Annotated in this window: 40 protein-coding genes and 2 pseudogenes (2 of these 42 cut by a window edge); 21 read left to right on the top strand and 21 right to left on the bottom strand. The window is 63.1% G+C overall.

Annotation, left to right across the window (positions count from 1 at the left end):
- The 3 genes from H1B27_RS12615 to H1B27_RS12605 form a co-directional block, all read left to right on the top strand.
- A protein-coding gene (locus tag H1B27_RS12615) for a caspase family protein (RefSeq protein ID WP_197966275.1) crosses the window boundary here: on the top strand, nt 1–213 show its final stretch. Its footprint begins 1,671 nt before the window's first position; the window shows 213 of its 1,884 coding nt (coding positions 1,672–1,884); its start codon lies beyond the left edge, outside the window; its stop codon occupies nt 211–213.
- Nucleotides 214–351: 138 nt separating this feature from the next.
- Nucleotides 352–1,362, top strand: coding sequence for a hypothetical protein (locus H1B27_RS12610; RefSeq protein ID WP_197966274.1), 1,011 nt, complete (start codon nt 352–354; stop codon nt 1,360–1,362).
- Between the two features lie 88 nt (nt 1,363–1,450).
- A complete protein-coding gene (locus H1B27_RS12605) occupies nt 1,451–2,629 on the top strand; it encodes a hypothetical protein (RefSeq protein ID WP_061881621.1) in 1,179 nt (392 codons plus the stop codon).
- Nucleotides 2,630–2,648: 19 nt separating this feature from the next.
- Here H1B27_RS12605 and H1B27_RS12600 read toward each other — a convergent pair whose 3' ends face one another.
- The 3 genes from H1B27_RS12600 to H1B27_RS12590 form a co-directional block, all read right to left on the bottom strand.
- Complete coding sequence (locus H1B27_RS12600) at nt 2,649–3,311, bottom strand: DUF4384 domain-containing protein (RefSeq protein WP_197966273.1); 663 nt, start codon at nt 3,309–3,311, stop codon at nt 2,649–2,651.
- Between the two features lie 18 nt (nt 3,312–3,329).
- Nucleotides 3,330–5,120 (bottom strand): caspase family protein, encoded by a 1,791-nt coding sequence (locus H1B27_RS12595; protein ID WP_061881619.1) that lies wholly within the window; start codon nt 5,118–5,120, stop codon nt 3,330–3,332.
- A 140-nt stretch (nt 5,121–5,260) separates the two neighbouring features.
- Nucleotides 5,261–6,994 carry an NHL repeat-containing protein gene (locus tag H1B27_RS12590; RefSeq protein ID WP_197966272.1) on the bottom strand — a complete coding sequence of 578 codons (1,734 nt, stop codon included), beginning with the start codon at nt 6,992–6,994 and terminating at the stop codon, nt 5,261–5,263.
- Between the two features lie 159 nt (nt 6,995–7,153).
- On the opposite strand from H1B27_RS12590, the gene H1B27_RS12585 reads away from it, so the two are divergent.
- On the top strand, nt 7,154–7,435 hold the full coding sequence (locus H1B27_RS12585) for a hypothetical protein (protein WP_197966271.1): 282 nt from the start codon (nt 7,154–7,156) through the stop codon (nt 7,433–7,435).
- 98 nt (nt 7,436–7,533) lie between these two features.
- Nucleotides 7,534–8,514 carry a DUF4424 domain-containing protein gene (locus tag H1B27_RS12580; protein WP_197966449.1) on the top strand — a complete coding sequence of 327 codons (981 nt, stop codon included), beginning with the start codon at nt 7,534–7,536 and terminating at the stop codon, nt 8,512–8,514.
- Nucleotides 8,515–8,521: 7 nt separating this feature from the next.
- Here H1B27_RS12580 and H1B27_RS12575 read toward each other — a convergent pair whose 3' ends face one another.
- From H1B27_RS12575 to H1B27_RS12535, 9 genes are read right to left on the bottom strand one after another with little or no spacing between them, the layout of a single operon-like run.
- Nucleotides 8,522–10,333 (bottom strand): serine/threonine-protein kinase, encoded by a 1,812-nt coding sequence (locus tag H1B27_RS12575; RefSeq protein WP_197966270.1) that lies wholly within the window; start codon nt 10,331–10,333, stop codon nt 8,522–8,524.
- Nucleotides 10,330–11,106, bottom strand: a complete 777-nt coding sequence (locus H1B27_RS12570) for a PP2C family protein-serine/threonine phosphatase (RefSeq protein ID WP_197966269.1) — start codon at nt 11,104–11,106, stop codon at nt 10,330–10,332. The genes H1B27_RS12575 and H1B27_RS12570 overlap by 4 nt, the downstream gene beginning before the upstream one ends.
- Before the next feature lie 6 nt (nt 11,107–11,112).
- Nucleotides 11,113–11,814, bottom strand: coding sequence for a type VI secretion system-associated protein TagF (gene tagF / locus H1B27_RS12565; protein WP_197966448.1), 702 nt, complete (start codon nt 11,812–11,814; stop codon nt 11,113–11,115).
- Nucleotides 11,811–15,362 (bottom strand): type VI secretion system membrane subunit TssM, encoded by a 3,552-nt coding sequence (tssM, locus tag H1B27_RS12560; protein ID WP_197966268.1) that lies wholly within the window; start codon nt 15,360–15,362, stop codon nt 11,811–11,813. Before tssM ends, tagF begins: the two co-directional genes overlap by 4 nt.
- 44 nt (nt 15,363–15,406) lie before the next feature.
- Nucleotides 15,407–16,939 carry a type VI secretion system protein TssL, long form gene (gene tssL, locus H1B27_RS12555; RefSeq protein WP_197966267.1) on the bottom strand — a complete coding sequence of 511 codons (1,533 nt, stop codon included), beginning with the start codon at nt 16,937–16,939 and terminating at the stop codon, nt 15,407–15,409.
- Nucleotides 16,936–18,273, bottom strand: a complete 1,338-nt coding sequence (gene tssK / locus H1B27_RS12550; RefSeq protein WP_026201979.1) for a type VI secretion system baseplate subunit TssK — start codon at nt 18,271–18,273, stop codon at nt 16,936–16,938. The genes tssL and tssK overlap by 4 nt, the downstream gene beginning before the upstream one ends.
- Nucleotides 18,274–18,320: 47 nt before the next feature.
- Nucleotides 18,321–19,697, bottom strand: coding sequence for a type VI secretion system-associated FHA domain protein TagH (gene tagH, locus H1B27_RS12545; protein ID WP_197966266.1), 1,377 nt, complete (start codon nt 19,695–19,697; stop codon nt 18,321–18,323).
- Between the two features lie 12 nt (nt 19,698–19,709).
- Nucleotides 19,710–20,273, bottom strand: coding sequence for a DUF6931 family protein (locus tag H1B27_RS12540; RefSeq protein WP_131868666.1), 564 nt, complete (start codon nt 20,271–20,273; stop codon nt 19,710–19,712).
- Nucleotides 20,274–20,278: 5 nt separating this feature from the next.
- Nucleotides 20,279–22,147: a type VI secretion system Vgr family protein gene (locus tag H1B27_RS12535; RefSeq protein WP_197966265.1), complete on the bottom strand. Its 1,869-nt coding sequence runs from the start codon at nt 22,145–22,147 to the stop codon at nt 20,279–20,281.
- 356 nt (nt 22,148–22,503) lie between these two features.
- Here H1B27_RS12535 and H1B27_RS12530 point away from each other — a divergent pair, with 356 nt between their 5' ends.
- The 9 genes from H1B27_RS12530 (at nt 22,504) to H1B27_RS12490 (ending at nt 34,582) form a co-directional block, all read left to right on the top strand.
- A complete protein-coding gene (locus H1B27_RS12530; protein WP_197966264.1) occupies nt 22,504–23,817 on the top strand; it encodes a type VI secretion system protein TssA in 1,314 nt (437 codons plus the stop codon).
- Nucleotides 23,818–23,940: 123 nt separating this feature from the next.
- Nucleotides 23,941–24,468 carry a type VI secretion system contractile sheath small subunit gene (gene tssB, locus H1B27_RS12525; RefSeq protein WP_028178526.1) on the top strand — a complete coding sequence of 176 codons (528 nt, stop codon included), beginning with the start codon at nt 23,941–23,943 and terminating at the stop codon, nt 24,466–24,468.
- Nucleotides 24,469–24,485: 17 nt separating this feature from the next.
- Nucleotides 24,486–25,988, top strand: a complete 1,503-nt coding sequence (gene tssC, locus H1B27_RS12520; RefSeq protein ID WP_028178525.1) for a type VI secretion system contractile sheath large subunit — start codon at nt 24,486–24,488, stop codon at nt 25,986–25,988.
- 50 nt (nt 25,989–26,038) lie between these two features.
- Nucleotides 26,039–26,524: an Hcp family type VI secretion system effector gene (locus tag H1B27_RS12515; protein WP_061881606.1), complete on the top strand. Its 486-nt coding sequence runs from the start codon at nt 26,039–26,041 to the stop codon at nt 26,522–26,524.
- Between the two features lie 183 nt (nt 26,525–26,707).
- Complete coding sequence (tssE, locus tag H1B27_RS12510) at nt 26,708–27,256, top strand: type VI secretion system baseplate subunit TssE (protein ID WP_156505323.1); 549 nt, start codon at nt 26,708–26,710, stop codon at nt 27,254–27,256.
- Nucleotide 27,257: 1 nt separating this feature from the next.
- Entirely contained in the window at nt 27,258–29,225 is a 1,968-nt protein-coding gene (gene tssF, locus H1B27_RS12505) for a type VI secretion system baseplate subunit TssF (protein ID WP_197966263.1), read from the top strand.
- Nucleotides 29,189–30,253: a type VI secretion system baseplate subunit TssG gene (gene tssG, locus H1B27_RS12500; protein ID WP_197966262.1), complete on the top strand. Its 1,065-nt coding sequence runs from the start codon at nt 29,189–29,191 to the stop codon at nt 30,251–30,253. Before tssF ends, tssG begins: the two co-directional genes overlap by 37 nt.
- Nucleotides 30,254–30,350: 97 nt before the next feature.
- Nucleotides 30,351–32,990 carry a type VI secretion system ATPase TssH gene (tssH, locus tag H1B27_RS12495; protein ID WP_197966261.1) on the top strand — a complete coding sequence of 880 codons (2,640 nt, stop codon included), beginning with the start codon at nt 30,351–30,353 and terminating at the stop codon, nt 32,988–32,990.
- 5 nt (nt 32,991–32,995) lie between these two features.
- Nucleotides 32,996–34,582 (top strand): class I SAM-dependent methyltransferase, encoded by a 1,587-nt coding sequence (locus H1B27_RS12490; RefSeq protein ID WP_197966260.1) that lies wholly within the window; start codon nt 32,996–32,998, stop codon nt 34,580–34,582.
- Nucleotides 34,583–34,813: 231 nt separating this feature from the next.
- Here H1B27_RS12490 and H1B27_RS12485 read toward each other — a convergent pair whose 3' ends face one another.
- From H1B27_RS12485 to H1B27_RS12470, 4 genes are all read right to left on the bottom strand, one after another.
- The gene (locus H1B27_RS12485; protein ID WP_197966259.1) at nt 34,814–36,043 is read right to left on the bottom strand and encodes a matrixin family metalloprotease; all 1,230 of its coding nucleotides are present in this window, start codon (nt 36,041–36,043) and stop codon (nt 34,814–34,816) included.
- Nucleotides 36,044–36,206: 163 nt separating this feature from the next.
- Nucleotides 36,207–37,229 carry an OmpA family protein gene (locus H1B27_RS12480; protein WP_246515382.1) on the bottom strand — a complete coding sequence of 341 codons (1,023 nt, stop codon included), beginning with the start codon at nt 37,227–37,229 and terminating at the stop codon, nt 36,207–36,209.
- Nucleotides 37,230–37,537: 308 nt separating this feature from the next.
- Complete coding sequence (locus H1B27_RS12475) at nt 37,538–38,566, bottom strand: hypothetical protein (RefSeq protein ID WP_197966258.1); 1,029 nt, start codon at nt 38,564–38,566, stop codon at nt 37,538–37,540.
- An 81-nt stretch (nt 38,567–38,647) separates the two neighbouring features.
- Complete coding sequence (locus H1B27_RS12470) at nt 38,648–39,211, bottom strand: OmpA family protein (protein ID WP_197966257.1); 564 nt, start codon at nt 39,209–39,211, stop codon at nt 38,648–38,650.
- A gap of 403 nt (nt 39,212–39,614) precedes the next feature.
- On the opposite strand from H1B27_RS12470, the gene H1B27_RS12465 reads away from it, so the two are divergent.
- Nucleotides 39,615–43,439, top strand: a complete 3,825-nt coding sequence (locus H1B27_RS12465) for a hypothetical protein (RefSeq protein ID WP_197966256.1) — start codon at nt 39,615–39,617, stop codon at nt 43,437–43,439.
- Between the two features lie 109 nt (nt 43,440–43,548).
- On the opposite strand, the gene H1B27_RS12460 is transcribed toward H1B27_RS12465, so the two are convergent.
- From H1B27_RS12460 to H1B27_RS12440, 5 genes and pseudogenes are all read right to left on the bottom strand, one after another.
- Nucleotides 43,549–46,662, bottom strand: a complete 3,114-nt coding sequence (locus tag H1B27_RS12460; RefSeq protein ID WP_197966255.1) for an ATP-binding protein — start codon at nt 46,660–46,662, stop codon at nt 43,549–43,551.
- Nucleotides 46,663–46,984: 322 nt separating this feature from the next.
- Nucleotides 46,985–47,518, bottom strand: a pseudogene (locus H1B27_RS12455) (hypothetical protein); the annotation flags it as partial.
- Between the two features lie 38 nt (nt 47,519–47,556).
- Nucleotides 47,557–48,849 carry a siderophore utilization protein FsrB gene (gene fsrB, locus H1B27_RS12450; protein ID WP_197966254.1) on the bottom strand — a complete coding sequence of 431 codons (1,293 nt, stop codon included), beginning with the start codon at nt 48,847–48,849 and terminating at the stop codon, nt 47,557–47,559.
- 59 nt (nt 48,850–48,908) lie between these two features.
- A complete protein-coding gene (locus H1B27_RS12445; protein WP_197966253.1) occupies nt 48,909–50,900 on the bottom strand; it encodes a TonB-dependent siderophore receptor in 1,992 nt (663 codons plus the stop codon).
- A 590-nt stretch (nt 50,901–51,490) separates the two neighbouring features.
- The gene (locus H1B27_RS12440; RefSeq protein WP_246515380.1) at nt 51,491–52,315 is read right to left on the bottom strand and encodes a helix-turn-helix domain-containing protein; all 825 of its coding nucleotides are present in this window, start codon (nt 52,313–52,315) and stop codon (nt 51,491–51,493) included.
- Between the two features lie 302 nt (nt 52,316–52,617).
- Here H1B27_RS12440 and H1B27_RS12435 point away from each other — a divergent pair, with 302 nt between their 5' ends.
- From H1B27_RS12435 to H1B27_RS12415, 6 genes and pseudogenes are all read left to right on the top strand, one after another.
- Nucleotides 52,618–53,838, top strand: coding sequence for an amino acid ABC transporter substrate-binding protein (locus H1B27_RS12435; RefSeq protein WP_197966251.1), 1,221 nt, complete (start codon nt 52,618–52,620; stop codon nt 53,836–53,838).
- A gap of 64 nt (nt 53,839–53,902) precedes the next feature.
- Nucleotides 53,903–54,778, top strand: a complete 876-nt coding sequence (locus H1B27_RS12430) for a branched-chain amino acid ABC transporter permease (protein WP_197966250.1) — start codon at nt 53,903–53,905, stop codon at nt 54,776–54,778.
- A pseudogene (locus tag H1B27_RS40075) lies at nt 54,775–55,623 on the top strand (branched-chain amino acid ABC transporter permease); the annotation flags it as partial. The gene H1B27_RS12430 and the pseudogene H1B27_RS40075, both read left to right, overlap by 4 nt.
- Nucleotides 55,624–55,725: 102 nt before the next feature.
- The gene (locus H1B27_RS40070; RefSeq protein WP_246515397.1) at nt 55,726–56,448 is read left to right on the top strand and encodes an ABC transporter ATP-binding protein; all 723 of its coding nucleotides are present in this window, start codon (nt 55,726–55,728) and stop codon (nt 56,446–56,448) included.
- Entirely contained in the window at nt 56,441–57,166 is a 726-nt protein-coding gene (locus H1B27_RS12420; protein ID WP_197966249.1) for an ABC transporter ATP-binding protein, read from the top strand. Before H1B27_RS40070 ends, H1B27_RS12420 begins: the two co-directional genes overlap by 8 nt.
- 43 nt (nt 57,167–57,209) lie before the next feature.
- Nucleotides 57,210–57,671 carry the 5' portion of an aldehyde dehydrogenase gene (locus tag H1B27_RS12415; protein ID WP_197966248.1) on the top strand. Its footprint extends 990 nt past the window's final position, so the window shows 462 of its 1,452 coding nt (coding positions 1–462); it begins with the start codon at nt 57,210–57,212; its stop codon lies beyond the right edge, outside the window.

Raw genomic sequence — 57,671 nt, 5'->3', positions numbered from 1 at the left:
CGCCCTGCCCGCGCGGATCGCCCGGCCCGCGAGAGGTTCGCGCCGGCTGCGGAGGCTCCCACACCACGGCGACAGGCGACTGCCAAGGGAAGCAGTGGCAGCATCTATTGTGACCAGCATATTTGCCGTCAGGTCAATCGTGGCTGCCGCCTCGAATACCGGGGCGGTGGAGGTCCCGGCGGCAACACTGGAAATGTCGAGGTCTGCAACTAGAGCCTTTTCCGTTCCGATGGAATCGGAACGGGGCTCTAGGCTCTTGTTTTGACGCGTTTTCTTGACGCGAACCGGTGTCCACTTCGCTCGAAAACGCTCTAGCGCCACGCAAAAGAGGTGTCCGAAGGAGTGATCTGAGTGACAACCTGCGAGCTGGAGCAGAAAGATGTCGGCAGCTTTCCGGGTGTGACGCTCTTCACGACCCGGCAGGCGCCCGGCATGAGGCCGACGGCGGTCTATCTGCCGCCGAAGCACGCAACGGCCGCCACCAAGTTCGATGTCGTAGTCTGGCTACACGGTTTCTATGTCAGGGATCATGAGTACCTGTTCCGGAACGATCCTGCGCGTCTGCGCGAACAAGTCCGGGATTCGGGGAAGGATGTCGTGCTTGTCGCGCCATTCCTGGGCTACGAATATGCCGTCGGTGACACCTTTGCCGGAAACTACAGCGTGAAGGATTTGGCTTCCGCCAAATGGGGCGAACGCTATCTGGACGAAATTCTCGGGGCTCTTGCCAAATTCGTGGCGCCTGTCGCCAGCACCGGCAACGGCACCCGGAGCATACCCCAGCTCCAGGTCGGCAAGCTCGTCATCGCCTGCCATTCCGGCGGCGGGAGCGGCATGCGCAACCTGGTCGGAAGCCTCGGAAAGTATCAGCCGAACCTGTCGGCCTGCTGGGGATTTGATTGCCTCTACGGCGCCAAAGCGCAACCGGACGACGCCACGTTCTGGTACCAATGGTTGTCGGGTCAGAGCACCTGCGCGCTCGAAATTGTCTATGGCCCGACCACCCTTTCGCAATCGGTGAAGCTGGATCTGGTCGGACGCGGACTCGCAACGCTTGACGGCAATCGCCCTCCGTCACAGCGCCCTGCTCTCAAAAACCTCACTGTGAGCGTGGGTCACTATGATGCATTTCCGGCCTTTGGGCAGATGGTCAGGGTCAATGATCTGGATCCGGCCTTCGTCGACCGCTTCATGATCCCGCAGGTCGCCGACAAACCTCCACTGGGCCACAAGCCGGCGTCGCGCAATGGAGAATTCCTCAAACAGGCGATTGCCAACGTTCGCGGCGCTTTCCCCTTTCCGAAGGACATTCACTACATGATTGCCCGTGGCGGTTTCTACAGCCGCCTGAGTAGGCTGTAGCGTCGAAGGCCCCTCCCCGACGGGCACGAATTCGCCTGTCACCGGCTCGCTGCTTAACCTTGGCTGTGATGATGCGAGGAGACACGACATGACGGAACCACCTTTCGATCCGAACACCGCGCCGAGAGCCGGCAACTCGGCTCAGGACCGCGCCGCGATGCGGGCGGACATGAACAAGGTCGCGCTGAAGCTGCGCGAAGCCGGCATTCAGCTTTACGGATTCTACAAGATCCACGACCTCGTGCCGTACTGGAATCCGCTTGGCTTCGATTTCATGTGCGACAACTGGCGGCAATTGCTCGACGCCGCCGGCAAGGCACCGCGGCTAGGCTCCGACCAGATCAACATGCCGGGCTACGATCCGTGGCTGCAGGCCGGCGTCAAGAGCGTCGGCTTCACGCAGACCGGTAAGGCTCCGCACGTGCATCTCGACATTGCGATCGATCGGCCCGGGCTCTGTCGGATTTACATCCTGGAGAAAGACGAGGAGCGACGTCTCGACGCCCTGCGACGGGCCCGGGTGGTCACCGCGAGAGATACCGACGTATTCAGGAAGATCCACCGGCGGGTGGAGGGTCTCGGCATCGATCTCGACGATCACATCGGCTCGCACCTGGAGGCTGGGCGGCTCGTGCTCGATGGCATCAATTTCGTCGCCAAGGATCACAAGCGTCTTCTCGATGTGCTGACGAACCTGAAATATCCCGCCGGCAACAATGTCTTTTTTCGCGGAGAGAGATCCGGCCGCGGTCATTTCTTCGGCATGGCCTCGTTCCTGGCCACCGACGGCATCGGCTTTCGGCAAATCTGGCAGACATTTCCGGAGGAAAGACCGATCGCAACACCAGATCCGCGTACCGGACCGGCGATGGATCCCAAGGCTTCCGGACGGTTTGGCGATTCACCGAACCTGCCGGATCTCACCTCGGTGCACTGTGCCGTGTCGAACCGGATCTGCAATGTCCATATCGACGAGATGGGCTTCGTGGTCACGGACAGCAAAGGCACCATCATCGTCGACCCTGACGCGCTGCGGCACATCTTCGTCGAATTGCTCTGGAAGACCAACCTGCAGGGCAAACTGCCCTTCTGGGCGCTCGACAACGTCAATTTCATCATCCCGAGCTCGCCAAACGACTTTTCCCGCGTTGGAGTCAGCGTCGACATCGCGAAGTTCGGGCGTGTCAAGATTGCGCTCAACGGGAGCTGCTCGGCCGACGGCAAGATGGAAGCAGCCGGCACGCTCACGCTCGGGTTCAAATTCTGAGACAGCCGACAGCCACGGCTCACTTGATGGAATAGGATTTGACGTCGAACGACCAATTGCTCGGCACCAGTTTTCCACTGCTGCCGTCCGGCACACGCAGCTCCCTGGTCCACGCCGACAGGTAGCTCAACGTATCGGCTTGATCCTGCAGTTTGCGCGGGAGATCCGGCAAATCGAGCAATTGCACGCGCCGTTCACTCAGGATCGCAACCATGACGGCCGAGCCGGTCGGCGGTGCGACGACATATTCAAAGCCACGTTGCCGCCCTGCCGGGGTCGGCACAACAAATTGCACGCCGGGCTTGACGAGATTGATGTCGCGGCCGTCCGACTGCTCCAACAATTCGGGAGTCGGAAAGATCTGGGACATCCGTCCGTCCGCATCGACATCCACCAGAATGAGATAGCCTGCCTTCTTCGCAGTCACGCCGAATGACACCTTGCCGCCAACGTCGACGGTCAGGCCGGGCAGGATCTCGAGGGACACACTTGCAGCATTGCTCTGTGCGGCGCCGGTCTGTCCGCGCGTCGCCTGGATGCGCCAGAACCATGGTGCGCTCGGCAGGCTCGCATGTAGAGATTCCGGCTGCAACGGCGCCGCGGGCGCGGCCCCGCTTCCCGCCAGCAGCAGGGCAAATGCGAAGCATAGTCGTTTACGGCGGATCAGCTCCGATCGCCACATGGCTCCCCCAAACAGATGTCAGGGAGCGCTGAAAAAGCCGATCGAGGCGATCCGCGCGTCCGCAGGCAGGTAGCGCTCGAGGTTCTTGATCAAGTGCCCTGAGGCGCGTCGCCGATTGAGCTGAATCAGGACGGTCTCGAGATCCACCATGCGCCGCTGCGAGGTTACAGCAACGATCTGCTCGGCACCGAACGGCTCACCCACCCGGAGTGGCAGCCGCAAGTTCGACGATTTGGCCACCGCCGCATCCGTACCGACCGGGTACAACATCTGGATGGTGCCGTCACCGGATACATTGAACAGCAGCAATGCCCTTGAAGCCACATCGGACAGTTCGACTTCGATGGTCTGACCAGCGCGCTGCTGTCGATCATCCGGCCAAATACGCATGATCTGCGGCGATCGGGTCGCCATTCGCTTGAGCTCGCGCATTGCTGCGGTGCGATCCACGACCGTCGGCAGATTGGCTAGGTCCATCCCATAGGCGACGACATCGCCCCAGGCGATCACGTCATGAGAGACCGGGTCCCAGATCAGGTCGGGATTGTCCGTCGGCTGAACGGTCTGCACGGTGGCGTCCTTCGGCGTCACGCCGGCGAAATAGCTCATCTTGCCGTCGAGCGCCGCCAGACGGATCGGTGCCGCGAGACGGAGGGGCGCCGGTGCAGCGACGGTCGGCGCTGCGCCAGTCGGAGCGGCGACGGGCGCAACCGTATTGGGTGCAGCGGCCAGCGTCGGCAGCGCCGGAGCCTTGGTCGTCGCCGCCGACGGGGCAGCCGCCTGTACATCAGCAGCCTGACTGGAGGCCGTCCTCGCGGCCGGGCCCTGAATCAGCACCACGCCGCGCGTCAGCTCGAAGGCGACGGCGGTCTCCGGCACCTGCGCCGGTGACGATATCGTCACGATGTTCTGGCGCTGGTCCGAGAGCTGATAGACCACCTGCCGGACATTGGCGAAGAGCTCCTTGAGCGTCACCTTGCCGTCGCGATTGATGTCCGCGCTGCCCTCCACTGCCCGCGCCACCGCGTAGCTGAGAGCCCCGCGCAGCCCATCGATCCCGGGAATCCGTACTTCGGGCGCCTTGGTGTAGCGATCAACAGCGGCGAGGAACGCCGTGTGGTCGAGATCGAGCTCGGACTTCGGACCGTTGCTGTCCGATACCGGTTTCAGTTCATCGACAAGCAACGTGTAGCGCGGCACCTGCCGGAAGCTCATCTCCGCAGCCCGCGGGTCGATATCGCGCACCATTCCGCCGCCATGGCAGGTATCCGCAACGAAGATCACCTTCGCGCCGCGCAGCTCGAGCTGCCGGATGAAATGATTGAACTCGCTCCCCAGAATGCGCTCGACGGACCCCTTCGACGTGGTTTCGAAGCCGGGCAGCAGGAACACGTTCTCCATCCCATCGGGCTCCGAGCCCTTGACGCGCTCAGGCTCCTGGGTGCCGTGGCCGGCGATCGACAGGAAGACGAGGTCGTTATTCCTTGTCCGCGTCACCAATGCACTGATTTCACGCAAGACGCTCGCCCTGTCCGCTTGGGCATTGGTCAACTCGACGACATCGCTAACCCCCATCGTCTTCAGGCTGGACACGAGATCTCCAGCGTCAGCGACTGCGCCCTTCAGTTTGCGGACGTGCTGGTAATCGTCGATTCCGATCACGAGCGCGCGCACGGCCGCCCCATCCGGATTGCTGATCGCCAGTGCTTCCGCTGCCTGGGCGCGCTGCAGCGGCAGACCGATCACCGCAGCAAGCGCGATGGCGGCAGCGCACCAGATCCCATACTTAAATCCTCTGGGCCTTCGCATCGTGATCCACCTCGATGTCATGCAGGCCGGTTCCCGAACCGCGCCGGTCGGACGTGGCGGCGACACCTCGTCCGAACGTCCCGGGTCCAGCGTGCGAACAGCATTCGCTATCCATCTGTAGCGCCAGTGACACACATGGTTCAGCGCCTCTTGGTCGCGGTTTTCGCAGCCGCCGATTTGCGGCCCGTCGGCGCATCGGCGTCCTGGTAGGCGTCAGCCGAAACGGTTGTCTGGTCGTCGGCGAAGGCACGGAAGCGAACCGGAGTGTAGCCACGCGCAAGCAGGCTCGCCAACGGATAGATGTTGCGGCAAACGCGTCCGTTGCAGCCGCCGGTCGAGGATTCCATCACCTCCGCCTTGCGATCCGGCGTGAACCGCAGGAACAACATCACATGGGAGCCGGGCTTGTTGAGTGCATCGCCGGGCTTCAACTCCCACGGGTTCGCCACGGGCGCGGCGATCGCGGGAATGGCGGCGGTCGTATAGTGGACGGAGAGTCCCCACGTGGCGCTGACGAACGCCGAGCAGTCGACGCCCGCCACATCCGGCCGCGGCGCGTTGCGGGTGCAGACATTCCCGGCCAACGTGCCGCTCTCGATGCGCTGCCGGAAGTTTGCGAGGGAGCCGTGACAGCCCCAGCAATAGGGTACGCCGCGCACCTCCTGGTTCACCTTGCCTTGAAGGTACCATGGGCGGCGAATGCGGTTGAATCCGCTGCACTGGCTGTCCGGATCGTTGCCATAGTTCGCCTGCGTCAGCTTCCACTGCACACCCTCGAACGCAAACGCGGTCTCGATCGCCTGCTGGCGATTTGACGGCCGCACCGCCGCTGTCGCATTGAACTTGCTATTGTTGGAAGGCTGCGCGGTTGCCGTCCGCGACGGCCGAGCGTCGATCACCGACGCGTTGCGCAGGGGGCGGAAGCCGACGCCAACCACATCGACACCGGTTGGCTTGGTTCGCAGGAAATAGACGTCGCCGTCACCCGAGATCGTGACGAACCGCCTCGTCAGCGGGGTGTTCTCGAGAGGCAACTCATAGATTCCCTCGATCCGGCCGTTGGCGGCATAGCGCACGACGAACGTGGATGCGTTCTTTCCCGATGGCGGAATGTCTTCGGCCAACACATAGAAGCGATCGCTATTGTCGATCTCGAGGAACTCGACCGTACCGAGCTGGTCACGCACGCGCAGGCCGAGCGCGCCAATGGTCTCATTGGTGACCATGGTCTGGATCTCGATGCGCACGCTGGAATTGCCCTTGTCCGGGATGATATCGGCGATGACCGAGCCCTTGCTGCGGGACGCGACGTACTGCCGGTCGGGCTGCCGGCCTGTTTTGACGACGGCCGCGCGGGTGTTCTGGTCGAGCAGCTCGGTCGCACTGCCGGGTGGCTGCGATCCCATCTGGGCGAAGGCGGAGATGGCGACCTGGTCGTCCGTGCCGCGACTCGAGACTTCCTCGAGTTGGATTTCGTCGCCACCGAGCCCGCGCGTGGACTGGTCTGGCGCCGCCTTCAACGTGCGAACGCCGCCGTCCCAAACCATGATGTCGCCGTTGTGAACGACGAGGTCGGTCGGCTGTACATCCCTCGGCATCTTGAGGACGTCAGGATCGGAGTTCGGTTGCTTGGGATCGAACTGGAGAATGCGTCCGTTGACCTGATCGAGCACGAAGAGGTTGCCCTGCCCGTCGGCACTGAGCGCCTGGGGGCCTGCCAGTTCCACGTCCTCGCCGGCCGGGACGATGCCGACCATGGAGGCAGCCGAGCCGCCCGAAAAGCTCCGCACCACGGTGTCCTCGGCGTGCGTCCCGGTGGCGAAAATGCTCGCACCGGCGATGAAGACCCAGATCCAACTCGTTGGACGAAACATGTTCGCCTCAATGTGCCCGAACCGATTGTCGCGCCAGATCGACTAATCCGAGATGCCGTTGATGCGGCGCGTCAATTAGTGGTGAGCAATCTCAATCGCGTTCAATTCTATCACCGGACGGTGATAGCCCGAATGTCTTCAGCTTGCGGTGCAAAAACCATGGCCAAGAATAGATTTGAGCAGGTCAACGAGATCCAGCCCGACGCCATTACGCTGGTCCTGAAACGCGACATTGACGGCGCCACCGGAGCGGTCGTGATGCCGGCTGCCAGCAGCGGCGGGCGGCTGTCCAATGACCAGGTCAGCGCCCCATTGCCGGCCCAGGACGCCTTTCGCGGCGCGATCCGGCTGGCCAATGACGTGAAGCTCGCGATCGTGGTGTGCGATCCGGACGGCGTCTGGAAGCCCGAATGGGGCGATCTTTACCAGGCCCTCGACTGATTCATTGCCGGGCGGACCGGCACATGTTGCGACGCCGTATGGAGACGAGCATGCTGAACGGACCGCTGCCCCGCGCGTCGTTGCGGGTCCGAGCCTTGATGGTCGCCCTGTTGGTTTCGACCAACTGGCCGGCATGGGCCAACGACTCGGCCGCCGAATTGTCGATCGGAGGGCTCCAGTTCGTTCGCACCCGCGATGTGGCCATGGAGAGCGAGGACCTGCGTATCGCACTCGACAGGATCATCGTTCGCTATCAGTTCGCCAACGTCACCAACAAGCCGGTGACGCTGACTGTGGCCTTTCCGCTGCCCGACATCGAACTGTCGGAGGCCGATAACATCGCGCTGCCGTCGAACGACCCGGTGAACTTCGTCGACTTCGAGACCAGGATCGACGGCAGCCCAGCGCCGCTGACGATTGATCAGCGCGCCATGATTGGCGACAAGGATGTCAGCGCACTGCTCCGCCAGTTCAAGCTGCCGCTGTTGCCCATCGGCAACCGCGAAATCCGCATGACCGACCTCCCGGCAGCAACCCGAACCCGACTTGTGGACGAGGGGTTATTGATGCCTGCCGGAATGAGCGACAACGGCCGTCAGCAATATGCTCCAGGCTGGGTCACCAGGACGTCTGCCGTGCGCCAGCAGGTGTTTCCGCCCTCGCGCACCGTTGTCGTCGAACACCAGTATCGGCCGAGCGTCGGCTCCAGCGCTGACACCATACTGCGCCCGGGCCTGCGCCGCAGCAACGCACTCGGCCCGGAAGTCGCGCGTTACCGGAAGGAGTATTGCGTCACGGACGGGTTCCTTGCCGAGCTCGACAAGCGCGCCGGCGACGGCACGGTCAACACCGCCAAGCTGCAGGAGCGGCGCATTTCATACGTGCTCAAGACCGGCGCGAATTGGGCCGGGCCGATCCGGGCGTTCAAGCTGACCATCGACCCCGGTGGCAGCGACCGCATGGTCAGCTTCTGCCAGGGCCGGCTCAAGGCCTCCCCGGCCGGAAACACGCTTGAATATACGGCAAGCGATTTCAAGCCGGATACCGACCTGAAGATCCTGGTGATCGGAAAATTCTGAGCGCCGATCAGTTCGTAAGCATCACGTATCGTGCGGCCGCGGTGATCGTCACGCGGTTGCGCTGGGCGTCACTCAGCGCCTGCAGGAAGAACGTGTCGGCAGCGGTCGGTCGCGGCTGGCGCAACGAGTCCAGAACCTGCGGAGTCGCTACGGCCAAGATCAGTTGCGGACCGCTCGCGCGCGGGACCGGGAGCGAAAACGACAGCGAGTCAATACCCGGCTTCAGGAGGTAAGACAGGCTCTGCACCTCACCGCGATCCGATACCATGAGCAATTCCACCACACGATTGGCGAAGTTCTCGATGGTGCCGTTGAGGGTTTCGCCGGCCTTCAGTTCCGTCGCTGACAGGGTGACGCGCGGCACTCGCATCTGGTCGCTTCCCACCTGGCTTAAGAACTTGACGGCCGGGCACTGGGCCTGGGTCACCTGCCTGACACCGACCGAAGCCTCAAATCCCTGGTCCCGCCGAAACGCCTTGTCGAACGTATCGAACGGGGCCGTCGAGGCGCCGTAGCCTTCGATCACGGCGGCGGTTTGACTGACCGCAACCGGCAAGATGAAGAAGCAATCGCCGCCGGAGTATTGAGCTACATATTTGCGGATGCGTTCGGCGCGTCCCTGCCCCTCGGCTGGCGGAGTAGGCGTTACCGCCGGCGGTGGTGACAGCTTCACCGGCTCCTGACGTCCGGGCTGTGGTGCGGAGGGCTCGACTTTCGGCGGCGACATTGTCCCCGCGAGTTTCGGAGGCGGCGGCAAGCCCGCCACGCCAGGCGCCGACCAGACCAGCTTGTAGAAGGCATATCCACCCCCGCCCAACATGAGCAGCACCGCGGCTGCGCTCGCATAGAGCCAGAGACTGCGCGGCCTCTTCTGCGCGGTTGAGGGCGCCCTATCCTGCCAGGCCGGCGCCGCGGTTTCCGGCCGCGCCAGCGGATCGAAGCCGGACAACGGCGCGGTGGATGTCTGGGGCGGACCTGTCGGCGTCCACTTGGCGACCTCCGCCATGGTCGCACGCAACGCCGGATCGGGCTGCAGCATCCGCTCCAGCAAAGGCCTGATGCGCATGTCTACCGCACCGAGATCGGGCACACGCCGGCGCTTCTCCACCAGTTGAAACTGGCTTCCGCCCATGTCGAGCTTCTGTCCGGTCAGCGCATGGAACAGCACGAGGCCGAAGCTGTAGACGTCGGACTTCGCCGTGATCTCGTTGCCGTACAGGCCGACCTGTTCCGGAGACGCGTAGTTGTCCTTGCCGGCGAAGCCCGAACCGATGATGGTCTTGTCACCCATCTGGGTCGATCGGGCGATGCCGAAATCGATGATCTTGGCGCGTCTCACATCGTCGAGCGGCACGATGATGTTGTCCGGGGAAACGTCGCGATGGATGATGCCGTGCTCGTGGGCGGCCTCCAGTCCCGATGCAACGCGCTGCATCAGCTTGACCAGCGCCTCGAAAGTCAACGGCCCTTCGTCGAGCATGTTCGAGAGCGAACGGCCGTTCACGAACTCCATCGCGAGATACGGTCGCTGCAGCACGGGCTCCACGGTGAACAGGAAGTAGCGAACGATCGCGTCGTGCGGGAGATTGTGAAGCGCCGCTGCCTCCCGCCGGAACAGCGCGAGCGCGGCCTCGTTGTCGACCATGTCGGGCAGCAGCATTTTCACCGCAACCGGCGATCCGGTCTGGATCTCACGGCACTTGTAGACCTCGCCCATGCCGCCCGCGCCGATCACGGCTTCGATCTCGTAGATGCCGTTGAGGCGGGTGCCGGGCGGCACACCACGGTAGCCCGACGGGAATGGATCGTTAACGCTCATGGTTGCGGCTCCCGATCCAGCGGCGATCTCGTCGGTTCTGAGGATCGCGGCACCAGCAGCCGCACAACCACGATCGTCACGTTGTCGAGCCCTCCCCGATCAAGAGCCAAAGCGAGCATGTCATCGCAAGCCGCCTGGGCGTGCCGCGTGATCGCATGCTGCAGGATCTCGTCGTCCTGCACATGCTTGGTCAAGCCGTCGCTGCAGATCACGAAGACGTCTTCCGGCTCGGCCGGACCGGTCACGACCTCGAACTCCGGATCATCGGCGACGCCGACGGCCCGGGTAATGGCATTGCTCGGCCAGTCCTTGACGTCTTCGCGCGACACCGCGCCGCCGGCAATCAGTTCCTCCAGCTCGCTGTGATCATGCGATACCTGATTGATGCTGCCCCGGGTGACCAGGTAGACCCGGCTGTCGCCCGCCCATATGCAGGCATAATAGCCGTCGCGCACGAGCAGAACCGCCGCCGTGGTGCCGACGGTGGCACCCTGCCGTTCCTTGCTGAGCGACAGGATCTGCCGGTTCGCATGGAACAGTCGCTCCTCGCACTGCGTCAGCAAGTCGGCGGCCGAGTCCGGCAAGCCGATCGTATCAAGCGACTGCACGACGATGCGGCTGGCGAGATCGCCGGCCTCGTGACCGCCCATACCGTCGGCGACGGCCCACAGGCCGACATCGGTCCGGACCAGGCACGAATCTTCGTTGCGCGTCCGCACCCGTCCGGCATGAGTGACGCTGCCGACATCGAACAAGGAAGGGATATGCACCATCGCGCGTCACCCCGTCCCGGATGCTGTACGGCCGAGATCGCCGGTCAGCATTGTGGAGTAGTGAAATGGGTCCGGCAATCCGCGGCAAGCGAGCGCCATTGATGGAAAGCCTTCGCCACCCGCGGTCCACCAGAAACTTGCCGCAGCATAGATCTGCGGACTGGCAGCGGAAAGCGCGGCAAAGGACTTGGTGAATGCGTCATCCGCCGAAACCGCTCCGACGGTCGTTGCGCCCAGTGCGATCATTTGCGATTCGTCGGCGATCGGCGCCTGCGGTCGCGGCACCACGAGACGATCCAGAGCACCCGATATCTGCTCAAAGGTCGAAGTTTGATCCAGAGTCGAAAGCAGGAACGCCTCCGCCTGCCCGTACCATTCATCCTGAGGATCGATGCTCGGCGGCGGCAGTAAGGCGCTTTCGTCCGACACCGCATGCACCGTCAATGGATAATACCGCCCCACCCCGTCGAGCGAAGGCATCATTGCCCCCGCCACCGTCGTGCCGCAGATGGCGGCGCCAAGCCAGAATCGCCAGACCGGTGCGGTCAGGAACGCCTGCTGCCAGCCCGGGCCAAGCTGATGACGACTGGCCGACAGCGCAGACTGCACCCATGGCTCCCAGGCTTCCAGGAAGCTGCGCGGGGTGGCGATCGCGATGAAATCACGCTTCGCGCCGATCTTGCCGAATAGCCCACAACGCATGTTCATATTCCAGTCGGGCAACGAAACTCGCGGAGCACCGACAGGTTGAGGGGATTGCGCAACGACCCGGTCGAAATCTGATAGTTGAGCTCGCGCCCCGCGACGATGAAAGTCGCGCTGGCGGTTTCTGCTTTCACCACCAAGGATCCAGCCTCGAGCATCCGGAACAACGACCAGGGACCGATGCGCTCGAGCACGGATGGCGGCCCGATATCGTTGCTGACCGAAATTGCCGTCCGCGGCGACGGACCCGGCCAGAGAACGGTGGTCGGTGCGTTGCTCTGAGGCTGCGGCGGTGGTGGCGGAGGTTGCGGCCCGCCGAACATGGACGAAGCCGTGGGCGGGCCCGGCGTGACCGGGCTGGTGATCGTCGTGCCACCAATCTCGGTCTTGACCGTCACGCCCGGCCCGGATGCCCCGGGCGGCCGGATTGCGAACGACACCGCCGGTACGCCACCGCCGGTCTGGAAGAAGGCGTCGCGGACATAGGCCGCATTCTGGAACTGCTTCAGCGTGTCGGGCGAGAACGATCGGCCGACGGGACTCTCCTTCCGCCACGTCCAATCTGATCGCGACGTGTCGGCGTAAGACGCCAGGAACTGGGTGAAGAACTTGTCCATGATGCCGTTCGGACTGAAAAGCTTGGCAAAGTCGGCGAGTGGCACCTCTTGATTGCTGCCGCGGACGAACGGATACCGGTTGGTCACTGTCTGCTGGCAAACCGGCGTGACCTGATCGCGCAGCGCCTGCAGGATCTGTCCGGCAGTCGAGGCGGCAATGCTGCCCTCGAACTCCGCGGCGGCCGCGCGCAGCATGTCGGAGAACGGCGGCGGCATGCGCGAGGCATTGTTGCGCAGGGCCGCAACCTGGCTCTGAAGCGAAGCGGTCGCCTGCGCGGTCAGTTGCGGGTTCTCGATGATCAGCGTCAGATTCTGCGCGATGTCGTTCAGGTTGGCGATGGTCGAGTCGATCGGCCGGCGGGTGCTGTCGCCTTCCAGCACCGCATGATATGGTTTGAACTGTGCTTCGATCGTCGCCCCGAGTGGTCCATCCTGGGCGTTGGTGAACAGTGGCGGCGCGGCCACAGCAGGCGTGGCCGGGTTCGTCGCAGCATTCGCCGGCTTCGGCCGCTCTTTGGTCAGTGTCGTTTCGTCGCGCACCGATTCCAGGATTTGCCGCATCGGTGAGGTCGGCGCGGAAACCGCCCTTAGCACCTCGTATTTCGGCTTGTCGGCAAGCAGCTTCTTCAGACGCAAGCTGCCCAGCGCGGTTCGCCAAGTCGTAACAAACTCGTTGGAATAGATGTTCACGAGGTCGCCGGCGAGGTTGTCGTACTGCTGGTCGATGGCCGACTGCTGGCCGGCATCGCCCAGAACCCAGCGTTCCTTCTTCATGCGCTCCGACAAACCCGGCAGCCGGGCGACGAAGTTCTGCTGGAAGCCGTTATACGTGAAGAACTGGGGCACCCGCACAGCGTCCAGAGGCTGCCCCGTCGTGGTTTCGAACACGACCGCCATGTCAGGACCGCCGCGGCGGGCGGCGATCCAGTCGCCTGCAGTCGATGAGCGAGCCTCGGATTTCAGGAATTCGTAGGCGCGCTGCGACACGCTCAGGCGCGCGAGGGAGTTCTGCGCCTGCTTGATCAGCCGGCCGTCCAGCTCGACAAGCGGGGGCTGCTCCGTCTCGAGGTCGAACATCGCCGTGAGGTTCTCGTCGAGCAGGCGCCGTCCTTCTGCGTTGGTTGCGCCGGGATAGAGATTGTCCTGCCAGTCGCGCTGCATCCAGGAGCGGATCAGATCGCGGTCCGGCGACTGCAGGCCGCCGAGCATCAGATAGACCTTGAGCGCCTCGTAGACGAATGCAGATTCGTTGATGCGCGCGTTGAGCTGCTCCTCCAAACGATACAGCAGGCGTGGCCTGAACATGCGCTCGAGCGCCGCATGATAGGCCGCCTTGGAGGGCGACATCAGCCGGGCGTGCTGGCTGAGCCCGTAACGGGCCGACAGGGGCACCGACTCGTTGCGCGAACCGTAGCCCGCCGGGGCGTTGCGCAGCCGATAGAGCAGTGGCAACACCTTGTCGAGATCATGATCGTCGATCAGCGTCTGCTTGATGAGAGGCGCTCCGGCGGCTGCATATTCGTTGTCCGCCTGCACACTCTGCGCGATCAAGTCGGAATTGCGCTTGTAGCTGGTCAGCCATCCTGCGATCAGCCCGATCGAGACCAGACCGATCAAGGATAGCGCTGCGGTTTTCAGAATCAGTGCGCGGCGCACCGCCGCACGGTCGGTCGAGACCCAGTCGGCCTCGCCGATGATGACCTTGGAAATGAGATCGGCGAGGAAATAGCTCTTGCCCGTCCCTGAATAGGATCCGGAACCGACCTCCTCCGCGCCGAACGTGCGCGCCAGCGACCCGATCAGTTGGTCGATGGGCGTCCCTTGCTGCGTACCCGAGGTGAAGTAGAATCCCCGCAGGTTCGCGTTCACGTGGTAGCGCGTTGGCTCGAAGATCTGGTTGAGGAAGTCGTGGATCTGGGGCTTGAGCCGAGCCATCTGTGCCGGGAAGCCGAACAGTTGCACACGGTGCTGCGGGGTCGGCTCGTCCTGCAGGCGGTCGAGTGTCTCCTCGCTCAGGCGCTCCAGCAGACGGTCGAACTCGACCGGTATCTGTCCCACCAGATTCTGGGTCTTGTCAGCGGTCTGGAATGTCGCGCCCCAGACCTGGCGACGGCCGGCCTCGCCGAGATAGGCGAAATATTCGGTGAAGCCGGCAACGAGATCGGCCTTGGTAAAAAGCGCGTAGACGGGGAAGCTGACCTTGAGCTTCTGATGCAGCTCGAGCAAGCGCATTCTGATGGCGTCGGCGTGAAGCGCGAGTTCCTGCTTCGGCAGCGTCAGCACGTCCTCGATGCTGATGGCGACCAGGACGCCGTTGATCGGCTGGCGTGACCGGCTCTTCTTGAGGATGTCGAGGAAGGCCAGCCAGCTTTCCTTGTCGGCCTTGGCGTTGGAATCCTGGGTGGTATAGCGGCCGGCCGTATCGATCAGGACGGCCTCCTCGGTAAACCACCAATCGCAATAGCGGGTACCGCCGACCCCCGCAACCGCAGCCGGCGTCGCCCCGCGTGCGAGCGGAAATTTGAGCCCGGAATTGACCAGCGCGGTGGTCTTGCCGGCGCCGGGCGGGCCGATGATGACGTACCAGGGCAGATCGTAGAGATAGCTCGATTTGTTGCCGCTGGCGGTCTTCAGCGTGGCGAGCGCATCCTTCATGCGTTCCTTGAGAACCGGCTCGTCGCTGACGGGCTGATCTGCCGCACTGATCCCGTCGGCGATCTCCTTGGCATTCTTGCGCCGCTTGAAGAAACTGAAGCCGGCGACGCCCGCTGCGGCCGTGACCAGCAGCAGAATCGCGATCTGGCGGATGATGTGGTTCTCGAGCGGATGCCAGTCGCCGAATGCAATGAAGGGACCTGCGAAATAGATCACGGCGCCGAGCGAGCTGAGCCCAACTCCGTAGAGAATGATGCGGATGATATCCTTGGCAAGCATTGATCGGTACCTGTGTCGCAAACCGCGTGAGCCGTGGAGCCTGCTTATTCGCTGCGTTCGATAAAGATCTCGACACGCCGGTTCTTGGCGCGTCCGTCAGGCGTCGAATTGGGTGCGATCGGCGCGTCCGCTCCCTTGCCTTCAACGTCGACGCGCGAACCATCGGTGAGGCCGGGCTTGAGCGCGGCGGCAACCGCCTTGGCGCGCTCGACCGACAGCTCGAAGTTCGAAGGGAAGCGCACGGTGCGGATCGGCGAGCTGTCGGTGTGACCGACGACCCGGATTCGTCCCGGCTCCTTGTCGAGGGTTACTGCGACGCGGGCCGCAACCGGCTTGAAGCCGTCGAGGATGGTGGCCTGGCCTGACGAGAACAACGCGAGGTCACAGACCCTGATCACGATGAAGCTCGCGGTCTGGTCCGCGGTCATGGCACAGGCGGTGTTCTCCTTGGCGAGCGCATTGCGGATGCGCTGCAGCTGGGTGATACGGTCCGGCGGTGGCGGCGGAGGTGGTGGTGGCGGCGGTGCAATGACCTTGCGCTTGAGCTCGATCGGATCGCTGGGATGCAGCGCCAGAGCGACTTCGGCAGCGTTCTCCGCCCGGCCGGCCAGCAGCGTTCGCAGGACGAAATAGGACCCCGTCAATAGCGCGGCGGCCACGGCTGCCACCAGCCAGACCGGAACGCGGAGACGCTGCCGGCGACCGGCCAGCGCCTGCCCCCTCCAGTTGGGCGACAGGTCGCTCACCGTCTTGGGACGGACCCGGCGCAACAATTCGTAGAGGTTGCGCTGGATCACCTGCAGGTTCGCAAGCCCGCCTGCCGATGTACGGTGGATGCCCTGGAAGCCGAGCGCGAGGCAGGCATGCTGCAGTTCGAGCACTGGATAGTTGATCAGCGGATCAACCTTCAAATGGTCGAGGATCTCGAAGAAACGGACACCACCCACCCGCTCGCCGAAGAACCGGCTCAGCATGGAATATTGCGTCCAGACATGGCGCTCATCGGTCGGGATGTGCTGCACGATATCGTCGGCGGTGGCGCACAGGATGTATTTCGCCGTGTTGGCCTGATGCTCGGAGATCCCCGCCGAACGGATATCCTTCTCGAAGAACTTGATCGCGTCGGCGACCTGCTCCATCAGACTTGCGAATGACGCGCGCATGAGCGCCACGCGCAACCGGCCAAGCAATTGCAGCAAAGGGCCGGCCGCACGCATCACCGGATTGGCGTTTGGCGCCACCAGATCGTCGATGCGCAACGGCGGTCCGGGTGGCAGCATCCCCTGCTGCACCGGTGCCTGCGCGGGTGTCGATATCCATTCCTCGGCCGGCTGGCTGGTCGGCGCAGCGGCGTAGCTCGGGCGCTGCGGAATGGGAGAAGAGGATGACGGCGAGGAAGGCGCGGGCGCGCCGGGAGGCGGCACAGGCGACGGCGAGTAGCTTGGACGTGCCGCGGGTCCCTCGCCCGCCGGAGGCTGAGCGGTGGGCGCCGGCGGCAACCTCCCGCCGGGATTGGGACGAATGATCGTCCGCTCGCCCCGACCGAAAGGATTGACCGGCTTGTCCCTGTCGCTCATGGCCTGTCTTCCAGGATAGCCCAAAGGTACAGCTCGAGCTCCGGCCAGTCGCCGGAGAAATGCATCCCGATCGAGGCCGCCGTGCTGAACTCCGGCCATAGCGGCGACTTGCGATCGAGATAGAAATAGACGTGATCGGTGATGGCCCGGATGTGCGGCGGCGGGGTCGGCAGGTGCACCAGCGTCAACCCTGGCAAGTTGGCGTGCACGATCTCGTTCATCTTGGTGTTCGGGCCGACCTTGAACAGATGCGGGAAGTCGTTCTGGATCTCCACGAGCGGCCGCCGTGCGGCGACCTCCAGCACCAGGGTCGCATTCCGGAACAGCGCCCGATCGCGGATCGGCGACACGAACGCATTCTGGGCGCGCTCGATGATCTCCAGGCGGATCGCCCGCCGGCCCAGCCGCGCGCTCAGGAAGTCCTGGATGTCGCTCACCAGGGGTGTGAAGATATTCTCGAGATCGTCGTGATCGTACGCCGGATAGTTGCGAGCACGGCGTTCTGGTGTGGCAAACGTCGCAAGCTCACCGGCAAACCTCAGCAGCTCCTCGTACAGTCGTTCCGGATGAACACTGCCCGAACGCTGGAAATGGGTCAGCACGGGAATGGTCCGGTTCAGCACCTGCAGCACCAGATAGTCGACGCTCTGCAACCCGCCTCCGGACGACGGATCGACCGCGTAACGTGCCAGCTCGTCGAGCTTGGTCTCGACCCAGCCGATGATGCGGTTGAGCCAGCCGTCGATGATGGGATGTGCGGCGCAGACCAGCATCGGCGGCACGAACTTGTCGTCGAACAGGATGTTCTTGTCGCGCACTTCCAGAATGCGCGCGATGCCGAGTCCCATGTATCCCGGCTTGCTGGTCTTGCGCAGTTCGAACGACAACCGCGGATAAGCGATGTCGATCTCTTCCTCGATGCGCAGCGCCGAGGTCGAATCGATGAAGGTCTCGGACGTGCGAACATAGCGACTGGCGCTGTCGGTGCGATCCTCATCAACCTCGCGGGTGTTTGGCGCTGCGATCGGCATCATCAGCCAGACGATCTGGCCGGCGGCAGAATCCGGCACCTCGATCGCTTCCGGAATCGGGCTGTCCGCGGGGATGTCGAACGGCGTTCCGTCCGGCATGACGCCGGACGCGTTGCGCACCGCGAACTTGCTCTGTTCGGTGAGGTCCTTGTCGATCTCGAGCTGGGCGAACCCCCAGGGGTATGGCGTTGTGTAGCGAACGCGCTTTTCCAGCAAATGTTCGATATAGCGATCGTTCTGCTGCAGATGGTGCGGCCGCAGAAACAGTCCTTCTGACCAGAAAACCTTGCTGTACCAAGACATTCCTACATCCACTCAGCAGCGTTTGGCGACCGCGTGGTCGCCGATAGTCACTTTGATCCGCCCTTGTCGGCGCGGTCGTAATAGTCCGAAAAATGCAACATGAAAGTATCGATCGGCGCGCTGTTGTCGCGGCCGAGATGCGCCTTCCAGCGCGTCAGGAATTCGTCCCAGAGTTTGCCCTTGTTCGAGCCGAACCAGGAGTTCGCGCCGCGCTGAAGCTCGAGTTCGCGCGCCATGAGCGTCGGATCGATGCCGGCGATGAGCTCGTGGACGGCGTGCTGCATCGCCATGTACGTCTTCAGCTGATGCGATTTGAGGTCGCCGAAGCCCTGCGCGAAGGCTCGTTGCGCGTCGAGATAGCTGCGTGTCCGCGGCCCGAACAATATGCGCATGGCCTCTTCCGAGGTCGGCGAGAATTTCAGCGGGTTGTTCTCCACGGCCTGGACGGTCGTCTGGCTGGTGCTGCGGGTCAGCTGCTTGGCCTGAGTTCGCGCCTGCAGCAGCGCCATGAGATTGTCCACGGTCATGCGCAAGATCGTGCCGAGCTGTTCGGCGAGCTCCGCGTCGGTCTTGTTGGCAAAGAAATTGTCCGGCAACCCGGCAGCACGTGCCACCAGCGGCGCGAACTCGGTGCCGCCGACCGGCCTGGCCGCGGCTGGCCCTTCGCCCGCCACTTGTGCCGGGCGGGACTGCTCAACGGGTGGCCGCGCCGGCGATGGCGGCGGCTGGACGGGCGCTGTTTCATCATCGGTCCACGCCGATGGCCGGCGCGGGGTCGGCATGGCGGGTGCTGCCTCGACCAGTGATCTCGGCGTCGCGACCGGGCCGGCGGCCCAGCTCATGTCGTCCTGCGCATCGGGCTGGTGCGGAGGCGTCGGCGATGGACGTCGAAACGGATCCACTCCCGGCGCCGGGACGCTCGCGGCCCAATCCAGAAACTCCGGATTGATCGGCCGCGCCGCCTCGCGTGGGTTCTTCAGCTGCTGCGGATCGATCGGCGGCGGCACGTCGCGGTCGGCCGCCCAAAGCTCCTGGTACCCGGCAGGCTGCTGGACGGGAGAAGCGCGCGGTTGCGCCTCGCGGTCCGGGACACGCCCGCCCGCCTCGTCCTCCAGTGAAACTCCGATGATGTAGTGGCCAATGGTAAGTCGATCGCCGTCGCGCAACCGGTGCGGCCCCCGGATGCGCTGGTCGGCGCCATTGAGAAAAGTGCCATTGGTCGAGACGTCATGCAGCCAATAGGCGCCGTCGCGAAAATGCACCTCGCAATGCTTTCCGGAAATCATCCGCGTCGGATCGGGCAACGTCCAATCGAGGTGACGGTCCCGGCCAATATCGACCGAACGCCTGCCGGTGACCGAAAACGATACAGGGCCGCCGTCCGGAAGATTCGGTTCGTTCTCGATATTGAAGCGAAGCACCATCACATCGTCTCGTCAGCGCGGAGGGCGCGGTTCGCCGCGTGCCAATTGAATACCATCCTCCAGGCATGCCGTCATTATCCGGTCCCGGGACTCGCGGGGCAGCCGGCAAAGGGCAATCAGCAGGGCCGCCCGCACCGCGCGCGCGGCTTGGTCGGGCTTGGCCTCGACCGGCGCAAATTCTGCCGGAACCACGCTTCCGCCGGACCATCCGGCCGCCAGCGCCAGCCATGTCGCCGGCTGCTCGGGATCGTTGGCATTGCCGACCGCCAGCGCCTTGTTCCGGGATTGCTCGTCCGGCTGCCGGACCCAGGTCTCCACGAAATTCAGCGATCTGCTGTCGTTGGCGTCGAACTGGTCGAACATCCGTCGCAACGAGCGGCATCCCCAGGCAACCGCCACGCGCCTGGGCAGCAGATACGCGCAGAAAGAGACGGCTCCGTGCCAATTGCGCGCATCGGTGGCGTCCTGAAGGAAGTCCAGCGAAGGCTTGTCGACCTCGGCCTTGCCGACATCGTGGCGCGCCATCGGATAGGCCTGAAACAGATCCTGCACCGTAGCGAACCGAACCTGGCTCATAGCGGTCAGCCGACAAGAGTTGGCAGGCCGTGGGCGCCCAGCGGTCCCCCGGCTGCGAGTGCCATGGCGCCCTGCGCCGTCATCGCGATCGTCGGCGCATTGATGACGATACCCGCAGGGGTCAGGATGATCTGGCTGGGACCAACCTGCAGGGTGATGTTGACGTTCGCCATGAGCGTGATTGCCAGGCCCGCGGTGACGGACTGATCCATCGTCATGGTGATATGCTGGCCGCCCAGCGCGATGTCGAGCTTGTCATTGCCGTTGACGAGGGTGGTCTTGCGGGTGTCACCACCGAGCGCGGCTTCGCCGATGGTCCGCGTCTCGGTGTCGCGGACCGTCACGTCGTGGTCCTTCTCGGCGTGCACCGTGATCTTCTCTGAGCCCTTCTTGTCCTCGAAGTTCCACTCGTTGTAGCCGCCGCCCCCCTTGGTGGAGTCCGATTTCAATCCCGCGATCGTCTTCTTGGACGGCAGGTCGTAGGGCAGCTTGTATTCGTCGTTATACACCGTGCCGATCACCAGCGGCCGATCCGGATCTCCTTCCAGGAATTCGACGACCACCTCCTGTCCGACGCGCGGAATGATCTGACCGCCCCATTTCTTGCCGGACCAGACCTGGGCGACGCGCAACCGGCATGACCGCTTTTTCTTCCGGTCCCAGAAGAACCGGACATAGATTTCGCCGAGATTTTCGACGTCGATCTCCTCGCTGGAATTGTCGTCCTTGGTCACCACCTTGGCGGTCTGGACGCCGTTGATCCTCGGCTTCGGCGTCAGCATCGGCGCGCGGAACGGCCGATCGCTCGGCAGAAACTCGTAGCTGCCGAAATAGACGTGTTGGCCGGCGTCGCTCGGGCCGCCGGTGCGATAGGATTCGATCGAGAACGAATGGGTGGCTCGCACCACGAGATATTCGATGTTCTGCGAGTCCTTGTGGTGCTTTTCGAGCTTGGTCAGTCCGCCGGGGAACAGGTTGACCGCGTCGCCGTTGCCGCGCCGCCGCCGGTCCATGGCCTGTTCGGACTGGAGCTGGATCTTCGCGTAACGCTCGCCGTCGGATTTCTCCTTGAACTTGCCTGGATAGTCGTAGAATTCCATCTCCGACCGCGTGTAGTGCTCGTTACCCTTGGCGTCGCTGATCATCTGCGCGTTGGGCTTCTGGTAGTTGTAGTCGTTGAGCTCGACCTTGCCGGTCCGAAACTGGCGTTCCGCGACCCATTCGTAGATGTGTTGCTCGGCGCGCCGGTCGGCTCCCGTCAGTGGAATGTAGGGTATCGTGGCAAGACCGTTGATCGGGCTGTGCGACGATTTGGAGTCCGCCAACACCAGCGTGTGCTTACCGCCCTCGTGCTTGAAATAGTAGTAGATGCCGTGCTGTTCCATCAACCGGCAAACGAAATTCAGATCGGTCTCCCGGTACTGAACGCAATATTCGAGCTTCGGACAGGAGCCCTCTTCGGTCAGCTTGGATTCATAATCGGTGAAGCCGCGATCGTTGAAGACCTCCTTGATGATGTCGGGCGCCTTCTTGTCCTGCCAGATCCGGCAATCGGTGGTTCGCGACAACAGCCATAGCCAAGGCCTCAGCACGATCCGATAGCTGAAGTAGTCGTTCTTCACCCCCAGCCATTGGGCTTCCGTGAGAATGCCGCTGAACTCGCGTTCCTTTTCGTGCAGCTTGATAGTCAGCGTGCACTGCTTGCCGATCGCGCGGTCGAAGTCGAGATCGGCATCTTCGCTGAGACACTCGATGCGGTATTCGAAGAGTTCGCTGAGTCCTTCCGAAGCCTCGTATCCGACGAAAACCAGAACGTCTTTGCCGAGAGGCGTCTTGAGCTCGCAGAGGCGGGTATCCTGGGTAAGCTGGCCCATGTGGGCGTTAACTCCCTCTTCGTCCGCGTGATCGGCAGAAGTGCCGATCAGGCGTCATGCAAGAACCGCGGAAATCCCTTCTGCCGCTGACAGGGCCGGCAAGTCCGCCCCGGGGGTGGGTGGGCCTTCTGACGCGCCACGGCAGCCGTCCAAGGAACCACCTCGCCCCTCAAGTATAGTCGCCTCCAAAAGCTTGCCGGTTCACGCGAAACTGTCATGATCGTTGGGGAATGAACCAGGGCCATCATGGATCTGACCTACCAAGGCAATCAGATCATGATCTTCCCCTGCCCGATCCGCTGGACGACACGGCTTCGGCACAGGGGCGGATGGCTCAGGAGACGGACGATCCTCGCATGCTCGACGTCGCATCCCTCACCCAGGCCATAGCGGCCGATGATCCCTGCGGGCCGGATCTCGACGCCGCCGGCGACATCCAGTACCTCAATTTTTTCGCAGGTGCGGAATCCCTGCTGCCGATGTCGTATTTCGAGGTCGTCAACGCCAATGGAGAGCGCGGACGTTTCGATCCAAAGGCCGTCGATATCGCGGGCCAGTTCGAGGCCGTACGGCCCCTTCTGGCGCGCACCCGCGATCTGCGCCTGAACATGCTGCTGGCCAAGTTCTCCATCCTCAACCGGGATCTCGACGGCTTTCTGAATTGCCTGAAGGCGACCACCACGCTGCTGAGGGATCAGTGGGAAGCGGTGCATCCGAGGGCCCAAGACGACGACTATGCGCTTCGGGCCGTCACGATCGAAGCGATCGATGTGTTTCCAACCGTGATCAACCCTCTCCAATTCCTTCCGCTGATCGAGAACCGCAGGCATGGCAGCCTCAATTACCGGGCCTATCAGGTCGCCAAAGGCGAAATTGCGTCCGGCGATGCCGACGCGGGCGGCCCCGATCTAGCGACCATCGAGCGCATCATCGGCGATACCGATCTCGACACCCTCAAGGCCGTGAGTGCCCGGTGCTCGGCGGTCGCGGCTGAAATTTCGGGCATCAAGGCGATCTGGCACGAAAAGTTGAACACTGGTCAACCCATCAGCCTCGATCGAGTCTCCGGAGTCGCAAACGGTATGGCCGCGTGGCTTGCGGGTCTTGTCACGGAGCGTGATCCGGCCGCAGTGGCCGCGCTACCGGACGATGCGGCACCGGTTGACGCGCAAGCGCCACTGGAAACGACCGGCGCGCTGGCTTCGTCAGCACAGGCCACCGCAGCGCTTGCGGCCGTGGCGGACTATTTTTCCCGAATGGAACCGTCCAACCCGGCGCTGTTGCTGGTGCGCCAGGCGCAGGAAATGGTCGGCAAGTCATTCATCGAGGTGATGCGGATGCTGGTGCCCGCCCACGTGGAGAGCGCCGCGATCAACATCGGACGCGACAAGGTTTTCGACCTGCCGATCGAACGGATGGCGGAGCTCGCCATAACACCCTCATCCACGGTCGAGAACGCATCTCAAGATGTTGTTTTTTGTGTAGAAAACAGAACTCAAGCTCTGGGCCTGCTGGCGAAGGTGGCGGCATTTTTCCGAGCCGCAGAGCCGTCCAGCCCGATCCCTTTTTTGGTCGATCGCGCGCGCGATCTCGCGCAGCGAGACTTCCTCAGCCTCTTGAACGACGTCCTGCCCGAGGGGACGCTCAAGACAATCGACAAATCGCATTGAACCCGCTTTTCGCTCGACGGCACTAACAGGACATAAGGAAGCTTGTCGACTGCGAGTTGAGCCGCCTTATCAGCCTGCGTCGCGCAAGTCGGTTTCCAAAGCGATTTTGTAGAGAGGGCAGCCATGGCTACGGACAGCGGTCAAAAATTCATCCGGCGAAACCGCGCACCGCGCGTGCACATCACCTACGAAGACCCCTACGACGCCGAGCGGCTGATCGAGCTGCCGTTTGTCATGGGCGTCCTCTCCGATCTTTCCGGCAACAACGCCGGCGTCGAGAAGTCCAAGGTCGAGGAGCGCAAATTCCTCGAGTTCGACATGGACAATTTCGACAACCGCATGGCGGCAATTCAGCCCGGCGTGACGACACGCGTGGCCAATCGTCTGGGCGATGCGCCCGACGAGAAGATTTCCGTCGCCCTGCGCTTCAACAAGATGGCCGACTTCTCGCCGGTGGCGGTCGCCCGGCAAGTTCCAGCCACGGCCAAGCTGCTGGAGGCCCGCGAACAGCTCGCCAACCTGCTGCGCTACATGGACGGCAAGGTGGCCGCCGAGGATCAGTTGAAGAAGCTTCTCAGCGATCCGCAGCTGATGGCCGCGCTGCAGGAGCGCGCAGCCAGCCAGCCGACCGAACCCGACGTTGAGAAATAAGGGAAGGACTGGGGACCATGGCAAAAGAAGCTGGTCAGAAAGCAACCGTTACTCAGCTCGGGACCGTCGAGGCTGACGAGTTCGCGACCCTGCTGAAGCAAAGCTTCAAGCCTCGCACCGAACGCGCGGCGACCGAAGTCGAGAACGCGGTATCAACGCTCGTCCAGGAAGCGTTGAAGGACACCAGCGTCATCAAATCCGACGTCCTCGACACCATCGAGGAGATGATCGCGCGGATCGACCAGAAGCTCACCGCGCAGATGAATGAGATCCTCCACGCGCCGGAGTTCCAGGCGATCGAAAGCGCCTGGCGCGGTCTGCATTACCTTGTCTTCAATTCCGAGACGGACGCCAATCTCAAAATTCGCGTGATGAACGTCTCCAAGAGCGAGCTCTATCGCAACCTCCGGCTTTACCCGGACGCCCGCTGGGATCAGAGCCCGCTGTTCAAGCAGGTCTACGAGTACGAATTCGGCCAGCTGGGTGGCGAGCCGTTCGGCTGCCTGATCGGAGACTATTACTTCAGCCATCTGCCCACCGACGTGCAGTTGATGCGCGATCTCAGCAAGATTGCCGGCGCGGCACACGCCCCCTTCTTCGCCGGGGCCGAGCCCACGCTGATGGGAATGGATTCGTGGACCGAACTGTCCAATCCGCGCGACATCGGCAAGGTGTTCGACACGCCGGAATATGCGGCTTGGAAGGGTCTGCGCGACCAGGATGACTCACGCTATCTCGGTCTCTGCATGCCGCGGGTACTGGGTCGCCTCCCCTACGGCGCCAAGTCCGAGCCTGTGGAGGAGTTCGCCTTCGAGGAAGAAACCGACGGGCATACCGGCGACAAATACGGCTGGATCAACGCCGCCTACGCGATGGCAGTCAATATCAACCGCGCCTTCAAGGAGTTCGGCTGGTGTACGCGCATCCGCGGTGTGCAGTCCGGCGGTGAGGTCATCAACCTGCCGACGCACACGTTCCCGACCGACGACGGCGGCGTCGACCTGAAATGCCCGACCGAGATCGCCATTAGCGATCGTCGCGAGCACGAACTTGCAAAGGCGGGCCTCATCCCGCTGATCCATCGCAAGAACACCGACAAGGCGGCCTTCATCGGTGCGCAGTCGCTCTACAAGCCGAAGAAGTATTTCGGCGAGAAAGGCGTGGATGCAACCGCGTCCGACAACCTATCGTCACGTCTGCCCTACATGTTCGCAGTGTCTCGCTTTGCGCACTATCTGAAGTGCATGGTTCGCGACAAGATCGGATCCATGAAGGAGAAGGATGAGCTGACGGTTTGGCTGCAGACCTGGATCAACGAATACGTTGATGCCAATCCGGCCCTGTCGTCAGAAGCTCAGAAAGCGCGCAAGCCGCTGGCCGCTGCGAAGGTTGAGGTCATAGCAAACGAGGAGAACCCGGGATACTACAACGCACGCTTCTTTCTCCGTCCCCACTTTCAACTTGAAGCGATGGACGTCGGCCTCAGCCTTGTCTCGCGCCTGCCGGGCCCGAGCTCCTGACGTCACGTCATCGCGACCGTCAATATCAAGATTTTTGAGAGGATTATGCTATGGCTGTCGATATTTTCTTGAAACTCGATCCGATCAAGGGCGAATCGAAGGACGACAAACATCCTGACGAAATCGATATCTTGAGCTGGTCTTTCGGCGAAAGCCAGACCGGTACATTCCACAGCGGATCCGGCGGCGGCGCCGGCAAGGTCAGCGTCCAGGATCTCCACTTCACGCACTTCGTCGACAAGGCCACGCCGGAACTGTTCAAGGTCTGCGCGAACGGCAAGCACATTGATACCGCGATCCTCACCGTTCGCAAGGCCGGCGAGAACCCGCTGGAATATCTCAAGATCGAGATGAAGCAGGTTCTGGTCACCAGCGTGTCGACCGGCGGGTCGCACGGCGAAGATCGTCTCACCGAGAACGTGAGTCTGAACTTTGCGAAGGTCAAGATGACTTACAAGACCCAGACGGAGAAGGGCGCCGCCGGGGCGTCGCCGACCTTCGGCTGGGACGTTCCTGCCAACAAGGAATGGGCTTGATCTACGGATCCTCGTCTGGCGCCGGTTTACCGATAGCGGAAACCGGTGCCATGCGACGCGATCCCGCCCGCACCTTTCGGGCTATCCCGGTTTTCGGGCTGGATGCTTGATCACGGCAGGTCACGCCGGACGCCAATTGCCGCCCCCGAAGCTGCATATGCGCCGGCCGACATGGGGACCGGAATGACGCTTACGCCAAAAAAGGATCGGCTTTCTCCACCGCTCATGCTGGCCTTTCGCGCGGCTCACGAGGCACGTGATGCGCGCAAAGAGCTCAATCTGCGCGACCAGTCAGGTGAACGGATCATCGCAGGCCGGCGCAGCACGGGACGCCATCCGATCTCGGAAACATTGCTGCGGCGCGAGGTCTCCCATGACCTCGAAACGCTCCTGAATACGATCGCTCTGGAATCGACACTGGACATGACCGGCCGGGATTGCGTGCGAATGTCGATCCTGAACTACGGCTTTCCCGATATTGCCCATCGTTCGATCGACGAGGTCACGGACGATGAACTCAGCAGCGCGCTGCGCGAGACCCTGACGACTTTTGAGCCGAGGCTCGATCGCAAGACAATCCGCGTCCGCCGCGACGGCTCGGTCGGCCCTGAGCAGCTCAAGCTGCGATTCATCGTTCACGCTGACATGAAAGCCGAACCGCTCAACGTTCCCGTGGAATTCGTCGCCGACGTCGAGCTCGACAGCGGCGATATTCAGATCAACCGACTTTAGCATGAACCGCGAATTCCTGGACTTCTACAATCGTGAACTGTCACTGCTGTACGAGCAGGCGGGAGACTTCGCCGAAGAATTCCCCGGAATCGCGGAACGCCTCGGCGGCCTGATCCGGGATCGCTCGGATCCGATGATCACCGGCCTGTTGGAGGGCGCCGCGTTTCTCGCCGCCCGCGTCCAGCTGAAGCTCAAGCACGAATTTCCGGAATTCACCGCAAACCTGCTCGAACAGCTGGTTCCGAACTATCTTGCCCCGACTCCGTCGGCCATGCTGGTCGCGGCGCGGCCACCCTATGCCGATCCGGCGCTGCGCGACGGCAAGAAGATCGCGCGCGGCGCGTATTTCGACGCCACGTACCGCGAGAGAGAGCGAAGCCTCGCCTGCCGATTTCGACTTTGCCGCGACATCGTGCTCTGGCCGTTCGACATCAGCGGCGCCGAATACTTTTCGACAGCCGGCGCCCTGCAGGCACTCGGGATACCGGTCGGCGGCGATGTCATAGCGGGACTGAGACTGTCGTTGACCCACCGTACCGCGGCCCGGCTCGATGAGGAACCGCCCGACACCGAGGCCCGGACCAAACCGGAAACCTGGTTTGCAGGCTGCCGCGTGGGCGAGCTCCCGATCTACCTCTCCGGCGCGGAGTCAGATTCGATCGCGCTTTACGAGCAACTGATCGCGAATTGCAGAGGTGTCTACTTCCGCCATCTCGACGACTTCGGCGATCCCGTGGTGACGCGTGCGCCGCTCGACTGCGTTCAACAGATCGGCTTCGATGAGAACGAGTCGCTGTTTCCCAACGATAATCGGATCTTCCGAGGCTCGGAGCTGCTGCGGGAATATTTCGCATTTCCACGCAAGTTCCTTGGGGTCAACCTGACCGGACTTCGCAGCGTGATGCCGCGCCTGCGCAGCAAGTCGATCGACATCGTCTTCGCTTTCGATGAACACAATTCGCGGCTTGCCGCCGCGGTGCGTCCCGACGCCTTCAAGCTCTATACTGCGCCGGCGATCAATCTGTTCGAGAAGACGAGCGATCGCATCCCCGTCAAATCGAATACCCACGAATACCACGTGGTGCCCGATCGTAGCCGCTATCTCGAATACGAACCGCACCAGGTGATCGAAGTCTACGCGCACCTTCCGGCGGAGAAGGACAAGCGTCTGGTGCGCCCGCTGTATTCGGCTGCCGTCGACACGACCAGCGGATCGGTCGAGGGTCTCTATTTCACCGTCCGCCGCCTGCCTCGACGCCGCACAATGGAGGAGAAGACGTATGGCTCTTCGTCCGACTACACCGGGACCGACATGTTCCTGTCACTGCTCGAGCCCGGTGAGCTGAGCGGAGAAAACCCCGTTGCCGAACTCAGCGTCCGGGCACTGTGCTCCAATCGGCATCTCACGGAGCACCTGCCGGTTGGCCACGGCGGCGCCGACTTCCGCCTGCTGGATGATACGTCCCTCGATCTGGTGTGCGTCGCCGGTCCCACACGTCCACGGGAGCCGGTGGTGGCTCAGTTGCGCAGCCGCAGTGAGGTCGCCAATAGCGGAGTTGTCAGTTGGCGGCTGATCAACATGCTGAGCCTGAACTACCTTGGTCTTGTCGAGCGTGGTGGCGGCAAGAACGCCGGCGCGCTGCGCGAAATGCTGTCTTTGTTCGCCGACCAGTACGACGACGCCACGGAACGCAAGATCCGCGGCGTGCGCTCGATCGAAAGCCGGCCGGTGGTGCGGCGGGTGCGAGAGCGCACGGGTAGCGGCGCAGCGCGCGGGCTGGAGATCAGCGTCGTACTCGACGAGAAGGCTTTCGAGGGGAGCGGCGTGTTCTTGCTCGGAGCCGTTCTGGAGCGTTTCTTCTCCGACTATTCGGGCTTCAATACGTTTACCCAGACAGTCATCTCAACGCCGGAGCGCGGCGAGATCATGCGGTGGCAACCGCGCATGGGCACGCGGAGACCGTTGTGACGCTGATCGACCAGATGAAGTCCGAACCCTGGCGGTTCGATTTCTTCAATACGCTGCGCCAGCTGGAGCGAGCCAACCGGGATCGACCTCGGATCGGCGACAGCGCCGCGCGCCGCGACGAGTATGTCGACCTCGGTCAAGTCCCATATCTGGAGTTCCCCGCCTCCAATCTTGCAGCGGTCGACGACCAGGACGGCCGGCTCAGGATACTCGTCAAGTTTCTGGGTCTGCTCGGGCCGCAGGGCGCGCTGCCGCTTGCCACCACCGATGAAAGTCTCAGCTGGTGGCTGATGCGGGATGACGCTTTCCCGCGATTTCTCGATCTGCTCAACGGGCGCTTCCTGCAGCTGTTCTTTCGCGCCTGGGCCGATGCGCGGCCGATCGCGCAGCACGATCGGCCGGCAGAGGATCGCTTCATCGCCTATGTCGGCTCCTTTGCGGGCCTCGGCTCCGACGTCTTCGCCAATCGGGACACCGTACCGGACATGGCGAAGCTCAGCTTCGCCGGGCTTATCGCCCCAAGGGCGAAGTGCGCGTCACGGCTGACGCGGTTCCTGCAGGGGCTGTTCGATGTCAAAGTCGAGATCGACGAGTTTGTCGGGACCTGGCTCGCGTTCGACCCAAGTCACTGCAGCCGGATCGGGCAGGCCCATGCCAGCCTCGGTCGAGACGCTCTTCTCGGCTCACGGGTGTTCAGCGTCGAGGACAAGATCAGGGTTCGGGTCTTCGTCAAGAATTTTGCTCAATACGAGCAGTTTCTGCCGACCGAAAGCCGCAACTTGTCGGAGCCGCTGGCGGACGCCGTCTTCCTTTATATCGGCGACGAACTGGAGTGGGAGGTTGAACTCGCCATTCCAGCGGGAGAGGTCGCCCCGGTCAGACTCGGCCAGAGCGGACGACTTGGATGGACCACCTGGGTCTCGCCGAACTGGACGTCCACGGAAGAATATCGCCGCGATGCCCGCTTTCAGCTTGGCGAGCGCTTGAGAGCCCGTCGGAGCAGCGCAGCGGATGCCGCGGCGATTTGAACCTATCGGCCGCCCCTGTCGTCCTAACATCATGGGATTCGAGGCAATTCCGCCAGGTGCGAGGCATCCGCGGAGCAATTGAGCAGGAGGGGCCGCCGTGACCGACATCAGCCTTGAAGCGGTAACCGGCAAATTGAACCGGGCTGGCTATGATGCCTTCATACAGGCTCTCCGCCACGCCAAGAGCGCCGGCAACCGCAACGTCGAGCTTGCGCATTGGCTCTTTCATATCCTGCAGCAGGATCGCACCGACCTCAGCCTCTCGGTCGACCATTACAAGCTCGATCGGTCACGGTTGCTGTCGGACCTTGCTGGCGTCATCAACGGCTTCCGCAAGAACGAAACCGATATGCCGGGCGTCGCCAATCCGGTCATCGATCTTCTCGATCGCGGCTGGCACTACGCCACGCTCTTCTTCGGCGAAACCCAGATCCGCACCGGCCATCTGCTGGTGGCCGGGCTCAAGTCGAACGACATCCGTCGCACGCTGAACAACCTCTCCCAGGAATTTGCAAAGGTGAACGTCGACGCATTGGCCGCGGAGCGCCGCGCCGTCTGGGCCGGCTCCGACGAGGAGTCCATGCGTCCGATGGACGGCTCGGGGCTGGTCGGCGCCGGTACGGAGGGCGCGGATCAGGCGAGCCCCAAGGGGACGACGCCGCTCGACCGGTTCTCGCAGGATCTCACAGCCAAGGCCAAGTCGGGCGAGATGGACCCGATCCTGGGTCGGGACGAAGAGATCCGCCAGCTGATCGACGTTCTGATGCGGCGGCGGCAGAACAATCCGATCCTCACGGGAGAGGCCGGCGTCGGCAAGACGGCCGTGGTCGAGGGATTCGCCCAGCGAATTGCCGCCGGCGACGTGCCGCCACCGCTACGCGATGTCAGGCTCTGCGCGCTCGACATCGGCCTGATGCAGGCCGGCGCCTCGATGAAGGGCGAATTCGAGCAGCGGCTGCGCTCGGTGATCGATGAGGTGCAGAGTTCACCGACCCCCATCATCCTGTTTATCGATGAAGCCCACACACTGATCGGCGCCGGCGGCGCAGCCGGCACCGGTGATGCGGCCAACCTCCTGAAGCCTCCCCTCGCCCGCGGCACGCTACGCACGATCGCCGCCACCACCTGGGCTGAGTATCGCCAGTACATCGAGAAGGATCCCGCGCTCACGCGGCGCTTCCAGCCGATCCAGATCGACGAGCCTGACGTCGAGACCTGCTGCGTGATGCTGCGGGGCCTTCTCGGCCCGATGGAAAAGCACCACGGTGTTCGCATCTCCGATGCTGCAATCGTTGCAGCCGTCAACCTCTCGCACCGCTACATTCCCTCTAGACAGCTGCCGGACAAGGCCGTCAGCCTGCTCGACACCGCTTCGGCCCGCGTGGCGATCAGCCAGAGCGCGACGCCGGCCTTGATCGAGGATGCGCGCGTCGCGATTACCGCTCGCGAAGCTGAGAAATCGGCGCTGGTCAGCGACAGCGACCTGGGCATCGAGGACAACGAGCGTGTTGCCGCGATCGACAGCGATATCGCAACACTGAAGGACAAGTTGACGACTCTCGAGGCCGACTGGGCCAAGGAGCAGGAGCTAGTCAAGGACATCCGCAGCATTCGTGACATCCTGTCCGAACCCAAGGAAAATCAGGATCCGGCCGCCAAGCGCGCGGAGCTGCGCGGCAAGTTCGAGACGCTGGAGGGCATCAATCCGGAAAAGCGGATGGTCTACGCCCATGTGGACCAGCAGTCGGTGGCGTCCGTGGTGTCCGACTGGACCGGCATCCCGGTCGGCCGGATGATGCGGGACGAGATCGAAACCGTGCTGAAGCTGCCGGAGATCCTCAACCGCCGCGTCGTCGGCCAGTCCCACGGCTTGACGATGATCGCCAAGCGAGTTGAGACCAGCCGTGCCAAGCTGGACAACCCGTCGAAGCCGATCGGCGTGTTCATGCTGGCCGGACCGTCCGGTGTTGGTAAAACCGAAACCGCCCTGGCGCTCGCCGAAACCCTCTACGGCGGCGAGCAGAACATGATTACGATCAACATGTCGGAGTTCCAGGAGGCGCATACCGTCTCGACCCTCAAGGGAGCGCCTCCCGGCTATGTCGGGTATGGCGAAGGCGGGCGCCTCACGGAGGCCGTCCGGCGCAAGCCCTACAGTGTCATCCTGCTCGACGAAGTGGAGAAGGCCCATCCCGACGTCCACGAGATATTCTTCCAGGTGTTCGATAAGGGAGTCATGGAGGACGGCAACGGGCGACGGATCGACTTCAAGAACACCTTGATCATCCTGACCACCAACGTCGGCACCGATCTGATCATGGGGCTTTCGCGCGATCCGAAGTATCGCAATGAGCCGGAAGAGCTCGCCAGGATGCTGAGGCCGGAATTGCTCAAGGTATTTCCAGCCGCACTGCTCGGGCGCATCGTCTCGATCCCCTACTTCCCGCTCTCGGACGAGATGCTCGCCGGCATCGCCCGGCTGCAGCTCGACCGTATCGGACGGCGACTGCGCGACAATCACAACGCGGCCTTCAGCTATGACGATGCAGTCGTGGAGCACATCGTGTCACGCTGCAACGATCCGGATTCCGGCGGACGCATGATCGACAACATCATCACCAATACCCTGCTGCCGGAGCTGTCGCGCGAATTCCTCAGCAAATCGCTTGCCAAGGAAGAGATCAAGCAGACACGCGTCTCGATCGCGGACGACAAATTCGCATATTCGTGGAGCTGAGCGCGATGAACATTCAGTCGGAGCATCGCCATCCCGTTACCGGCCCCACGCCGTATGACGAGGTCTACTACCCCGGCCACGTCTACGGGCTCACCCACCCCAATCATCTCGCAACGATCGCCACCGTTTATGGCATGCAGCCTGCTCCGGTCGAGCATTGTCGGGTGCTGGAGCTCGGCTGCGGCGTTGGTGGCAACCTGTTGCCGATGGCCTTTCAATATCCGGACTCCGAATTCATCGGCGTCGACCTGAGTGGCGTGACGATCGAGCGCGGCCAGCAGAATATCGCGACCTTGGGTCTGAGCAACATCAAGCTTCTGCACTGCGACATCATGAATGTCGACACAAGCTTCGGGAAGTTCGACTACATCATCGCGCACGGCGTTTACTCCTGGGTGCCGCCCCACGTGCGCGCGAAGATGATGGCGATCTTCAAGCAGAATCTGGCGCCGCGCGGGGTCTGCTATGTCAGCTACAATGCGCACCCATTCTCGCATCTTCGCGACATGGTCCGCGACATGATGCGGTATCACACGCGCCGCCTCACCGGCATGAAGGAGAAGGTCGGACAGGCCCGCGCGATCCTGAAGTTCCTGAGCGAGGGCTCCAAGGCCGACACGGTGCACGGCGCGATCATGCGGGACCAGTACAATCGTGTCCTCAAGGCTCCGGACGAATTGTTGTTTCACGACGACCTCGACGACGAGGCAACCGCCTTCCTGCTGCACGAGGTCGCCGAGGAGGCCGCCCGCCATGGCCTGCAGTATCTCGGCGATTCCCATTTCGCGCGCCACTATCTCGCCGGCCATTCCGAGGAGGTCCGCGCCACGCTGCAGCGCTTCCCGGAGAGCGAGTTCATGGCGCGCGACCAGTATCAGGACTTTGTCGACGGCAACGGCTTCCGTCGTACCTTGTTCTGTCACGACGACGTTTCCCTCAACCGGCAGATCGATGTGGATTTCGTCAGGCGATATCACCTCCTGAGCACGACCAGCCCGCTCGATCCCGAGGCCTGCCTGACCGACGATTCCCCGATGGAGTTCGAGAACCACGACGGCAGCAGGATTACGGTGACCAGCCCGATTCTGAAGGCCGCGCATTTGTGCCTCGGCCGGGCCTGGCCGCGGGCGCTGTCATTCAGTGAACTGCTGGATGGTGCGCGCGCGCTGCTGGACGGCCGTCGAGCCGATGATGACGAACGGGCACTGACGGATGCGATGTACATCCTGGCCTGCAGCGGCGAGGTCTCCTTCCTGGTCTCGCCGCCCTTCCTCTTGAAGGAAGTTAGCGACCACCCGCAGGCGAGCTTGCTGGCCCGCAAGCAGTCGCAGACAGGTCCGCTGGTCACCAACCTGCTCCACCAAACTGTACAGTTGGAGGACGACCGGACGCGGCATTTCCTGCAACTGCTCGATGGCGTTCGTACCATCGACGAGATCACGGCCGAGATGACCGAAGCATTCGGGTCGACCATCCGGATCGAACAAAAGGACAAGGACGGAAACCCCGCCGAGCCGCTGTTGCTGTCGACCCGAGAAAGCGTCGAACGCTCGCTTGCGATGGTTGGCAAGCTGGGCTTGTTGGTCGCGTGATGCGATAGCGATCCAACTCGAAACGACGGCGCCAGACCACCGCGGCGGACGTCGAGATACGCGCCTGACCTTCCGAGTTTGGCATTTTGCCCGTGTCATTTGTGCGTGCTTACCGAACGCCGCCCGTATTTGGCTGCCTTGTCTGGCAATGTGCCACATCGCCTCCATTCGCGCAGTTGAGCGTGATCTGACCGCCTGTACTATTGCTGCATCAAAGGCAGGCGTGTGTCGTCACGACGGGAGCTGGACCAGTGTCTCGCATGGGATGATTATATTGTTCAACTGTACGGTCGGGTTCATCAGGAAGCCCGTGTTGTTCTTTGTCGTGATGTGGCCCAGACCTAGCGCATGCCCGATCTCATGCGCGGGCACAATATTGGTGTTCACGCTTCCCGGTGTAGCGGGATTGAACCATAGCATCCGATTGCCGGGATCGCCGCGCCCGGCAACGTTCGAGTCTTCGTCATCGATGATTTGTGTTGAAATGAACATGGTGATCGCCGCACGATTAGTGACGAGCGACTTCAGATCGTCAAATCGGAACTCCTGTGCCGTGGTCAGTGGGCCGAAGCCGGAGCGGATGCTGAGCTTCTTGTTCGGATCGATCGGCACTGCCCGGCCTTCGGTGGTCACTGCATCGACGATTCGGCTTGTGCCAGATGTGAACGTCAGGTTTGCCTGATTGTCGTAGATCCGACTGACGACGCTGGTAACGGCGCGCTGTGTAGCGATCATGAGGCCGTTGGCGAGTGTCGCCCGACCGAGATGAACCACGTCGATCGGAATCGAAGACGCCTTGCGCACCTGAAGGCGAACCGGGATCGGACCCCTCTGGCCTTCGACGATGACGCTCAAGTCGGCATCACCCTCCAAACGTCCGATTACCGTGACGGTGTCGCTCGTTCGTTCGAGGATTTCCACCTTAGGACTCTCGAGGGCAAATCCCACCGCGGCGCCATTTGTCCCTTTCAACTTCAGCTTCCGCGTCTTGCCGATCGGAACCATCTGGCGAACCGGCGCAAGGCCGTCGAATGCCGACCATTCGTCGCCGACCAGCCTGAGCCTTGCGGCACTGAAGCCGCGCGCATCACATGGTCCGAATATCGGACCGTCCGGCGTAATCGTCAGGTTCACGTCGAGCCCGCCGCCCTTGCGACGGTTGAACATCAGACGCATGCGCTTGATCGTATTCTTTTCAGGGTCGACGCGACCGTCGTGCAGCAGGCCAGTGTGGGCATTCTGAAACACGAGTATCGCGTCGATCACCGGCTCCATGGCTTCCGGCGTGTTGGTCAGATCGTTGATATCGAGCGTTCCATCGGCCCCGCCGTCCTGGGGCGCGATGCCGTTCAACAGCGTCTTGATCACGAAGATATCGTCGGGCTGGCTCGAACCCTTCAGGCCGACGGATTCCGCGATGGAGAAACCGATCACGTTGATGGGTTTCAGGTTGATCACCATGATCCGCTCCGTCCGATGATCTCCGCGCTTTCCGATGGGTCTCATCGGGGCTAATGAGGTTCAAAGGGCACGGCAGCGATCGCGACGACTTCCCATTCTACCGCACCTTTCCCGCCTCTGACCAAACTGCGGCATCAAACGGCATCGCATGCTGCCCGAGCCTTCAATCCGGTCCTGTCCAATGGGAAGGATTCGAGACGTACATCTTTCCTCGCGTCACGAAAGCGGACAATTCAAGTCCAACACCCAAAAGCGGCAAGTCGAGCACAATGACGCCCGAGCCCTTGGCTGCCTCAAGTCCTCCGTACAGCGTGTGAAGTGCATTTCTCACGTTCTGAAGTATTCCAACAGCCGTAAAGGCGTTTCGCGCATTTAGCGTGGGCGCCACGTACTTACCGTTTTTCAAGCCATCGATGAAGTACTTGCTGTGATGGATGGATTGTAGTGCCGATTTCGAGATCAGCTTTTCGGTAAATGCGACATTGACGCCCCAGTCATTCAAGGATTCATGGTCCAACTCATATGGAACCCTGAACCCAAAGCCGATGACAGCAACGGCCCCTCCGCTGCCTCCAAGACCCAGTCCCCACCGACTGCTAACAATCTGGAGATCAAAGGTCTCCAAATCTCCCAAGTTCACGACGTACGCGGTCGTGCTCTCGACGCCGCCGATTAACAACTGCCCGCCAGACTTAACGCCGAAGCCGAGCCAACGCTTGAAGAATTTGCGTTCAGCCGGATAGTATTGAGGTCTCGTTTGAGGCGGCGGTGGTGGCGGCGGTGGCGGCGGTGGGTTTGGTTTATTCCAAACTGAGATGATGACACCACGCCAGGTCTCGTTTTCCACACCATCCATTTCACCTGCATACATGGCCGCGCGTTCCCCTTTCGCCACCTCGAACGCGACTTTGAAATTGTTGGGCACTTGCTTGCGAAGCAAATCAACTACGGCCCGCAGCCTATTATGCGACAATAGCATGTTGAAATCGTCGCTACCGGTACGACTTGCAAGTCCAATGATCGTAAGGCTTCCTCCGTCCCTTAATTTCGGAGCGACGACGTTATTCAGCCAATTGGAATGTTCCGGCTTTATGGCGAACTTGCCGACGTCAAAGTTGAATAACTTCGCCGCAATCGTATCCGATGCCTGCGATCCGTACTCCTGGATTTTCCCGGGTGATGCCATGTTGCTTATCTCCCAACGGAGAGACCGACTGCGAAACGGGTAGAACTCGGATCGAAAGATCCGCCTATCAATTAATGGGTCGCTCTGGACGTTTTGGCGGTTCATCGTCGCCCTCAGATATCCCGTCAGATACGTGAAGGTGCCATCGACGCCTTCGTGGTAGGTGAAGGCGAAGCCATAGGACACTCCGTGGTTTTGACCGGAATGAGCGTACGCAGCGTTGGTTCATTGCGATGTCGCAGCGAAGCCGTTCGGTATCGCCTGCAATCGCGAGAGGACCCTGCAGCTTCCATGCGATCTTCCGAGTGTTAACCGGGAAAGTCGCGGAATTCCTTGACGAGATTGAACGGAATTTTCCACCCGGCGCCTCCCCCGCGCATCAGCATCTTGATGTCTTCCGCCCTGTTTTCGTTTCCGGTTTTCGGATCGGTCTCCAGCGTGTGGCCCTGGCTGTCCCAAGGTTTGGTCGCGCTCTTCGAGTAGTAGCCGAGAAAATGCCCGGCTTCATGGGCAGACGTGTTAGGCCCGCGTTGTGAGCTGATGAAGGCAAGGTCTAACGATCGAGCGAACGATCCATTGAGAGACGAGCCATTGGACCAAAGCTTATCGACGCAGAAAATGGTGAGATGGGCGCCCTTAACCTTGTATTTGACGAAGAAGCTCTTCAGTTTTTCGACCTCGATTGCATCGGGAAGGGCCGCCAGGCTCGCATCCTTCATGCCAGTGGCATTGGCGAGCTCCTGCTTGACGCCAGCCTGCGAGTCGTCGATGACCAGCCAGTCGCTTGGCACCCGCTCGAAACGGATGTTGGCCTGCGGCCTCCATATACTGTTCATCGTCGCCAATTCATCTTGCTCGTTGCAGGGCTTCTTGGCGTGAAACGCCGGAGCGCCGCCGGTCCCCGGAACCATGACGTTGCGGAACGCCACCTTAATCTTGATCTCTGGCAGCACGGCCACATGGAGCCTGGCTTCGATCTTCCGGCCAGCCGACCGAGCCACCACCTCCAGGCCGGGAAAGCCAATCGGCTTGATCCGGCCATTGATTTCGAAGAACCGTGCATCGCTGTTGAAGGTGGCAGGAAGCGACGCCGCCCTGAGCTGCGGATCGATATCGGGTTCGGAGAAGGTGTCTCTGGCTTGCACTAGGCGCCTACGGATATCGGCGCCATCGATCTCCTTGATCCCGAGGGCATGGGGGTTGGGATCGACTTTGAGCTTTCTTCCGGGGTCGATCAGCGCCACGATGTTGGAGCCCCCGAACGGCACCACCATGCCCGGCGGGCTGCGGTGCTCGTCGATGCCGGAGCGGCGGAAGACCTCTTGAAAGGCGGCCATGGCTAGTTCTCCTGTCCTCGTCCGGTCCGACAACGCCAAATTCGCGCCCGGAAATGAGAGCCTCCGTCCTGTGGGAAGTGGCTAGATCGTCCCGCCGCCGACGAAGATTTCGACGACCACGGCGCGATTGGCGGCCCTGTTCATCACGGTCGTGTTGTCCTTCAGATACTCGTAGTGTGAAGCGGGCTTGACGGAGAAGACGCGCGAGCGGGCGCTTGGGCCGAACAGGCGAAAGACGTTCCTGGCGCGGCCCGTGCGCAGGAAGATGTTGTTCCGTTCGCCGCCGGCGCTGTCGCTGTATCCGACGATCTGAAACTGCAGCGACTTGTCGGTCTCGAATCGGATGAGCTGCGCTGCCAACAGCGGATCGCGCTTGGCAATGTTCTTGAGATGCCGCCAGTCGACGCCGAAATCCCAGATGATGAGATATTGGCAAATGCCGGCCGGCGGGACCAGACTGACGTCCACACCGAGATGGCCGACCTCGGTGCGGGACGTTGCGACTTCATTGGCCACGTAGCGAAAGACGGCGGCGCTGTGAACCTTGGCAAGTGGCGAGCACCGCGGTTGCGTCGCCATATTCGGCATCTGTTCCACCGGACCCGGCGGCGTGTATTGCGGCAGTGGCTGCGGTGCGCGTCCCATGGCCATTTCTCCCGTTGCTGGCGTGTCCTGCGCAAAGCCGAGCACTGGAGGGAGCCTCGGTTCCCACCACGGCTATGACTAGTAGTGATGCGAGCGGTCGGGGAAGTTCAAAGCCGAGGTGCGGCGGCGCTGGTTTGTTTCGGCGCCTTTTCGATCTGCGATCGAGAAGAAAGTTCGGAATTGTGGGCCAGTTCATAGAAACAAGGGCGCCGGAGCCGCAGAGTTGGGAAGCTCTGTGGTTCGAACTGCTGCCGCGACGATGACAATGCGGCCGAGAGGCCTGCATCAAAATCAATCAGCGCATCGGAAATCTTGTGAGCCAGATTACATGTTTGCGGAAGCAAAATTGTAGTAGCTGCATTTTCGCGGGCGCAACGCCGCTCGCACGAGGGAGGCAGAGACAATGCGCCGGGATTTGACCATCAAGACCGGCAGCATGGCCGGCACGTCCGATTTCAGGGTCCTTGCTCCAATCAAGAAAGGGTTCGTGCCGTCGCTGGATGCGACCACGTACAAGACTCGCGTCAAATACGTGTTGCGGGCGCTGAATGGCGGACGCGCCAGCGCGTATGAATACGAACTCGCCCGTGTGTTGTCGGACTCCGTGGACCGCGTCGGACGCATTCACTCCGTGGGCATCGCCGTACTCCAACCCGAGGACGATGCCGAGAACGCCGTGGACTATGTGCTGCTGACCGCGACGTTCGACGGCTCCTGGGAAGCCTATGTCCGCGTCATCTGGCAGAAGGCCGCCCGTCTGCTCGACCTCATCTTCTGCAATACCGAGGGCTACAAGCTGGGTCACGAGAACACTTACGAAAACTGGGGCATCTGGCTCAAGAGCAGGCAGACCGAAGCCTATTTCCTCTATTCCACCCCTGACCTGACCGTGGATGACACGCGCTTCCTGCGGATGGAGGAGCGCGTCTATCGGCGAGCCTCGGGCCCAGGCGCCGATCGGATCGTCACGCAGATCAGAATTCCGTCGCCGGAGGATATTGCGCGACGATCGATATTCAAGGTCGACGGCAAGATCGGCGTCGATCCCACCAACGCCGGCTTCAGTCAACCGCTCACCATCGAAGCTGCCGGCCGGCCTCCGTTTCGCCACGGCATACGCGCGCTGGCGGCGCTCTACCATCTGGCCGACTTCTATCCGCCGGGGACGCATGACGGGGTGGTTCTGCATCGGGCCGCCCACGAGCTGCTGCCGGAATTCGTCACCATGATCAACGACCCCATTTACGCCGAAGGCGTCAAACGGGCCCGCCGTCGCTATGAAGAGGCCCTGCTCTGGTTGATGACCCCGCCCGACGTGGCGCCGGTACGGCGCAACCTGCCGCTCGCCCTGCCGGCTGAACTGCCGTTGCGGGATCTCGGCAACGTGCAAGGCGGGATTCTGACCGCCTACCCCGCGTCGGATCACGGCTGCCTGCTGCTCTTGCAGTTCGCCAGTCCGGCCGCGCTGGCGACTTTTCTCAACGTCCTACATGTGACGTCCGAAACCGACGCTCTGACCCCGGGGCAGATCGTTACCAACATCGCATTCACGATCGAGGGGCTGCGTCACGCCGGACTGTCCGACGCAGAGGTGCGCACACTGCCGGAAGAATTCTTGCAGGGCATGGAAAGACGCGCCGGCCTGCTCGGCGACGTGCGCTGGAATCATCCCCAGCGCTGGCGCCTTCCGGCAAGCAACTGGGCGCTCGGCATCGGCGCACCGGACCTGCGCGAAGATGATCCTTCGCCGCGCATCAGCATGAGCTCCGTCCATGCCGTCCTTCAGCTTCGCCTGCTGTCCAAGGACCCGCAGACGACGGCGGATGCGAGAAAACCGTTGATGGCCGAAATGAGCCGCCTGGTCGAGGTGGATCCTGGCGTCAGGCCGCTTTCGATTCAGTGGATGCAGCGGCAAAGCGATGGGTCCTCCGAGAACATGAAGGACCATTTCGGATTCGCCGACGGCAGTTCGAATCCGGTGCTGTACGAGAGCCAGGCCGGCAAGAGCTATTCCAATCGGGTGCATCTCGGCGAGATTCTGTGCGGCTACCCGAACCTCGCCGACGAGACGGCGCCGCTCGGCGATGCGACCAATCGTGCTCACGCGATGCTCCGCGACGGCAGTTTCATGGCGCTGCGCAAGCTGCGACAGGATGTCGAGCAGCTCGAGGACGTCCTGTCCCGCGCCACGCGACAGGCGACCGAGGCGGCCGGCCCGGACGCACCCGCCCTGACGCGCGAGATGCTGATGGCCAAGATGATGGGACGCTGGCCGACCGGACATCCGAAGGCCGGCCAACCTCTGACCCCTACTCCGCCTCCCGACAGGGGCTGCAACGATTTCAACTACGACGCCGATGCGCAGGCCCAACTGTGCCCGTTTCACGCGCACATACGGCGCGCCAATCCGCGCATCCCGATCACCAAGGCGGATGCCGGCGCCCGGCCCCCCCGGATCGTCAGGCGCGGCATGTCCTACGGTCCGCCCGTCAACCGTGACGACCCGCAAGCCGCCAAATCGGTCCCGCAACCGGAGCGCGGCCTGATTTTCATGGCCTACAATGCCAGCCTCGGCGAGCAGTTCGAGGTGGTGCAAAGCTGGCTCGCCGGCGGCAACAGTTCGGGATCCTCCTCCCAGGAAAGCGATCCGTTCCTCGGCCTCGCCGAACCCGGCCGGCTTCGGCATTTTCGTTTCGAGCATGGCGGCCAGACCGTTCGTGTCGCGCTGGACGGCTCGGACCGGCTCCACGACCAGCCCTGTCCGTTCGTACGTCTGGAATGGGGAGCCTATTTCTTTGCGCCATCGAAGAAGGCGCTTGCCGATCTGCAACAATGGGCGGCGAGCCAGGGGTGCAAACCGGCGGTGACGTGGAGCGTGGATGACGGTGAACGAGAGATCGCGCGTCTGCGCCTGATCGAAAGCCGGCAGGGCGAAGCCGCGGCGATGGCCGCGTGGAAGACGGCGCTCGAAGATCCGGATTCAGCCTCGCATTTCGTCAACGCGTCGATCTGGGGTGCAATCCGCGAGCGCCACGGCGGCGTGCTCCGCACGCCCTTCGGGGTCCTGGTGGCCGACCGCGACCTCGTCCAGCAGGTCTTCACCGATTCCGACACCAAGCTGACCATCACCGGCTATCTTCCCCGCATGCAGCGGTCATTCGGCATCCTCTATCTCGGCCGCGACGCCGGACAGGCAGATCAGGCCTACGAGCAGGAATCCGCGGCGTGCAACGCTGCGATCATGGCCCTCGACCAATTCGCCTCGTTCGAGCTGGCGCGCGCGGTCACACAGAAGGTGCTGGGCTTCATGGTCAAGGAGACGATTGGTTATGCCGCCGCCGACGGCGAAGCGAGCTGGGAACTGACTGTCGACGTGCACGAATTGGTGGATCCGCTGCTCGCAGCCTTCTGCGAAAGGTGGTTCGGGTTGAGCGAAGACGGCGGCTATTTCCGCCGCGCCGGCTATCGCTGGGATTGGAAGCCAGGCGAGCCGCCCGGTTACCCCGGTCATTTCCTCTCCCCTTCGCGCTACATCTTCCAGCCTCATCCGAACAAGGAAGTGGAGGCGGTCGGCGCGGCACATGGCGACGCTGCACGCCGCGCCATGGTCGGGTTCCTCGAGCGGTTCGGGCCGACAAACGGACCCGTCACGAATGCTGTTTTCAACTCTCCGCGGGGCAAGGACGACATCCCGTTCGTGGCGCGCACAATCGCCGGCGCCATGATGGGTTTCATTCCGACCGTCGACGGAAACCTGCGCAGGATATTGAACGAATGGCTGCGTGAAGGAACCCTGTGGGCGTTGCGTGCCCGCTATGCCGGCACCGTGGCAAAGGACTACACCGATGCCCTCAACCGGCTGAGAGACGACTTCATCCCGGCCATGCAACTGCGCGCGGTGCCCGAACTGATCTGGCGGACAGCCATCGTTTCGCACACCATCGGAAATGTCGAGATCAGACCGGGAGATGTCATCGTCGCCGGCGCAGTCTCCGCCACCCAGCAGAATCTCGTCGAAGGGCGTCAGGACATCTATTATGCCTTCGGCGGCAACCGCAGGATCACGGGCCATCCCACGCATTCGTGTCCCGGAGCAGACCCGGCACTTGCCGTGATGCTGGGTTTCTTCAGCGCACTGGTGGAGACGCCGCTGCCCTTGCGCACCGGCCCCATTCCACTGAGCTTGACGATGGACGGCAGGGTTCCCGCGCCGCCGCCCTCACCCTAGAGCAGGGCTATCGCATGTGACGAGGAGCGAGGCGAGCAGCTCGCTTGCGGCATCTTTCGAGACGCCCCCCGGACGCGGGACGCCTTTGCGCGCAGTCGTCGCGCTTTGGCTAGATCGCATAGTGCTGACCGCCACCGAGCAGGCCGAGCTCATCGTTGGCGCAGATGACGGGCGTGCCGGTGACAAGCCGGATCGCCCGCTCCGCATGCCAGCGCATGCCGAGCGCCTGCAGTTTCTCGGCGGCTTCCAGTGCGGTCTGGCGGGCCGCCTCGCCCTGCCCCTGCTGCGCGAGAAGCTCACCGCGTGCTGCCAGATTCAGGGCCGCATCGCGTAGCGAGGCCCGCCAGCCTGCGGACGCTTCGGCCCGCTGCAACCAGCGTTGGCTTAGCCTGAAATCCTGGCGCAGGGCCGCGAGTTTCGCGAGCGCACGGCATGCCGCCGCCTCGCCCAGCCGCTCGCCTTCGCGCGCGCGGCGCAGGACATGGACGGCATACCGCCGTGCCGTATCGACATCGCCTTCGGCTGCTGCCGCCTCGACCAGCCAGCTATATTGAACCGACGTGTAGAAGTGGAAGTTTCGCCTTTCCATCCATTGCACGGCGTTCCGCAATTGCTGCAAACCTTCGGCATCGCCGGTCGCCGACCAGCGGGCAAATCCAGACGCGGCGCGGCAATCCGCCAGCAGCAGCAGGCTGCGCATATTCTCGGCAACGCGGGCTCCCTCGACGGCGAGCCGCTCCGCCTCCTGCCAGCGACCTTGCCAGACGAGCACGACCGAAATCCAATTGCGCACCGAACCGACGACCGGGTGGGTCGAGCCTTCGACCAGGGCCATCGCTTCTCTGAAGCACTCGTGAGCGCCGTCGAAATCTCCGCGATCGGCGAGCACACTGCCTTTGCACGACAACGCGTAGGCGGTGCCGATGGCGAGGGCGCCGTGCCGGCGGCTGCGTTGCTGCTTGGTCGAGTTGGCGGCGTCGATCAAGGTGATGGCTTCGTCGTACTGGCAGCTTGCGGCGAGTATCTGGCCCAGCGAAGCTTCGATCTGAGCGATCGGGCGGTGCTCACCGAGCTTGCGTGCCAATTCCAGTGCTTTCCTTGTGTGTGTCACGGCCTCGCGAAAGCGCCCGAATGCGTAGCACATGTAGCCGAGCCATTCATACGCACTGGCCATTGCACTGAGGTCGCCGAGCGAGGACGCAATCGCGACCGCCCGCTCGAACACGGTGGTGTCGTCGGCCAACGATAGCGGGTCGAATACGCTCACCAAACCTAATTTATTGGCCAGCAAGCACCAACGCAGGGACTGCTCGCGCGCGCGGTGCGGCACGCGATCCAGCGCCTCCATGGCAAGCTGATATTGGGCACGTGCACGGTCCAGCGCGAATGCTGCCATGGCCTTGTCACCGGCGCGCTCGGCATAATGGGCCGCGCTCTCCCAATGACCCGCGCCGCGCGAGTGGTAGGCCAGGGCTTCCAGCGTGTCTTCGCGATCAGCCTGCTCGGATCGTGCCAGCAACGCGGCCTCGATGCGTCTGTGCAATGCCTGACGCTCGTGCAGACCGATCGTGTCGTAAACGGCGTCCCGCGTGATGCCATGTTTGAAGCGTAGGACGCCGCCCGCTGGATCAGCGTAGAGAAAGTCGGCGTCGGCCAGCGCCCGCACTATTGCCGGGTCTGGTTCGCTGCCGCAGGCCGACACCAGCAACCCGTGCGGCACCGTGTTGCCAATGACTGCCGCGGCGCGCACGACGTTCACCTCATCCGGCGGCAGGCGCGCCAGTCGCGAGGCGACCAGCGTTGCGATCCATCCCTGCTTGCTGCGCATTTCGAACGAAAGAGGATCGTTGGCCGCGATCGAGTGGCACAGCTCCTCGATGAACAACGGCACCCCGCCGGCATAGCTGTGAACACGGGCCACCAGGAAGGGATCTGCCTGGGGCACCCAGCGTCGCACAGCAAGGTCGGTTTCCGGGCCCTGGAACGGCTGCAGCTGCAGGGACGGCGCGTTGGCAATCCACTCGGTCTCGTCGTCGCGTGGCCGGCTGGCGAGGATGACGCGCGGTCCATTGGGCAATTGCAACAGTGCCTCCAGCAACTGTCGGCTCGCGTCATCGGACCATTGCCAATCGTCGATCACCAGCACCAATGGACCCTGTGCCGACAAGACGGTAAAGAATCCGAGCAGGTCACCGACCACGCCATCGACGGTCATCCGGCCGCCGCGCGCATCGGCGCCGGTCGACGCCAGTGCAAGGATCGATTCAGCACGCGGGCCGAGCTGGGAGGCCCATGGCTGCAGGCCGGCGCGGGCAATCTCGTTGGCCTCGACGACAGATGCATCCGGTCGGATCCCCAGGTGGGCGCGCAGCATTTGCAGGAACGGTTGCAGGACTTCGGCACCGGCATAGCTTTCGCAGTTGCCCCTCAGCAGCTTGAAGGGTTCGGCACCACAATGTCGCAACACTTCTTCCAGGAGGCGCGTCTTCCCAAGCCCGGGGCTGCCGACGACGACCACGCAGCGTTGCCTGGTCGGATGTGCCTGGTTGAGAAAATCGGTCAGAAAGTTGAAGACCTCGTTGCGACCAATAAAGGGCGTCAGGCCGCGACGAGAAGTCGCCTCGAATCGGCGGGTCGCCGTACTTCGTCTCAGCACCACGCGCGCCTGCGGCATTCCGGCCGCTGCACCCGATGTCTGAAGGCGGTCGCCGAGCTCGAAGAAATTTGCAAGCGGACCGAGGGCATCGAGGCTTGCAAGGATCTGCCCCGGCGCAGCGTAGCGCGACAGATGCGCCGCAGTGTTCACGACATCGCCGATCAGGTCGTACCGGCCGGACTCGATATCTCCCTCGGTCAGGAGCAAGGTGCCGGCGTGGATACCGGAATGCATTTGAAGCGGCATGAGAGCCGGGGACACGCCATCGTGGCGCAACTGCCCGACCCACTGGTGAATATCGAGTGCCGCCTCCGCAGCACGACGACCGTCATCTTCGCCTGACAGGGGGTAGCCGAACACAGCGAGGGCACCGTCTCCCTGCGTTCTGATGATGCGACCGCCGTGCTTCGCCACCGCCCGATGCCAGATTTGCCGCAGTTGGCTCAGGAGTTCGGAAAGGTGCTCGGATTCGATGTCTCTGCCCAGCGCGGTGGATCCCACCAAGTCAGAGAAAAGCACCGTCAATCGATGACGTTCGCCTTTTCGGTCGCGCGTCTGCGTATTCATCGTCGATCGCAGCCAACTCGTTGCCGAACAGCAAGCACGGTCTCCAGCTGGTGCCAGACCAGATACCGCAAGCCATCATACGCAGCCATAGTATCTCGCCTACCCTCGGCCAGCACAAGTGGAACCCGCGGATCGCATCCTCCGAACATGGAGATCGGTGCGGCCGCGTCGGCCTAACAAATTCAAAAACCTGATGTTTTTCCCCTTGATGCGGTTCGCTGCACTGGCGAAAGCACCGCCGGCCCACCCACAGTGGCTGAGCTGGCCGCCCTGCCCGTGAAGGTCCGGGCGGAGGGTACGCCAGACGCTCGAGCTGCGGCGCCTAGCGCAGCGGCAGCAGATCCAGCTGGCTCTGCGCCTTCTTGACGGCGGCTGCGAACCAGCTCTGGCTTGGCGCTTCCTTGGCAAAGCACTCGGTAGAGGCGTCCATCGCCTGGTCTTCACGGGCCATGGCGTCCTGCGGGGTCTTCTTGGCCATCATCTGCTTCCAGAGCTTCTCGCAGGCCGGGATTTCAGCCGTCTTCACGGCGTCCGATGTGGCGATGAAGAAGACCTTGTCGTCCTTGATGGCGACGACATCGATTTCATGCGGTGGTCCCTTGAGGCCGCCATTGCCGCGCACGCCCAGCACGGCGACCGCGGTGCTGGCGGATGCGGGCTTGGTGACCGGCAGCTCGGCATATTTGGCGAAGGCCGCGTCCTGGATGGCGTAATGATAGAAGCGGTCCGACTTGAACGCGGCATCTCTCTCCTGCGGCATGCCGTCCTCGCGGTGCTCGTGCAGCCAGTGCTTGAGCAGCCCGGTCGTGGTCACCACGGCCTGCATCTTGTCGCCCTCGGAGGCGAAGCCGAGCCCGTGCGGGAAGCTTCATCCGTCGGCGGCGTGCGGGAGCCCTACTCTGCCGGTGTCAGTTGCTGCCGGTTCAGGCGTATCGCAGCGGTCTCACGCACGCGGACGCGGGCGCGGCGCTTGCGCCACCAGATCACGACGCCGGTGACCGACAGTGCCGCCACCACGAGGCCCATGATCGAGATCAGGATGCGGCCGAACAGCCCGACGATGCGGCCCGAATGCAGCGGGAATTGCGCCTGCACGAAGATGTCGGCGGCGGTGCCGACCCAGGGCAGTCGCTCGCCGATTGGGCGGCCGTCCTCGCTGTCGTAATAGAGCTGTGCCGGGCCGACGCCGCCTGCGCCGTGGTCGTCGCCGGGGTGGAAGAAGGCGGCGGCATAGACGCCATGGGCCGGGCCGTAATTGATCGAGCCGACCGGGATCGTCCACCCGCGCGCCTTGCCGTCGGCCGCCGCGCGCGCGGCGATGTCGGCGAACGTCACCTTGGGCTCGATGGGATCGTCGAGATCACGATAGGGCCGCTGCTCATAGGGCGTCGGCGTATAGTTCGACACCATCTTCATCAGCGGCGAGAACACCTCGAAATAGAGGTTCAGCGAGAACGCCGTGAAGGCGATGATGAACAGCACGCCCCAGGTCCACAGGCTGAAGGCGCGGTGGATGTCGAAATTGATCCGGTAGGCGCTGCCCGACGTCTTGATGGTCCAGGCCGGCGCCCAGCGCGCCCAGAAGCCGCGCTCGAGCTGGCGCTTGACTTCAGGCGCCCGCGCCGCCTTGGCACGCCGCCGCGAGGGCAGCGTCAGATAGAAGCCGACGAAGCAATCGATGGTCCAGATGATGGCGATGATGCCGAGCACGCGCATGCCCCAGCGGTCGCTGCCCCAGAATTCCGGGATGTGCATCGTGTAGTGCAGCTTGTAGAGGAACGAGACGAAGTTCTCCCGCGTCACGGGCCAGACTGCGCCCCAGTAGCGCCGGCCAAGCTCGGCACCGGTGTTGGGATCGAGGAAGACCTGATTATAGTCGAGCGGGTAACGCTTGCCGGTCGCGGGATCGATCCGCGGCATGACGAAGAACCACAGCGAGTGGCCCTCTTCCGGCGTCATGAAGAGGTAGACGACGCGCGCACGGGGATCGCGCTGCTCGATCATCTTGGCGAGCTCGATCGAGGGAATGGCCGGGCCCTTCGTCGAGACGTCGAACAGATGGCTGTTCAGGACGTCGTCGATCTCGTGATCCCAGGAGATGATCGCGCCGGTGATGCCGGAGAAGAACAGGAATCCGGCCGTGAGCAATCCCGCCCAGCGATGCAGCCTGCCGAATATCGCTCTCATCGTCTTCCACTCTCATCCAGCGGTCCGGCCCCCGGTGCCAGACCGTCTTCCGTTCGAATTCACCAGCGATAGGTCAGCTTGCCGATCGCCTTGCGCCCCTCGGCATAGAAGCATCCCGCCAGGCTGTAGCACGCAGCGACGTAGCGCGTGTCGGCAACGTTGGTCACGTTCAGCGACAGCCGCCAATTGTCATGGGTGTAGGCCAGCAGCGCGTCCAGCACGGTCGAGGCACCCACCTTGAAGGTGTTGGCCTCATCGCCCCAGGTCGCGCCGACATAGCGGATTCCGCCGCCGAACTGCAAGCCCGCGAGCGGCCCGTTCTGCAGCGTATAGTCGCTCCACAACGAAGCGCGGTTGAGCGGCACCGTGACCGGCGCCTTGCCGACATTCACCGGATCCTGCGTGACCATGGCATCGACATAGGCATAGGCGGCGCGCAGGTTCCAGCCGTCGGCGAGCGACATCGTGCCTTCGAGCTCAATGCCGCGCGATTTCACCTGCCCGATTTGTTCGTAAAAGGTGGCTGCAGGCACATACACCGCGAGGTTGTCGCGCGTCAGGTCGAAGGCGGCGAAGGTAAACAGCGCGTTCCAGCCGATCGGCTGGTACTTGACGCCGACCTCGTACTGGACGCCGGTCTCGGGATTGAGCATCTGTCCGCCAAAGCCGGTCGCGAGCAGCGGCAGGAACGATTCCGAGTAGCTGAAATAGGGCGCGATGCCATTGTCGAAATTGTACATGACGGCTGCTCGCCCGGTGAAGGCCGAAGCGTCCTTCGCGACCGTCGTGTTGGCGATGCCGCTATCGACCTGCGTCGTCACGAAATCCTGACGGCCGCCGAGCTGGAACGAGAGCCGGCCAAGCTTGATCTGATCCTGCGCATAGAGGCCGACCTGCGACTGCTTGACGCCAGTCTTGTCGCTCGGCACGCCGTCCACAGCATAGTCGTAGCTATACACCGGGTTGAAAACATTGATCGTCGGAGACGAGGTCGTCACGCCATAAGCGGTGTCGCGGAAGGACGTGTTGCGGTAGTCGACGCCGACCAGCGTGGTGTGGCTGAAAATGCCGGTGTTGAACTTGCCCTGGAGCTGATTGTCCACCGCAAAGGAGTTGATGTAGGAGTTGCTGTAGCTGCCATAGCGCGCGAGCTGCCCTGCGGCTTCGTCGGTATAGCCGCCGCCGTAAAACACCTTCTCCTCGTTGTGCTGATAGGCGTAGCGCAGGTTCTGGCGGAACGTGATGTTGTCGGTGAAGTTGTGCGCCAACTGGTAGCCGACGGTCGCGATCTCGGTGTTGAATGCGTCGAAGCTCGGCACGCCCGCGAAGAACGAGACCGGAATGGTGCGGCCGTTGTTCGGCCACACCGTACCCGAGGCCGGCAGGAACTGGAGACCCCACCCTGCTCGATCGCGCTGATAGTTGGCGAGCAAGGTGATGGTGGTGTCCTCGTTCGGCTTGAAGGTGACGGCGGGCGCGATGAAGACGCGATTGTCCTTGCTGAAGTCGACCTGGGTCTCGCCGTCGCGAACCACGCCGGTGAGACGCCACAGCACCGTGCCCTCCTTGTTGGCGGGGCCGCCCATGTCGAACTGGCCCTGATAGCGGTTGAAGCTGCCGCCAGAGATCGAAACCTCGCCGAACTGCTGCGCGGTCGGCAGCTTGGTCACGTAGTTAAGGATGCCGCCAGTGCCGCTGCCGCCGTACATGGCGGAGGACGGGCCCTTGAGCACCTCGATGCGCTCGGCGCCATAGGGATCGAGGCCGTTGAAATGCACGTAGTTGCTGGACGGAATCCGCAAGCCGTCGACGTAGAGGCCCGGCATGGTCATGTCGAAGCCGCGGATCTGGAGTCCGCCGAAGCGGGTGTCCGAGCCGCCATTGACGTCACCGCTGACGCCGGCGGTGTAGCGCAGGGCCTCGCCGATCGAGACCGCGCCCTGGTTCCTGATCTGATCGGTCGTGATGACGGACACCGACTGTGGCGTCTCGATCAAGGGCGTATCGGTCTTGGTGGCGGTGCCGCTCCTTGTCGCGACGAAACCACGCACCGGTCCATTGGCGCGTTCGCCCGTGGCGCCGTTCGATGATGCCGACTGAGTCGGGGTGGCCTGCTGCGCCGGAGCGCGACGACTGGCGCGTCCGGTGCGAGTTGCCGCCGCCCTTCGCGGCGAAGCAATTGCCGCCGAACGGGCGCGCTCTGCCGGCGCTTCCACGGTAACAGCGGGAATCTGCGCCTGCGCTCGCGCGGAACCGAACGGCACGGTGAGAGCAAGTGTGCTGACCGCACCGAAGAAAAGTACCTGAATCAGTTGACGACGCGTGTCGGAACGCAAAGGAAACTGGAAGTCTGTCACGTCTCGTAAAGTCCCACGCACTGCCGGCTTCGCCGGTTTTGTTCTTGATGCCCCGCCCTAACTCAGGCGGTTTGGGAGTGCGATAGGAACAACGTTAGAATTTCTCCAGACGTGTGCGCAGCATGCGCGACCAATGCGCTCATCGGCAGGCTGACGTTGCCTGCCTTCCCTGGGCAACCTTCGTCCCGATCTGACCTGATTGATTTCGGAGTGTTTCTGTGGCGACGCGTGCTGTGTCTGTCAGCGGTGCTATCGGGATCAAATTCCTGCCGACCGATCGCGGCTCATGGCCAATCGGCGAAATTCAGCGTTGGCCTTGATCGCCCCGCCCTCACGCGTGCAGCAACGCGTCGCCGCCACATGCCGGGCGCCTCGCCGGTGTGCTTGCGGAAGAAGCGGCTGAAATAGGCAGTGTCCTTGAAGCCGAGCGCGAACGCGACCTGCTTGACGGCGGCCGTGCCGGCCTCCAGCCGCGCCGCGGCTTCCTTGACGACACGCTGCTGGATCAACTCGCTTGGCGATCGCTGGAGTTCGCGACTGCACAGCGAGTGCAGGCGGTCCGCCGTTATGCCGAGCAGATTGGCGTAGTCGCTGACGCGCAGATGCTGGTGATATCGCTCCTCGAGCAGTCGGCGGAAGCGGCTCAAGACGTCCGCATTGCTGCCCTGGTCATCCTGATCGTTGTTGCCGGCGAAGAGACGCCAGAAGCGCAACACGCACAGCGTGAGCTCGGCCGACATGATCGACCCTGCACCGCTGCGCGTCGGCAATGCGATCTCGGTTGCGATGGCTCCGATCGAACGCGACATCGTCGTCACGAGTTCGGGCTCGACCGGCAATGTCATGATGCCCGCGGCGCTTTCGAGGGCCAGATAGGCCGGCTCCGCCGATGGCGGCAGGAAGCGGTGCCATACGCCGGAGCGCAATTGCAAGAGCTCGGCAGTCGCCCCGGCGGATATCTCCAAATACTCGGCCGAGCCCGCCGGCAACCAGATCAGAGCGGGCCCGGTCAATGCGATCACCTGACCGGCCTGGCGGATCTCGGCAGCGGAGCCGCGATGAAGGCAAAGCAAATGGATGAACGGCCGCGCCGCCTTAGACCCAAGCATCCAGCGTCTCGCAACATAGTGCGATCCGATCAACGCGGCGCCGACCGGTGCCGATACCGCCGGTGCGGCGATTGCGACCGGATGGACGCCCGCGACCGCTCGACGCACCTGACCGATGCGACCGGAAACGTCCAGTCTTTCCCCGGATTTGTCCATTGTGCGAACAAAACCGACAGTGCTTGCTAGGTCAAGTCCCGATCGCGGCCGGCTTCCAAGCGGCGCCGAAGAAATCAGGACGATGAGGAAGCGACCACTTTCATTGTTGCGAACAATCGCTTGAGTGAACACGAGGGAGGATCGACATGTTTTCGGCGAACCGTCGAACGTTGCTGCGCGTCACTGGCCTGATGGCTTTCGCCACGGCGCTGGGGACCTTTACGTCCGCAGCCGATGCGCAGGAGAAGATCCGGATCGGCTATGCGATCTCCAAAACCGGGCCCTATGCCGGCGGCGCCGGCATCACCACCCTGCCGAACTACGAGCTGTGGGTGAAGGACGTGAACGGCGCGGGCGGCATCAAGCTCGGCGACAAGAAGCTGCCGATCGAGGTCGTTGAGTACGACGATCGCAGCAGTTCGGAAGAAGCGGTCAAGGCGATCGAGCGCCTCGCCAACCAGGACAAGGTCGATTTCATTCTTCCGCCCTGGGGCACTGGCCTCAATCTCGCCGTGGGGCCGACGTTGAACCGCCTCGGCTATCCGCACCTCGCGGTCACCTCCGTGACCGACAAGGCCCCGGAGCTGGCCAAGCGCTGGTCGAACGCGACGTTCTGGCTCGGCACCTCGGCGCAGATCTCCGATGCGCTCGCCGAGCTGCTTGGCAGGCTCAAGCGCGAGAGCAAGATCGGCGGCACCATCGCGATGGTGAGCGTCGCCGACCAGTTCGGCATCGAGCTCTCCACGGCCGCCCGCGAGGCTTTCAAGAAGGCGGGCTTCACCCTGGCCTACGACAAGACCTATCCAATGGGGTCGCAGGACCTTCAGCCCTTGCTCAACGATGCGATCGCCGCCAAGCCCGATGCCTTCATCGCCTTCAGCTATCCGCCTGACACGATTGCGCTGACCGAACAGGCCCAGCTGCTGAAGTTCAACCCGAAGATCTTCTACGTAGGCGTCGGTACTGCCTTTCCGCTCTACAAGGGCAAGTTCGCCGCCAACAGCGACGGCGTGATGGGGATTGGCGGCTGGAACGCGGACTCGCCGCAGCTCAAGGACTATCTCGCGCGCCACAAGGCCGCGACCGGCAAGGAGCCCGATCGCTGGGCGAGTTCGATCACCTATGCGAGCCTGCAGGTGCTGCAGCAGGCCATCGAGAAGGTCGGCAAGCTCGATCGCGCCGCGGTCGCGGCGGAAATCCGCGGGGGCACGTTCGACACCATCATCGGCAAGGTCAAGCTGAAGGACGGGCTGCTCCAGGAGGTGTGGAGCGTCGGCCAATGGCAAAACGGCGAGTTCTACGGCCTCGCCCCAACCTCGCTCCCGGGCGCACGCACGCCGGTCGTACCCAAGGCGCAATGGCAGTGAGTCCGGCAGGCAGGCCTTGCTTCACGAGGCCTGCCGGCCGTTCGATCCGAGGGGACGCCGTCTCATGCTGCTTGTCGACATCGTCCTGCCGGGTCTGGTACTCGGTGGCATGTATGCGCTGATCGCGCTGGGGCTGACGCTCCAATACGGCGTGGCGCGGATCATGAATCTGTCCTACGGCGAGTCGCTGGTCGCGGCCGCCTTTGGCGCACTTTCGCTGTACACAGGCCTGGGTCTCAGTCCGCTCGCGGCGCTGCTGCTGGCCGTGCCGGTCGCGATGGTGCTGAACTGGCTGCTCTATCGCTTCCTGCTGGAACGGCTGATGCAGCGGGGCAAGGACCGGGGCGCGCAGGAGATCGACAGCATCCTCGTCACTTTCGGCGTGTTGTTCGTGATCCAGGGCGCCATGCTGGTCGCCTTCGGCGGCCAGTACTACAGCTATAGCTATCTCTCCATTCCGCTGACGATCATGGGATCGACCCTTGCGGTTAACCGCCTGGTCGCGCTGCTGTTCGCAACCATGGTCGGTGGCGCCGTGTATCTTGCCCTGACCCGCACGCGGATCGGCACAGCGGTCCGCGCCATCGCGGTGGACGCCAATGCGGCGCGCCTCGTCGGGATCGACGTGGCGGCCTTGTCGGGGCTTGCGTTCGCCTTCGGCGGCGGCCTTGTCGCCGTCGGTGGCGTGCTCGTCAGCATGTTTCTCACCTTCAATGCGGCCATGGGCGTGGTCTTCACCATGAAGGCGCTGGTCGTCGTCATCATGGGCGGCGTCGGCAACGTCATGGGCGCGCTGGTCGCGGGGTTGCTGCTCGGCGTGGTCGAGACCGCCGTGGCCCGGCTGGTCGATCCGGGCCTGACGCTGGCTGCGACCTATGCGTTGTTTCTCGGCGTGCTGCTGATCAAGCCGACCGGCCTGTTCGGGAGAGCAGCGTCGTGACGGGGCTGGTCCGGACGTCGCTGTGGTGCGCCGGCCTCGTCGCGGCCGCGGCCATCGCCGCCTATCCGCTCTATGCCGACGGCTATTATCTCGCGCTCGGCATCAGTGTTCTCTATTTCACGATCCTGGCGACCGCCTGGGCGATGTTCTCAGGCCCCACCCGCTACGTCTCGCTTGCGACGGTCGCCTTCTTCGGCCTCGGCGCCTACACGGCCGCCGCCCTTGGGGAGACGATGCCCTGGCCCGTCGTGGTGCTGGCCGCCGCCGGCCTCGGCGCGCTGACCGCCGCCATCACCGGGCTTTCCACCCTCCGCCTGTCCGGCATCTATTTCGTGATCTTCTCGTTCGGCCTCGCCGAGCTCATCCGGCAACTTGTGATCTGGTACGAGGTCAACATCCACAAGTCGGTCGGCCGCTACCTGTTCAGCGCGGTGACATAGGACATCCTGTACTGGCAGCTCCTTGGCCTGACCGCGCTCGTCTTTCTCGTGGGCTGGCTGCTCGGGCGGTCGCGCTACGGGCTGGCGCTACGCGCCATCGGCGCCGATGAAACCGCGGCCAGCCATTCCGGCATCGACGCCACGCGGGTCAAGCTCGGCGTCTTCGTTCTGAGCGCGACATTCATGGCGATGACCGGCGCGGTGATGGCGCCGCGCTGGACGTATATCGATCCCGCGATCGCCTTCAATCCGACGATCTCGTTCCAGGTCGTGATCATGGCGTTGCTGGGCGGCGCAGGCTCGCTGTTCGGGCCTGTGCTGGGCGTCGTTCCGCTGGTCTTGCTGTTCGAGGTGCTGACCGCGACCCTGCCCAACCATTTCAGCATCGTGCTCGGCGTCATCTTCGTGCTCATCGTCTTGGCGCTGCCGAATGGCGTGATCGGCTTGTTCAGGACCGGGCGCTGGCGGATTCCGGTGGGTTCTCCCGCCGCAGCGTTCGCGCGCACGATGAACAAGGCACCGCTTCTCGCAGTCGAAGGCGTCAGCAAGTCATTCAGCGGATTGCGCGCGGTCGATGGCGTCAGCTTCACGGTCGCAGCCGGCGAGATCATCGGCATCATCGGCCCGAACGGCTCGGGCAAGACGACGCTGCTGAATACGCTGTCCGGCGCCTTGAAGCCCTCATCGGGCACGATCCGGTTCAGTGGCACCGTCCTCACCGGTTTGCGGGCATACCAGATTGCGCGCCTGGGCCTCGCGCGCACGTTCCAGCTGGTGCGTGTGATGCCGGACCTGACCGTCGCCGAGAACGTAGCGGCAGCGCGGCTGTTCTCCACGTCGGACGGTTCCGACACGACGGGACGCGAGCTGCTCGACCTGGTCGGGCTCGGCACCATGCATGAAACGCTCGCGCGCGAATTGACCTATATCGACCAGAAGCGGCTGGAGCTTGCCCGTGCGCTGGCGCTTCGGCCTCGCCTCGTGCTGCTCGACGAATGGCTGGCGGGCCTCAATCCGAGCGAGCTCGAAACGGGCATCGCCCTGATCGCGAAACTGCGCGAGCGCGGCCTGACCATCATCATGGTCGAGCATGTCATGGATGCGATCCGCGCGCTCTGCGGCCATTGCATCGTCATGAACGCCGGCCGCGTGATCGCGCGCGGCGCGCCGGACGAGGTGCTGGCCGATCCGAAGGTCGTCGCGGCCTATCTCGGAGACGACGATGCTTGAAGTCGCCGCCCTCTCCCATTTCTACGGCAAGCATCAGGCGCTGGCCGATGTCACGCTCGGCATCGCCCAGGGCGAGATCGTCGCGATCCTCGGTGCCAATGGTGCCGGCAAGTCGACCTTGCTCAAGAGCATCGCCGGTCTGATCAAGCCCGCCCTCGGGGCGACCATCCGGTTCGAGGGGGAAAACATCGGCGAGTTGCCGGCTCATCTCATTGTGGAGCGCGGCATCGCCCTGGTGCCGGAGGGACGCGGCGTGTTTGGTGACCTGACCGTTGCCGAGAACTTGCAGCTTGGCGCCTATCCGGCCCGCGCGCGCGCGGGCGAAGCGGACCGGCTCGCGAAAACCCTGGAATTGTTCCCGCGCTTGGCCGAGCGCCTGCCCCAGGCCGTCCGCACCATGAGCGGCGGCGAGCAGCAGATGGTCGCGATCGGCCGCGCCTTGATGTCGAACCCGCGTCTCCTTCTGCTCGACGAGCCTTCGCTCGGGCTGTCTCCCCTGCTCAGCCGCGAGGTCTTTCGCGCGCTGACGCAGATACGCGCCGGTGGCGTCGGCGTGCTGCTGGTTGAGCAGAATGCCCGGGCAAGCCTCGATCTCGCCGATCGGGTCTACCTGATCGAGTCCGGCCGCAACGCCGGCAGCGGACCGGCCAGCGCGATGAAGAACGATCCCGAGATTCAGCGCGCCTATCTGGGCAAGGCGCGCGCTGCATCAAGATAGTCACCTAGCAACCCATATCACCCGGAAACCCATGGAGAGTTCCATGAACGCAATCGACCTTCTCATCGGCGGCAAGGACCAGTCGGCCAGCAATCAGCGCACCTTCCAGCGTCACAACCCGATTTCCGGCGAGATCGCATCCATCGTGGCGGCGGCCTCGATCGACGATGCGATGCGCGCTGCCGACGCGGCGGCCGCGGCTTTTCCGGCTTGGTCGCAGCTCGGTCCCTCCGAGCGCCGCAAGCGGCTCAGCGCTGCCGCCGACATCCTCGCGCGCCGGGCAGCGGAGTTCACCGCGCTGATGGTGGCCGAGACCGGTGCCACCGCGGCCTGGGCCGGCTTCAACGTGCATCTTGCAGAGGGCATGCTCCGCGAAGCCGCGGCAATGACGACGCAGATTTCCGGCGAGGTCATTCCGACCGACAAGCCCGACAATCTCGCCATGGCGTTTCGCCAGCCGGTCGGTGTGGTGCTCGGCATTGCGCCCTGGAACGCGCCGGTCATC

The sequence above is a fragment of the Bradyrhizobium diversitatis genome (assembly GCF_016031635.1).
GTDB classification, from domain to species: Bacteria; Pseudomonadota; Alphaproteobacteria; order Rhizobiales; family Xanthobacteraceae; genus Bradyrhizobium; species Bradyrhizobium diversitatis.
Note: the sequence above shows the minus strand (reverse complement) of the source record. Positions and strands in the feature narration are given on the sequence as shown.

Excerpts from the sequence above, each read along its gene's own strand:
- H1B27_RS40070 (WP_246515397.1), top strand. The coding sequence starts at position 55,726 with ATGAACAAGGCACCGCTTCTCGCAGTCGAAGGCGTCAGCAAGTCATTC.
- H1B27_RS12475 (WP_197966258.1), bottom strand. The coding sequence starts at position 38,566 with ATGGCCGCCTTTCAAGAGGTCTTCCGCCGCTCCGGCATCGACGAGCAC.
- H1B27_RS12440 (WP_246515380.1), bottom strand. The coding sequence starts at position 52,315 with ATGCTTGGGTCTAAGGCGGCGCGGCCGTTCATCCATTTGCTTTGCCTT.
- fsrB (WP_197966254.1), bottom strand. The coding sequence starts at position 48,849 with ATGAGAGCGATATTCGGCAGGCTGCATCGCTGGGCGGGATTGCTCACG.
- H1B27_RS12530 (WP_197966264.1), top strand. The coding sequence starts at position 22,504 with ATGCTCGACGTCGCATCCCTCACCCAGGCCATAGCGGCCGATGATCCC.
- H1B27_RS12465 (WP_197966256.1), top strand. The coding sequence starts at position 39,615 with ATGCGCCGGGATTTGACCATCAAGACCGGCAGCATGGCCGGCACGTCC.
- tssM (WP_197966268.1), bottom strand. The coding sequence starts at position 15,362 with ATGCTTGCCAAGGATATCATCCGCATCATTCTCTACGGAGTTGGGCTC.
- H1B27_RS12595 (WP_061881619.1), bottom strand. The coding sequence starts at position 5,120 with ATGCGAAGGCCCAGAGGATTTAAGTATGGGATCTGGTGCGCTGCCGCC.
- tagF (WP_197966448.1), bottom strand. The coding sequence starts at position 11,814 with ATGAACATGCGTTGTGGGCTATTCGGCAAGATCGGCGCGAAGCGTGAT.
- H1B27_RS12430 (WP_197966250.1), top strand. The coding sequence starts at position 53,903 with ATGCTGCTTGTCGACATCGTCCTGCCGGGTCTGGTACTCGGTGGCATG.
- H1B27_RS12490 (WP_197966260.1), top strand. The coding sequence starts at position 32,996 with ATGAACATTCAGTCGGAGCATCGCCATCCCGTTACCGGCCCCACGCCG.
- H1B27_RS12605 (WP_061881621.1), top strand. The coding sequence starts at position 1,451 with ATGACGGAACCACCTTTCGATCCGAACACCGCGCCGAGAGCCGGCAAC.
- H1B27_RS12580 (WP_197966449.1), top strand. The coding sequence starts at position 7,534 with ATGGTCGCCCTGTTGGTTTCGACCAACTGGCCGGCATGGGCCAACGAC.
- H1B27_RS12435 (WP_197966251.1), top strand. The coding sequence starts at position 52,618 with ATGTTTTCGGCGAACCGTCGAACGTTGCTGCGCGTCACTGGCCTGATG.
- tssB (WP_028178526.1), top strand. The coding sequence starts at position 23,941 with ATGGCTACGGACAGCGGTCAAAAATTCATCCGGCGAAACCGCGCACCG.
- H1B27_RS12585 (WP_197966271.1), top strand. The coding sequence starts at position 7,154 with ATGGCCAAGAATAGATTTGAGCAGGTCAACGAGATCCAGCCCGACGCC.
- H1B27_RS12470 (WP_197966257.1), bottom strand. The coding sequence starts at position 39,211 with ATGGGACGCGCACCGCAGCCACTGCCGCAATACACGCCGCCGGGTCCG.
- H1B27_RS12590 (WP_197966272.1), bottom strand. The coding sequence starts at position 6,994 with ATGTTTCGTCCAACGAGTTGGATCTGGGTCTTCATCGCCGGTGCGAGC.
- H1B27_RS12515 (WP_061881606.1), top strand. The coding sequence starts at position 26,039 with ATGGCTGTCGATATTTTCTTGAAACTCGATCCGATCAAGGGCGAATCG.
- tssK (WP_026201979.1), bottom strand. The coding sequence starts at position 18,273 with ATGTCTTGGTACAGCAAGGTTTTCTGGTCAGAAGGACTGTTTCTGCGG.
- H1B27_RS12535 (WP_197966265.1), bottom strand. The coding sequence starts at position 22,147 with ATGGGCCAGCTTACCCAGGATACCCGCCTCTGCGAGCTCAAGACGCCT.
- tagH (WP_197966266.1), bottom strand. The coding sequence starts at position 19,697 with ATGGTGCTTCGCTTCAATATCGAGAACGAACCGAATCTTCCGGACGGC.
- H1B27_RS12540 (WP_131868666.1), bottom strand. The coding sequence starts at position 20,273 with ATGAGCCAGGTTCGGTTCGCTACGGTGCAGGATCTGTTTCAGGCCTAT.
- tssE (WP_156505323.1), top strand. The coding sequence starts at position 26,708 with ATGACGCTTACGCCAAAAAAGGATCGGCTTTCTCCACCGCTCATGCTG.
- H1B27_RS12575 (WP_197966270.1), bottom strand. The coding sequence starts at position 10,333 with ATGAGCGTTAACGATCCATTCCCGTCGGGCTACCGTGGTGTGCCGCCC.
- H1B27_RS12600 (WP_197966273.1), bottom strand. The coding sequence starts at position 3,311 with ATGTGGCGATCGGAGCTGATCCGCCGTAAACGACTATGCTTCGCATTT.
- H1B27_RS12570 (WP_197966269.1), bottom strand. The coding sequence starts at position 11,106 with ATGGTGCATATCCCTTCCTTGTTCGATGTCGGCAGCGTCACTCATGCC.
- tssL (WP_197966267.1), bottom strand. The coding sequence starts at position 16,939 with ATGAGCGACAGGGACAAGCCGGTCAATCCTTTCGGTCGGGGCGAGCGG.
- tssC (WP_028178525.1), top strand. The coding sequence starts at position 24,486 with ATGGCAAAAGAAGCTGGTCAGAAAGCAACCGTTACTCAGCTCGGGACC.
- H1B27_RS12485 (WP_197966259.1), bottom strand. The coding sequence starts at position 36,043 with ATGGTGATCAACCTGAAACCCATCAACGTGATCGGTTTCTCCATCGCG.
- H1B27_RS12480 (WP_246515382.1), bottom strand. The coding sequence starts at position 37,229 with ATGGCATCACCCGGGAAAATCCAGGAGTACGGATCGCAGGCATCGGAT.
- tssF (WP_197966263.1), top strand. The coding sequence starts at position 27,258 with ATGAACCGCGAATTCCTGGACTTCTACAATCGTGAACTGTCACTGCTG.
- H1B27_RS12460 (WP_197966255.1), bottom strand. The coding sequence starts at position 46,662 with ATGAATACGCAGACGCGCGACCGAAAAGGCGAACGTCATCGATTGACG.
- H1B27_RS12420 (WP_197966249.1), top strand. The coding sequence starts at position 56,441 with ATGCTTGAAGTCGCCGCCCTCTCCCATTTCTACGGCAAGCATCAGGCG.